This is a genomic window from Pannonibacter anstelovis (assembly GCF_036881715.1).
GTDB lineage: Bacteria > Pseudomonadota > Alphaproteobacteria > Rhizobiales > Stappiaceae > Pannonibacter > Pannonibacter anstelovis.
In genome coordinates this window covers 1-55,095 of the sequence record NZ_JBAKBF010000013.1, presented here as the reverse complement: position 1 = coordinate 55,095, position 55,095 = coordinate 1, and the positions used below count along the sequence as shown (strand labels likewise).

General features: G+C 62.1%; 61 protein-coding genes (1 of these 61 only partly in view). 45 read left to right on the top strand and 16 right to left on the bottom strand.

Annotated elements, in window-relative coordinates; all coding sequences use genetic code 11:
• Positions 1–282, bottom strand: partial view of an Hsp70 family protein gene (locus V6L75_RS17840; RefSeq protein ID WP_334252830.1) — the 5' portion only. The gene continues 1,017 nt to the left of window position 1, outside the view; only the first 282 of its 1,299 coding nucleotides appear in the window; it begins with the start codon at positions 280–282; its stop codon lies beyond the left edge, outside the window.
• A 230-nt stretch (positions 283–512) separates the two neighbouring features.
• Between V6L75_RS17840 and flgB the strand changes: the two genes are divergently transcribed.
• From flgB to V6L75_RS17685, 31 genes are all read left to right on the top strand, one after another.
• Positions 513–893 carry a flagellar basal body rod protein FlgB gene (gene flgB, locus V6L75_RS17835; protein WP_334252829.1) on the top strand — a complete coding sequence of 127 codons (381 nt, stop codon included), beginning with the start codon at positions 513–515 and terminating at the stop codon, positions 891–893.
• A gap of 3 nt (positions 894–896) precedes the next feature.
• Complete coding sequence (gene flgC / locus V6L75_RS17830) at positions 897–1,313, top strand: flagellar basal body rod protein FlgC (protein WP_050474385.1); 417 nt, start codon at positions 897–899, stop codon at positions 1,311–1,313.
• A 2-nt stretch (positions 1,314–1,315) separates the two neighbouring features.
• A complete protein-coding gene (fliE, locus tag V6L75_RS17825) occupies positions 1,316–1,657 on the top strand; it encodes a flagellar hook-basal body complex protein FliE (protein ID WP_334252828.1) in 342 nt (113 codons plus the stop codon).
• A gap of 50 nt (positions 1,658–1,707) precedes the next feature.
• Positions 1,708–2,496 carry a flagellar basal-body rod protein FlgG gene (gene flgG / locus V6L75_RS17820; protein WP_334252827.1) on the top strand — a complete coding sequence of 263 codons (789 nt, stop codon included), beginning with the start codon at positions 1,708–1,710 and terminating at the stop codon, positions 2,494–2,496.
• A 129-nt stretch (positions 2,497–2,625) separates the two neighbouring features.
• Positions 2,626–3,090 carry a flagellar basal body P-ring formation chaperone FlgA gene (gene flgA, locus V6L75_RS17815; protein ID WP_334252826.1) on the top strand — a complete coding sequence of 155 codons (465 nt, stop codon included), beginning with the start codon at positions 2,626–2,628 and terminating at the stop codon, positions 3,088–3,090.
• Between the two features lie 2 nt (positions 3,091–3,092).
• On the top strand, positions 3,093–4,205 hold the full coding sequence (gene flgI, locus V6L75_RS17810; protein ID WP_334252825.1) for a flagellar basal body P-ring protein FlgI: 1,113 nt from the start codon (positions 3,093–3,095) through the stop codon (positions 4,203–4,205).
• Positions 4,206–4,436: 231 nt separating this feature from the next.
• Positions 4,437–5,033 (top strand): MotE family protein, encoded by a 597-nt coding sequence (locus V6L75_RS17805; protein WP_334252824.1) that lies wholly within the window; start codon positions 4,437–4,439, stop codon positions 5,031–5,033.
• Entirely contained in the window at positions 5,033–5,737 is a 705-nt protein-coding gene (flgH, locus tag V6L75_RS17800; protein ID WP_334252823.1) for a flagellar basal body L-ring protein FlgH, read from the top strand. Before V6L75_RS17805 ends, flgH begins: the two co-directional genes overlap by 1 nt.
• 24 nt (positions 5,738–5,761) lie before the next feature.
• Positions 5,762–6,268 (top strand): flagellar basal body-associated FliL family protein, encoded by a 507-nt coding sequence (locus tag V6L75_RS17795; protein WP_334252822.1) that lies wholly within the window; start codon positions 5,762–5,764, stop codon positions 6,266–6,268.
• Positions 6,265–7,014, top strand: a complete 750-nt coding sequence (fliP, locus tag V6L75_RS17790) for a flagellar type III secretion system pore protein FliP (protein ID WP_334252821.1) — start codon at positions 6,265–6,267, stop codon at positions 7,012–7,014. Before V6L75_RS17795 ends, fliP begins: the two co-directional genes overlap by 4 nt.
• Positions 7,015–7,275: 261 nt before the next feature.
• The gene (locus tag V6L75_RS17785; RefSeq protein WP_334252820.1) at positions 7,276–8,193 is read left to right on the top strand and encodes a flagellin N-terminal helical domain-containing protein; all 918 of its coding nucleotides are present in this window, start codon (positions 7,276–7,278) and stop codon (positions 8,191–8,193) included.
• 143 nt (positions 8,194–8,336) lie between these two features.
• Complete coding sequence (gene fliF, locus V6L75_RS17780) at positions 8,337–9,977, top strand: flagellar basal-body MS-ring/collar protein FliF (RefSeq protein ID WP_334252819.1); 1,641 nt, start codon at positions 8,337–8,339, stop codon at positions 9,975–9,977.
• A complete protein-coding gene (locus tag V6L75_RS17775) occupies positions 9,977–10,612 on the top strand; it encodes a hypothetical protein (RefSeq protein WP_334252818.1) in 636 nt (211 codons plus the stop codon). Before fliF ends, V6L75_RS17775 begins: the two co-directional genes overlap by 1 nt.
• Positions 10,609–12,039, top strand: coding sequence for a MotB family protein (locus tag V6L75_RS17770; RefSeq protein ID WP_334252817.1), 1,431 nt, complete (start codon positions 10,609–10,611; stop codon positions 12,037–12,039). Before V6L75_RS17775 ends, V6L75_RS17770 begins: the two co-directional genes overlap by 4 nt.
• A complete protein-coding gene (locus V6L75_RS17765) occupies positions 12,039–13,298 on the top strand; it encodes a chemotaxis protein (protein WP_334252816.1) in 1,260 nt (419 codons plus the stop codon). The genes V6L75_RS17770 and V6L75_RS17765 overlap by 1 nt, the downstream gene beginning before the upstream one ends.
• Positions 13,299–13,300: 2 nt before the next feature.
• Entirely contained in the window at positions 13,301–14,599 is a 1,299-nt protein-coding gene (gene fliK / locus V6L75_RS17760) for a flagellar hook-length control protein FliK (protein WP_334252815.1), read from the top strand.
• Positions 14,556–15,140, top strand: a complete 585-nt coding sequence (locus tag V6L75_RS17755; protein WP_425498803.1) for a transglycosylase SLT domain-containing protein — start codon at positions 14,556–14,558, stop codon at positions 15,138–15,140. The genes fliK and V6L75_RS17755 overlap by 44 nt, the downstream gene beginning before the upstream one ends.
• A gap of 171 nt (positions 15,141–15,311) precedes the next feature.
• Positions 15,312–16,586 carry a flagellar hook protein FlgE gene (locus tag V6L75_RS17750; protein WP_334252814.1) on the top strand — a complete coding sequence of 425 codons (1,275 nt, stop codon included), beginning with the start codon at positions 15,312–15,314 and terminating at the stop codon, positions 16,584–16,586.
• 28 nt (positions 16,587–16,614) lie between these two features.
• The gene (gene flgK, locus V6L75_RS17745; protein WP_334252813.1) at positions 16,615–18,099 is read left to right on the top strand and encodes a flagellar hook-associated protein FlgK; all 1,485 of its coding nucleotides are present in this window, start codon (positions 16,615–16,617) and stop codon (positions 18,097–18,099) included.
• A gap of 3 nt (positions 18,100–18,102) precedes the next feature.
• Positions 18,103–19,152: a flagellar hook-associated family protein gene (locus V6L75_RS17740; protein WP_334252812.1), complete on the top strand. Its 1,050-nt coding sequence runs from the start codon at positions 18,103–18,105 to the stop codon at positions 19,150–19,152.
• A gap of 68 nt (positions 19,153–19,220) precedes the next feature.
• On the top strand, positions 19,221–19,571 hold the full coding sequence (flaF, locus tag V6L75_RS17735) for a flagellar biosynthesis regulator FlaF (RefSeq protein ID WP_334252811.1): 351 nt from the start codon (positions 19,221–19,223) through the stop codon (positions 19,569–19,571).
• Positions 19,572–19,576: 5 nt separating this feature from the next.
• Positions 19,577–19,999: a flagellar biosynthesis repressor FlbT gene (gene flbT, locus V6L75_RS17730; protein ID WP_334252810.1), complete on the top strand. Its 423-nt coding sequence runs from the start codon at positions 19,577–19,579 to the stop codon at positions 19,997–19,999.
• Between the two features lie 10 nt (positions 20,000–20,009).
• A complete protein-coding gene (gene flgD / locus V6L75_RS17725; RefSeq protein WP_334252809.1) occupies positions 20,010–20,414 on the top strand; it encodes a flagellar hook assembly protein FlgD in 405 nt (134 codons plus the stop codon).
• A gap of 2 nt (positions 20,415–20,416) precedes the next feature.
• Positions 20,417–20,683, top strand: coding sequence for a flagellar biosynthetic protein FliQ (locus tag V6L75_RS17720; RefSeq protein ID WP_334252808.1), 267 nt, complete (start codon positions 20,417–20,419; stop codon positions 20,681–20,683).
• A 144-nt stretch (positions 20,684–20,827) separates the two neighbouring features.
• Entirely contained in the window at positions 20,828–22,918 is a 2,091-nt protein-coding gene (gene flhA / locus V6L75_RS17715) for a flagellar biosynthesis protein FlhA (RefSeq protein WP_334252807.1), read from the top strand.
• A 2-nt stretch (positions 22,919–22,920) separates the two neighbouring features.
• Positions 22,921–23,691 carry a flagellar biosynthesis protein FliR gene (gene fliR, locus V6L75_RS17710; RefSeq protein WP_334252806.1) on the top strand — a complete coding sequence of 257 codons (771 nt, stop codon included), beginning with the start codon at positions 22,921–22,923 and terminating at the stop codon, positions 23,689–23,691.
• A 7-nt stretch (positions 23,692–23,698) separates the two neighbouring features.
• A complete protein-coding gene (locus V6L75_RS17705) occupies positions 23,699–24,136 on the top strand; it encodes a flagellar biosynthesis protein R (protein WP_334252805.1) in 438 nt (145 codons plus the stop codon).
• 14 nt (positions 24,137–24,150) lie between these two features.
• Positions 24,151–24,642: a rod-binding protein gene (locus V6L75_RS17700; RefSeq protein ID WP_334252804.1), complete on the top strand. Its 492-nt coding sequence runs from the start codon at positions 24,151–24,153 to the stop codon at positions 24,640–24,642.
• 17 nt (positions 24,643–24,659) lie between these two features.
• Positions 24,660–25,073, top strand: coding sequence for a hypothetical protein (locus V6L75_RS17695; RefSeq protein WP_334252803.1), 414 nt, complete (start codon positions 24,660–24,662; stop codon positions 25,071–25,073).
• The gene (locus tag V6L75_RS17690) at positions 25,070–25,528 is read left to right on the top strand and encodes a hypothetical protein (RefSeq protein WP_334252802.1); all 459 of its coding nucleotides are present in this window, start codon (positions 25,070–25,072) and stop codon (positions 25,526–25,528) included. Before V6L75_RS17695 ends, V6L75_RS17690 begins: the two co-directional genes overlap by 4 nt.
• A gap of 107 nt (positions 25,529–25,635) precedes the next feature.
• The gene (locus V6L75_RS17685; RefSeq protein ID WP_334252901.1) at positions 25,636–25,905 is read left to right on the top strand and encodes a YnfA family protein; all 270 of its coding nucleotides are present in this window, start codon (positions 25,636–25,638) and stop codon (positions 25,903–25,905) included.
• Between the two features lie 148 nt (positions 25,906–26,053).
• Here the strand turns inward: V6L75_RS17685 and V6L75_RS17680 are convergent, their stop codons facing one another.
• The 7 genes from V6L75_RS17680 to motA all read right to left on the bottom strand — a co-directional run bounded on the left by V6L75_RS17680 (position 26,054) and on the right by motA (position 31,574).
• Positions 26,054–26,533, bottom strand: coding sequence for a hypothetical protein (locus V6L75_RS17680; RefSeq protein WP_334252801.1), 480 nt, complete (start codon positions 26,531–26,533; stop codon positions 26,054–26,056).
• Positions 26,533–27,609: a flagellar biosynthesis protein FlhB gene (flhB, locus tag V6L75_RS17675; RefSeq protein WP_334252800.1), complete on the bottom strand. Its 1,077-nt coding sequence runs from the start codon at positions 27,607–27,609 to the stop codon at positions 26,533–26,535. Before flhB ends, V6L75_RS17680 begins: the two co-directional genes overlap by 1 nt.
• 88 nt (positions 27,610–27,697) lie before the next feature.
• A complete protein-coding gene (locus tag V6L75_RS17670) occupies positions 27,698–28,732 on the bottom strand; it encodes a flagellar motor switch protein FliG (protein WP_334252799.1) in 1,035 nt (344 codons plus the stop codon).
• Between the two features lie 94 nt (positions 28,733–28,826).
• The gene (gene fliN, locus V6L75_RS17665) at positions 28,827–29,102 is read right to left on the bottom strand and encodes a flagellar motor switch protein FliN (RefSeq protein ID WP_371328666.1); all 276 of its coding nucleotides are present in this window, start codon (positions 29,100–29,102) and stop codon (positions 28,827–28,829) included.
• A 110-nt stretch (positions 29,103–29,212) separates the two neighbouring features.
• Positions 29,213–29,749, bottom strand: coding sequence for a hypothetical protein (locus tag V6L75_RS17660; RefSeq protein WP_334252798.1), 537 nt, complete (start codon positions 29,747–29,749; stop codon positions 29,213–29,215).
• A complete protein-coding gene (locus tag V6L75_RS17655; protein WP_050474415.1) occupies positions 29,730–30,677 on the bottom strand; it encodes a flagellar motor switch protein FliM in 948 nt (315 codons plus the stop codon). Before V6L75_RS17655 ends, V6L75_RS17660 begins: the two co-directional genes overlap by 20 nt.
• A gap of 3 nt (positions 30,678–30,680) precedes the next feature.
• Positions 30,681–31,574: a flagellar motor stator protein MotA gene (gene motA / locus V6L75_RS17650; RefSeq protein WP_334252797.1), complete on the bottom strand. Its 894-nt coding sequence runs from the start codon at positions 31,572–31,574 to the stop codon at positions 30,681–30,683.
• Between the two features lie 195 nt (positions 31,575–31,769).
• Here motA and V6L75_RS17645 point away from each other — a divergent pair, with 195 nt between their 5' ends.
• The 6 genes from V6L75_RS17645 (at position 31,770) to V6L75_RS17620 (ending at position 37,364) form a co-directional block, all read left to right on the top strand.
• Positions 31,770–32,642 carry a DUF1217 domain-containing protein gene (locus V6L75_RS17645; protein ID WP_334252796.1) on the top strand — a complete coding sequence of 291 codons (873 nt, stop codon included), beginning with the start codon at positions 31,770–31,772 and terminating at the stop codon, positions 32,640–32,642.
• A 3-nt stretch (positions 32,643–32,645) separates the two neighbouring features.
• On the top strand, positions 32,646–33,371 hold the full coding sequence (gene flgF, locus V6L75_RS17640; RefSeq protein ID WP_334252795.1) for a flagellar basal-body rod protein FlgF: 726 nt from the start codon (positions 32,646–32,648) through the stop codon (positions 33,369–33,371).
• The gene (locus V6L75_RS17635; protein ID WP_334252794.1) at positions 33,368–34,099 is read left to right on the top strand and encodes a hypothetical protein; all 732 of its coding nucleotides are present in this window, start codon (positions 33,368–33,370) and stop codon (positions 34,097–34,099) included. The genes flgF and V6L75_RS17635 overlap by 4 nt, the downstream gene beginning before the upstream one ends.
• Positions 34,086–35,408 (top strand): flagellar protein export ATPase FliI, encoded by a 1,323-nt coding sequence (gene fliI, locus V6L75_RS17630; RefSeq protein WP_334252793.1) that lies wholly within the window; start codon positions 34,086–34,088, stop codon positions 35,406–35,408. The genes V6L75_RS17635 and fliI overlap by 14 nt, the downstream gene beginning before the upstream one ends.
• 314 nt (positions 35,409–35,722) lie before the next feature.
• Positions 35,723–36,466, top strand: coding sequence for a response regulator transcription factor (locus V6L75_RS17625; RefSeq protein WP_334252792.1), 744 nt, complete (start codon positions 35,723–35,725; stop codon positions 36,464–36,466).
• 178 nt (positions 36,467–36,644) lie between these two features.
• Positions 36,645–37,364 (top strand): glutamine amidotransferase, encoded by a 720-nt coding sequence (locus V6L75_RS17620; protein WP_334252791.1) that lies wholly within the window; start codon positions 36,645–36,647, stop codon positions 37,362–37,364.
• A gap of 16 nt (positions 37,365–37,380) precedes the next feature.
• Here the strand turns inward: V6L75_RS17620 and V6L75_RS17615 are convergent, their stop codons facing one another.
• The gene (locus tag V6L75_RS17615; protein ID WP_334252790.1) at positions 37,381–38,703 is read right to left on the bottom strand and encodes a serine hydroxymethyltransferase; all 1,323 of its coding nucleotides are present in this window, start codon (positions 38,701–38,703) and stop codon (positions 37,381–37,383) included.
• 108 nt (positions 38,704–38,811) lie between these two features.
• Here V6L75_RS17615 and V6L75_RS17610 point away from each other — a divergent pair, with 108 nt between their 5' ends.
• From V6L75_RS17610 to V6L75_RS17590, 5 genes are all read left to right on the top strand, one after another.
• On the top strand, positions 38,812–39,681 hold the full coding sequence (locus V6L75_RS17610) for a LysR family transcriptional regulator (protein ID WP_334252789.1): 870 nt from the start codon (positions 38,812–38,814) through the stop codon (positions 39,679–39,681).
• A gap of 117 nt (positions 39,682–39,798) precedes the next feature.
• On the top strand, positions 39,799–40,581 hold the full coding sequence (locus tag V6L75_RS17605) for a crotonase/enoyl-CoA hydratase family protein (protein ID WP_334252788.1): 783 nt from the start codon (positions 39,799–39,801) through the stop codon (positions 40,579–40,581).
• Positions 40,582–40,643: 62 nt separating this feature from the next.
• Positions 40,644–41,678: a TRAP transporter substrate-binding protein gene (locus V6L75_RS17600; protein ID WP_334252787.1), complete on the top strand. Its 1,035-nt coding sequence runs from the start codon at positions 40,644–40,646 to the stop codon at positions 41,676–41,678.
• Between the two features lie 57 nt (positions 41,679–41,735).
• Positions 41,736–42,260 (top strand): TRAP transporter small permease, encoded by a 525-nt coding sequence (locus V6L75_RS17595; RefSeq protein WP_334252786.1) that lies wholly within the window; start codon positions 41,736–41,738, stop codon positions 42,258–42,260.
• Complete coding sequence (locus tag V6L75_RS17590; protein WP_334252785.1) at positions 42,253–43,575, top strand: TRAP transporter large permease; 1,323 nt, start codon at positions 42,253–42,255, stop codon at positions 43,573–43,575. Before V6L75_RS17595 ends, V6L75_RS17590 begins: the two co-directional genes overlap by 8 nt.
• Before the next feature lie 97 nt (positions 43,576–43,672).
• Here V6L75_RS17590 and V6L75_RS17585 read toward each other — a convergent pair whose 3' ends face one another.
• A complete protein-coding gene (locus tag V6L75_RS17585) occupies positions 43,673–44,164 on the bottom strand; it encodes a MarR family winged helix-turn-helix transcriptional regulator (RefSeq protein WP_334252784.1) in 492 nt (163 codons plus the stop codon).
• Between the two features lie 117 nt (positions 44,165–44,281).
• Between V6L75_RS17585 and V6L75_RS17580 the strand changes: the two genes are divergently transcribed.
• Entirely contained in the window at positions 44,282–44,770 is a 489-nt protein-coding gene (locus V6L75_RS17580; protein WP_334252783.1) for a DUF3237 domain-containing protein, read from the top strand.
• Between the two features lie 30 nt (positions 44,771–44,800).
• On the opposite strand, the gene V6L75_RS17575 is transcribed toward V6L75_RS17580, so the two are convergent.
• A complete protein-coding gene (locus V6L75_RS17575) occupies positions 44,801–45,901 on the bottom strand; it encodes an HD-GYP domain-containing protein (protein WP_334252782.1) in 1,101 nt (366 codons plus the stop codon).
• 558 nt (positions 45,902–46,459) lie between these two features.
• Between V6L75_RS17575 and V6L75_RS17570 the strand changes: the two genes are divergently transcribed.
• Positions 46,460–48,673, top strand: coding sequence for a SulP family inorganic anion transporter (locus V6L75_RS17570; RefSeq protein WP_334252781.1), 2,214 nt, complete (start codon positions 46,460–46,462; stop codon positions 48,671–48,673).
• 60 nt (positions 48,674–48,733) lie between these two features.
• Here the strand turns inward: V6L75_RS17570 and tcuB are convergent, their stop codons facing one another.
• The 3 genes from tcuB to V6L75_RS17555 are packed head-to-tail and all read right to left on the bottom strand — an operon-like array spanning position 48,734 to position 51,865.
• Positions 48,734–49,819: a tricarballylate utilization 4Fe-4S protein TcuB gene (gene tcuB, locus V6L75_RS17565; protein WP_334252780.1), complete on the bottom strand. Its 1,086-nt coding sequence runs from the start codon at positions 49,817–49,819 to the stop codon at positions 48,734–48,736.
• Positions 49,809–51,200, bottom strand: coding sequence for an FAD-dependent tricarballylate dehydrogenase TcuA (gene tcuA / locus V6L75_RS17560; RefSeq protein ID WP_334252779.1), 1,392 nt, complete (start codon positions 51,198–51,200; stop codon positions 49,809–49,811). Before tcuA ends, tcuB begins: the two co-directional genes overlap by 11 nt.
• Positions 51,197–51,865 (bottom strand): GntR family transcriptional regulator, encoded by a 669-nt coding sequence (locus V6L75_RS17555; protein WP_334252778.1) that lies wholly within the window; start codon positions 51,863–51,865, stop codon positions 51,197–51,199. The genes tcuA and V6L75_RS17555 overlap by 4 nt, the downstream gene beginning before the upstream one ends.
• Before the next feature lie 97 nt (positions 51,866–51,962).
• On the opposite strand from V6L75_RS17555, the gene V6L75_RS17550 reads away from it, so the two are divergent.
• Positions 51,963–52,991, top strand: coding sequence for an AbrB family transcriptional regulator (locus V6L75_RS17550; protein WP_334252777.1), 1,029 nt, complete (start codon positions 51,963–51,965; stop codon positions 52,989–52,991).
• On the opposite strand, the gene V6L75_RS17545 is transcribed toward V6L75_RS17550, so the two are convergent.
• Both V6L75_RS17545 and V6L75_RS17540 read right to left on the bottom strand, forming a co-directional pair.
• The gene (locus tag V6L75_RS17545) at positions 52,972–53,937 is read right to left on the bottom strand and encodes a D-2-hydroxyacid dehydrogenase family protein (RefSeq protein ID WP_334252776.1); all 966 of its coding nucleotides are present in this window, start codon (positions 53,935–53,937) and stop codon (positions 52,972–52,974) included. The two genes, V6L75_RS17550 and V6L75_RS17545, sit on opposite strands and share 20 nt — an antisense overlap.
• Positions 53,934–55,025: a 4-oxalomesaconate tautomerase gene (locus V6L75_RS17540; RefSeq protein ID WP_334252900.1), complete on the bottom strand. Its 1,092-nt coding sequence runs from the start codon at positions 55,023–55,025 to the stop codon at positions 53,934–53,936. The genes V6L75_RS17545 and V6L75_RS17540 overlap by 4 nt, the downstream gene beginning before the upstream one ends.
• Positions 55,026–55,095: the final 70 nt, after the last annotated feature.

Here is a 55,095-nt window from a genome sequence, read left to right as displayed (position 1 = left end):
GGTGCCCTTGAACAGCTTGCTGGCAACGAAAGTCTTCAGCGACTGCAGAAAACGGCACTCGCCGGTGTGCTCCATGAACTGGCGGATGGCCCACTGGCCGACGTCGGCCTTCGTGTCCGGGTGCTCGCCGCGCGGGGGCTCCAGAAAGGACAGAACGGAAGGCAGGCTGTCCACCTGATCTGCTTCGCGGCCGAAGGTGATGCTGCTGGCATTGCCTGCTGCGGTGCAGGCGGTCAAGACCGTGTTGGACGTGCCGAAATCAAGACCGATGGCCGGACGCATGGCAGGCTCCCTGAAATGTCGCTGGAGTGGGACGCCGTGCAGGCGCGCAAGGGACGTGCGGATTAGCCGATCCCGCCGCCTGAGGCAAGGGCGCAGGCCGGATTTCTACCTGATCCGCGGCAGGCTCTGTCTGCGCCTGATGTACCGGCAGTGCCGGGGTCGAAAGCCTCGGACAAGGTTGACGCCCTAGTCCTGTACCCGAACGCCACAACAGGCTTCGGAGATCGACGTTGGAACCTGTCTATCTGAACAGTCTTGCATCCCGTCAGGCCGACTGGCTGTCGGTGCGCCAGGCAACGGTGGCGCAGAACATCGCCAACGCCAACACTCCCGGCTATGCCGCCCGTGACATCGAGGCGTTCACGACGCTTCTGGATGAAACCAGCCTGGTGATGACCGCAACCCACGGCCGCCATATGGGGAGCCTCGGGGATGCGCCCGAAGCGTCCAAGGTCGGCAAGGCGGAAAGCTGGGATGTGGCCCACTCCGGCAACAGCGTCAATCTGGAGCAGGAACTGATGAAGGCCGGTGAGGTTGCGCGCGACCATGCGCTCAACACCAGCATCATCAAGTCCTTTCACCGCATGTATCTGGCAAGCCTGAAGGGATAAGCGATGATCGACCCGCTGGCAGCAACTCTCAAGATCTCCGCTTCCGGCCTGCGCGCCCAGTCCGACCGCCTGCGTATCGTGTCGGAAAACCTCGCCAATGCGCAATCGACCGGCAAGACTCCGGGCTCAGACCCCTACAAGCGCAAGACCATCACCTTCGAAAGCGAAGTTGACCGGGCCCTGTCCGCCGATCTGGTGAAGGTCAAGGGCATCGGGTCCGACAAGGCGCCTTTCAACGTTGAGTACGATCCGGGTCACCCGGCTGCCGACGAAAATGGCTACGTCAAGATGCCGAATATCAACATGCTGGTCGAAATGGCCGATATGCGTGAGACGAACCGCTCCTACGAAGCCAACCTGAAGATGATGACGCAGGCCCGCAGCATGATCATGCGCACCATCGACCTCCTGAGGGATTGAAGATGATCGACCAGATTTCCGCCATCAAGTCCGCCGGTGACGGTATCACGTCGCAGGTCTCCCAGACCCGCTATGTCGCAGGCGGCGTGCCGCTCGGCGGTGCGGCGCCCGCCAATGCAGTGCCCGAGGTCAGCTTCACGGACACCATGGCTTCCGTAACGCAGGAGGCCATCGAGCGCGTGAAGGAAGGCGAAGCCGTTTCGATCGCCGGCATCAGCGGCAAGGCTTCGGCCCAGCAGGTGGTGGAAGCCGTGATGGCCGCCGAGGCCTCGCTGCAGACCGCCATCGCCATCCGCGACAAGGTCGTCTCCGCCTATCAGGAAGTCAGCCGCATGGCCATCTGAGGCTCCGGCCCGGATGATCTTGAATTCAGCCCGCACCATGGGAGTTTGACATGAAAGCTCTGGCAATCGCAGCGACCGGCATGAGCGCCCAGCAGCTCAATGTCGAAGTCATCGCCAACAACATCGCCAACATCAACACCACTGCCTTCAAGCGGGCGCGGGCCGAGTTCACCGACCTGCTCTATCAGGCCGAGCGCCTTCAGGGTGTACCGAACCGGGGCGGTGAAGATCCGGTGCCGGAAGGTGCGCAGCTGGGTCTTGGTGTGCGTTCCGCCGCCATCCGCAAGCTGCACATCCAGGGCACCATGAACCAGACCGGCAACGAGCTGGACATCGCCATCGACGGGCGCGGCTGGTTCCAGGTGACAGGTCCGGAAGGTGAGGTGCTTTACACCCGCGCTGGCGCTTTCAACAAGAATGCTGAAGGCCGCATCGTGACGCTCGATGGTTATGCCATTGAACCGGCAATCATCATTCCGCCGGAGACGGTTGAAGTCACCATAAATGAGTCCGGTACGGTCTTTGCCAAGGTGGCAGGTCAGGTGAACCCGCAGGAACTGGGGCAGCTGGCCATGACCAACTTTGCCAATGATGTCGGCCTTGAGGCCGTCGGCGGCAATCTGTTCCGTGAGACGCCGGCTTCGGGTCCGGGCATTGCCGGTCTCGCCGGTGATCCGGGCTTCGGCATCATCCGCCAGGGCTACACGGAAGCTTCCAACGTGGATCCGGTGAAGGAAATCACTGAGCTGATCTCGGCGCAGCGCGGATATGAAATGAACTCCAAGGTCATCAAGGCCGCGGACGACATGTTTGGCGTGGTGACGCAAGGCATCCGCTGATCCGTAAGGACAGCCGGGACACTTTCGTTGAAACGGGGCCGCCGGGAGTGCTCAAACTCTTTGTTTTCACGCAAGTGCGGGCGCAAGACCGGTTCCCGCCCTTGCTGGAATTGCTCTAGGAGAGCTGCGATGCTGACACGGCTTTTCATCTGCATGATGCTGGCAGGCCTTGCCCTCACGGCCGCCATGCCCGGTGCGCGCGCCTCTTCTGTGGATCTTCCTGTGCTGCGTTCAGGCGTCCGGCAGGGCGAAGTAATCAGTGCCGATCAGGTGATCATCCGGCGGTTTCCGCTAAGGACGGTTCAGCGGTTCTCCGTGGTCGAGCACCGGGAAGAACTGGCCGGGCGTGTCGCCCGCCGTTCTCTGCAGCCAGGCGTCCCGGTGCCCGCAACTGCCGTTGCGGTGGAGACGGTGATCAAGCGCGGCGAACCTGCCCGGCTGATCTTCCGCGAAGGCGGCCTGCAGATCATTGCTCAGGTCGAGGCGCTGCAGAATGGATCTGTGGGATCTTTCATCCGCGCCAGAAACATCGACAGTGGCCTCATCATCACCGGCCGGGTTCAGCCGGACGGCTCCATTCTGGTAGGTGATTGACCATGCGGCGGATATTGGTTGCAGTTCTGGCTCTGGCCATAGGCGCCGCCGGCTTCACGGCATCTGCCAGCGCCATGGTGCGCATCAAGGACATCGCGTCGCTCCAGGGCGTGCGTGACAATCAGCTGGTAGGCTATGGTCTTGTCATCGGCCTTCAGGGATCCGGGGATACGCTGCGCAACGCTCCTTTCACGGAACAGTCCCTTCAGTCCATGCTCGACAGTATGGGCATCAATGTTCGGGATGCGCGCTTGCGCACCCGCAATGTCGCGGCTGTGGTGGTCACGGCGGATCTTCCCGCCTTCATTGGTCAGGGCTCGCGCATTGACGTCAGTGTCTCGTCCCTCGGTGATGCCTCGTCTCTGGCTGGCGGCACGCTGGTTGCCACGCCATTGCTGGGTGCGGACGGAGCGGTCTATGCAGTGGCGCAAGGAGCGGTGGCCGTTTCCGGCTTTTCCGAGGCCGGTCAGGCCGAAAGCCTGCGCCAGGGCATTCCGACAGTCGGCCGTATTCCCAATGGCGGCATGATCGAACGCAATCTGCCGGACCGTTTCGCCAATATTCCCGGACTGGTGCTTGAGCTGTCCAATCCGGACTTTCGCACGGCCGTGCGTGTGGCCGATGCCATCAATCGCTACACTAAGACCACCTATGGCGTTTCGTCGGCCCGCGAAAGAGATCACCGTTCCATCGATCTGACACCGCCAGCAAAAGTCAACCTTACCCGGTTTATGGCGGAGATCGAGGGGTTGATGGTGCAGCCGGATCAGTCTGCGCGCGTTGTCATCGATGAGCGGACGGGAACGGTGGTGATCGGCCGCGATGTGCAAATTTCAACTGTCGCTGTGACCCACGGCAATCTGACGGTCCGCATCACCGAGGCGCCAGAGGTGTCCCAGCCGCAACCCTTCGGCAATGGTGAGACTGTGGTGACGCCGCGCACCTTCATTGATGCGGATGAAAATGGCGGGCAGCTTGCCATCATCGGCGGCACCGACCTGCAGACGCTTGTGCGCGGTCTGAACCGTATCGGCCTCAAGCCGACCGGTATCATTGCCATCCTTCAGACGATCAAGACGGCAGGCGCCCTGCAGGCGGAGCTGGTGATCCAGTAGGCCTTGCCGCTCTCAAACTCCGGAATCTCCCGGCAGCCCCCTGCCCACACAGCTCCCGGGGGAGTGCACGATCTGCAGCCGTATGGCTGCAGATCGTGCCGCATTTCAGCTCGCCGTCTCTTCCGCAAGCCAGCGCTGCCTTCACGGCATCCGGCCAAGCCCCGCACAAGCCTCGGACGGCATAGTCGGGCCAACAGCGACTGGAAGGATTTCCTGCCCATGATCCCGTGCATGACCCCGGCTGGAGCCCTGCGCCCACTGTTCCGGCGTTCTGTCTGCCGCGTCCTGACTATCTCCTGCATGCTGTCACTGGCAGCGCTGGGCCTTGTGGTCCCGGCTGGCGCCCAGACGGCCTCCAACCTGCGCAATGCATCGGCCACTGCTCTGCCGGTGCCTGCCCCGGCAGAGCCTGGTGAAGAGGGAGCGCCAAGCGATGCTGCGCTCTACTGCCAGAATATGGGCTCGGCGGCGAGTGATGCCCGTCTTGCCTGGCAGACCTGGAACCTCATTGCACTGGAAGAACGGCTTCAGAACCGCATCCGCGAGCTCGAACAGAAGCGCGCCGAATACGAGGAATGGGTCCAGCGGCGTGAGAAGGTCCTTGGCGAAGTCGAGGGGCATGTCGTGTCGATCTTTCAGCGCATGCGGCCCGAGTCGGCTGCAGCCCAGCTGGCGACGCTGGATGAAGATACCGCCGTTGCCGTGCTTGTGAAACTCAATGCCCGCGCAGCCAGCCAGATCCTGGATGAAATGGATCCCGCCCGCGCGGCCCAGCTCACCCACTCCATGGCTGGACTTTCAAAATCCGAAGCACAGGGGAGCCTTTGATGCGCCTGTTGATCCCTCTCGCCCTTTGCCTTGTGTCAGCAGGTTGTGCAGGTCAGATGAACGACATTGGCCGCGAACCGGCAATGACGCCCGTGGGCTATGGCCTCGCATCCCAGCCCGCTGCGGTCTACCCGCTCAACACCTTCAAGCCGAGTGGCCGCAAGGACTACAATTCGCTCTGGGTGTCAGGCCGCGATGATTTCTTTTCAGATCCCCGCGCCCGCCGTGTTGGCGATGTTATCACCGTGCTGATTGCCATCAATGACAAGGCAACGCTGAACAACAATTCGGCCCGCGGGCGCGATGGCAAAGTCGGAATCGGCGGCGGGTTCTCGGCCAGTGCCGGCGGTTCGGGAACCTCGGCAGATCTCTCCTTCGACACCAAGTCCGGCTCTTCCTCCAACTCGCGCGGCACCATCGACCGCAAGGAGGAGATCGAGCTGCAGGTGGCTGCGGTTGTTACCGACCGTCTGCCGAACGGCAACCTCGTGATTTCCGGCTCTCAGGAAGTCCGGGTGAACTACGAGATGCGAGTGCTGAATGTCGCGGGCATTGTCCGCCCGCGTGACATCGGCGGCAACAACACCATCGATTACAACAAGATAGCAGAAGCGCGCGTGTCCTACGGCGGGCGCGGGCGCATCTCGGAGATCCAGCAGCCCGCCTGGGGCCAGCAGGTCATCGACACTGTTTCACCCTTCTGAAGGGCCTGTTGAGGAGGCGTTTCCATGGCTGATCTTGCCAATGATCCTGACGGGCGCGATGGCTCGTCCGGCGGCTCCATCGGCAGCTTCATCCTGATCCTGCTTCTGCTGACGCTGCTTGGTGGGGGGATCGGTGCCGTCGCTGGCCTGCACTTTACGGAAACGGTCCGCAAGGCTGTCGCCGGTCAGGCCGCGACCGCTCCGGAAGAGCCTGATCTGGAGCAGATTTATCTCGCGCCCGTCAGGCTCAGGGAGCTCAAGCCGCTGGTGACCAACCTGGCCGCTCCGCGGGAGGCCTGGGTGCGGCTGCAGGCCTCGGTCGTGATCGACCAGGAGGGCATCGATGATGTGATCGTCCTGCTTGGCTACATTGAGGAAGACGTTCTGGCTTACATGCGCACTGTCACGCTGGCCCAGATCGAGGGAGCGGCAGGCCTTCAGCATCTGCGTGAAGATCTCAATGAGAGAGCACGGGCCCGCTCGGGCGGCAAGGTGCGCGAGCTGATCCTTGAATCCCTGGTGGTGCAATGACACGCAGGCTGCTGACCGCCATTCTTCTGCTGCTAGCTGGCACTGTTGCTGCCGGTGCGCAGGCCCTGCCGGATCTGTCCTCGCTGCTGCCAGCGGGTGAGGCCAGCGCCAGCGGCCGCATTGTACAGGTGATCGCACTCCTCACGGTGCTGTCGGTTGCGCCGGGCATTCTCATCATGGTGACGAGTTTTACCCGCTTTGCCATCGCCTTGTCGTTTCTGCGCTCCGGCATCGGCCTGCAGACGACGCCGGGCAACCTGATCCTGATTTCCCTTGCCCTGTTCATGACTTTCTATGTCATGGCGCCCACCTTCGACCGGGCGTGGAACGAGGGCGTCAAGCCGCTTCTGGCCAACGAGATCACCGAAGAGGTTGCCTATGAGCGGATCACGGATCCGTTCCGCGACTTCATGCTGTCGCAGGTGCGGGAGGCGGATCTGGTGCTGTTCGATGACCTTGCCGCCGGCCGTGTGACCAATGAAACCTCCGCAACGCCGGACAAGGTCGAGCTGCGGGTTCTGATCCCAGCCTTCATGATTTCGGAACTGCGCCGGGGCTTCGAGATCGGCTTCCTGATCGTTCTGCCGTTCCTTGTGATCGATATGATCGTTGCCACCATCACCATGTCCATGGGCATGATGATGCTGCCGCCCACGGTGATCGCCCTGCCGTTCAAGGCGTTGTTTTTCGTATTGATTGATGGATGGAATCTGCTGGTGGGCAGCCTGGTGCGGTCGTTCTTCTGAGATCGCCGGTGGAGGTACTCAAGGCATGGCGCGGCTTGCGCCGTGCCTTTTTTGTTTGAGGCGCCTGGATTTGCCCCTTGGCAACGCCGCTTTTGTGGTGCTAGCTTCTGGTCAGCTTCACGCAAGCCAGCAGCGCTAGCGTGAATATCACAGCAGGTTGAGCCCGCCCACCCTTTGAGGCTCAAAGGCATGATGCCGTCCTGCTGTACCGGTGAAAGCCCGGTATGTCCCCTTCAACTTTCCATATGAAAGGGACTAGATATGTCCAGCCTTCTGACTAACGCCTCCGCCATGACGGCGCTGCAGACCCTGAACAAGACCAATGCGTCCATGTCTCAGGTTCAGAGCCGCATCTCGACCGGCCTGCGCGTTTCCACCGCTCAGGACAACGCAGCTTACTGGTCCATCGCCACCACCATGCGTTCCGACAACATGGCTCTGTCGGCCGTGAAGGACGCCCTGGGTCTTGGCGCTGCTACCCTCGACGTGCAGTACACCGCCATGGACAAGGCCAAGGAACTGGTTGACGACATCAAGGCCAAGCTCGTTGCTGCCCGTCAGCCGGGTGTGGACCGTGCAAAGATCCAGGCAGACATCACCGAGCGTCAGGGCCAGCTGAAGACCATTGCCGACTCGGCAGTGTTCAACGGTGAAAACTGGCTGTCGGTCGACTCTAGTGCAGCTGATTATAACGGCACCAAGTCCATCGTGGGCTCGTTCAGCCGCGCTGGTGGTACGATTTCGATCGACACGATCACGATCGACATCACCCAGACCGAGCTGTACGACAGCGCCGATCAGTCTGGTATCATCGACAAAGATCGTACCGTCGGCGGCACCACCGCTAAGGTTTCGACCATCAACATCTCGGCTCTGACGGACTCCGCGGCCGACCTGACGACCTTGGAAGAGACGATCTCCGCCGTTGACGGTGCTCTGCAGGACATCGCCGACGCAGCGACCCTCATCGGCTCGGTCAAGAGCCGCGTCGACGGCCAGAAGAGCTTCGTGACCGCCCTGACCGATGCCATCGAGCGTGGTGTCGGCCAGCTGGTTGACGCAGACATGAACGCTGAATCGACCCGTCTGCAGGCCCTCCAGGTCCAGCAGCAGCTCGGTATCCAGGCTCTGTCCATCGCCAACTCCAACAGCCAGAACATCCTCTCGCTGTTCCGTTGATTTCAAGCCGCCAGCCGGCCTGAAACAGGAAGCCGCGCCCTCCCGGGCGCGGCTTTTCTGCTTTTGTGCGCCCGCAAGCCTCACGCCAGCCAGACCCGCGATAGTCGGGGCACGATCTCATCGACCTAGCACAGGGGTGTCGAATGCCGGGCCGTGAACATGCAGAAAAACTCTGGGCAAACCTCATGGAACTGGGCGCCAGGCGCCTCATCGCCCTTGCGCTCATCGGCATTGCCACGGTCGTCACAGTGGGCCTGGGGGCTTACTATCTCAGCCGCCCGCAAATGACGCCGCTTTACACCGGTCTTGAAGGGGACGACGTAAGCCGCATGGGTCAGGCCCTTCAGGACGCAGGCATTCTCTTTGACGTCAGCGAGGACGGGACTTCAGTCCTCGTGACCCCCGGCTCCGCACCGCGAGCCCGTATGCTTCTGGCCGAACGCGGCCTGCCGCGCGGCACCGGTACCGGTTACGAGCTGTTCGACAATCTCGGGTCGCTGGGGCTGACATCCTTCATGCAGGACGTCACCCGCCTGCGCGCCATTGAAGGCGAACTGGCCCGCACTATTCAGCTGATGCAGGGTGTGCGGGCCGCCCGCGTTCATATCGTGATGCCGGAAAAAGGCTCCTTCCGCCGCGACCAGCAGCCGCCGTCAGCCTCCGTGGTCATCCGCGCTGACAGCCCTGATGACGTCCGGATGGCCGACGCTATCCGGCACCTTGTCGCGGCAGCTGTTCCGGGGCTGACGTCGGATAAAGTGACGGTCCTCGATACCTCCGGCACCCTGCTGGCGTCGGGTGCAGATCCTGCCAACGCATCCGCAGGCCAGATGGCCAGTCTCGAGAGCGCCATCAGTGCACGCATCCAGGAAAGCATCCGCAAGACCCTCACGCCTTATCTCGGGCTTGATCATTTTCAGGTCAGTGTCGCGGCGACCCTCAACACGGACCGGCGCCGCGTCGCCGAGACGATCTTTGATCCGGACTCCCGCGTTGAGCGCTCGACCCGCAGCATCCGCCAGAGCGAGGCCTCGCAGAACGCCAGTACCCAGACTCCGACGACTGTGGAGCAGAACTTGCCGGAAGAGCAGGTTCAGGCCGATGGCGGTGAGCGCTCCAGCGAGGAAAACCAGCGCCGTGAAGAGACGGTCAACTATGAGATTTCCACCAAGGTGATCGAGACCTCGCAGGAGGGCTATCAGGTGGAGCGTCTGTCCATCGCCGTTCTGGTGGACCGGGTTCGTCTCATCGAGGCACTTGGCGGCAACCCCGATCAGAACCAGATTGATGATCAGCTGAAAGAGATCCAGGAGCTGGTCGCCTCCTCCGCCGGTGTCAGCGCGAACCGTGGCGACTCCATCAAGGTGTCGGTGGTCGAGTTCTTTGCCGGTGCCCGGGACATGGAGGCCGCTCCGCCGCTGTCGATTACCGAGCTGCTGATCCGCCAGTCGGGCAATGTCATCAATGCCGTCGCCATCCTGGGCGTTGCCGGCCTGCTGATCTGGTTCGGCCTGCGTCCGGCGCTGTCTGTCCTGATCCCGCAGAGCCGGGAAAAGCCCGCCGAGATTGCCGAAATGGCAATGGATGGCTCTCCGGAAGCGCTGGCCGCGCAGTTTGGCGGACAGGCCGCTCTCGGTGGGCCGGATCACTCCCTGCTGCTGGCTGATCTGACCAACAAGATGAACCAGTCGCCGATCAAGAAGCTGGAATCCCTGCTCGAGCTGAATGAGGAACAGTCCGCTGCCATCCTGAAGCAGTGGATGTATGAGGCGGAGCGCGCCTGATGACCCCCAAACCCATCGCCTCGCGCCTGCCGGTGCTCTCGAGTCCCGTGTTCCAGCATCTCAGCAGTGCCGAAGTCATCATGGCTGAAGTGATGCCGGTGGTGGAACGTGCGCCGGAACCCACGATCGAAGAACGGCTTGCCGCTGAATATGCGCGCGGTGTCCGTGCCGGGCGGGAAGAAGCCCGCCTGGCTGCGGCAGAAGATCTGGAGGTTCAGGTCACCGCCCTCCGGTCAGAGGCTGCCGCCGCGCGTGAAGCTTTCGAGGAAGAGCAGGCAAGGCAGCTTTCCGATGGCATCGCCAACGCCGTGGCCAGCCTGTCGCACCGCATGTCCGATGCTGTCGAACAGGTGCTTCTGCCGTTCCTGGAGCATGCCGTCCGGGACCAGGCAGTCAGCCACTTCTCCGCGACGCTGCAGGAGCTTCTGACCGGCCGGTCTGCCGTATTCGAGGTCAGCGGACCGAGCGCTCTCCTGGACCGGGTCATGCATCAGCTCGGGCCGCTGGCAGGTTCCGTCACTGTCCGGCAGGGCGACACGCCGGAACTGCAGGCCGTGCTTGGCGACACGATCATCGAGACGCAGATGGCGGATTGGCTTAGGCGCCTCAAGACGATGCGGGAGACCGAAGAATGAGTGCAGGTCTGCAGGCAAACGAGATCATCATTGTCCGCCGCCGCGCATCGCTTGAAAGCGATACTGTCAAGGGCGGGGTCTGGAAGATTGCTTTCGCAGACTTCATGACCGCCATGATGGCCTTCTTCCTCGTGATGTGGCTGATCAACGTCACGGACGAAAGTGTGCGCAAGGGCGTTGCCCAGTACTTCAACCCGGTGAAACTGGCCTCCACCACCCAGACCCGCAAGGGATTGAACGATCCTGATGTGCCTGGACCGGAGATCACCAATCCTGCCAAGATCGATGTGCAGATGGAGACCACGCCGGATCCGGACGGCAGCCCCGGAGCTGCAAACGGCTCCGATGCGACCGGGTCTATGCCATTGCGGGAGGGGCTTGTTGCAGGCCGCAGGGCAGGGGAGTTCAATCCGACGCTCTCTGAAGCTCAGCTTTTCAGCGACCCCTATGCTGTTCTGGATCAGCTGGTCGGCACACTTGGGGATCAACTGGAAGCCGGAGTGGCGCCTGAAACTGTTGGCATCGGGCAGCAGCAGACCGAAGGCGCTCAGGGCGGTGATGCATTCCGAGACCCGTTTGATCCGATGTACTGGCAGTTTCTCCCGGGCCGCAAGACTTCGGTGCAGGATGGCGGGCCGGCAGCTTCAGTGACAGGTCAGACAGCCATTGGCACTGTTGCCTTCGAGGCCCCGGCCACCGGTGAAGAAGGTGAGGCTCCGGCTCAACCACAGGGCACAGCTGCAGGACAGGTCCCGCAAACCGAGCCGGACGCCCCTCTGACGGCGGCCGCCCTTCCGCAGCCGAAGGAGGGCGTTGGGCCTGTGACAGTGACGGAAGCCGTGGCTGCTGCGCCGCAGCAGACTCCTGTGGCAGAGGCGCCCAAACCGGCGGCGCCGGAACCTGCAAAAGCTGAGATGGCAAAAGTTGAAACGGCAGAGGCAGAACAGGCCGCATCGAGCACGGAAGCGGCTGCTGCTGAAATCCGCGAGGCGATCACCTCTTCTGCCAATGGCCCTCTGGCCGAGACGGCCAGCCGCATCGAAGTCTCAAGGCAGGATGGCGGTGTCCTGATCAGCCTGACGGATGCAGAAAACTTCGGCATGTTCGCTGTCGGCTCGGCAGAACCGCGGCCGGAGCTTGTGAAGCTGATGGAACGGATCGGTGCCGTCCTGTCGTCCCGTCCGGGCAAGATCATCATTCGCGGGCACACGGATGCTCGGCCCTTCCGGTCGGCCAGCAATGACAACTGGCGCCTGTCCACCTCCCGCGCCCACATGGCTCTTTACATGCTGGTGCGGGGCGGGGTGGATGCCGGCCGTATCGATCGCGTCGAGGGCTATGCTGACCGCGAGCTGAAGCAGACGGATGATCCCTATGCGCCGGCAAACAGGCGCATCGAGATCTTCCTGATGGAGGAGGGCGCGTGATGGCGGGACCGGTCGCGTCTGACCGCAGCGTCGCATTCGTGCGCAACGCGGCATTGAGCCTCTTTCTGGTCCTGCCCTTCGGACTTGCTCATGATGCGGCGGGCACTCGGGCTGCGGCTCAGGACGTTGCGGCCCTGCCTCAGGCAAGTGCGCCCTACGAGATGGTTCGGACCCTGCAGATGCTGCAGGGACAGGTGGCGCAGGGCAACACCCAGGCCCATCTGGCTCAGCGCACCCTTCTGCAGCACATGAATGAGATGTTTCTGGCAGCGCCGCCATCGACCTGGGCAGACGCCCGCAATGCACGCGCCGCCGTCATCCATCTGCTGAGTGGCGGGCATCCCGATGTTATCCGCAAGCTCTTGACCCTGAAGGCTGCGCCCGCCGTCGAGGAGGACCTCATGCGCGGCGCGCTGGCCTATGTGGATGGCCGGCCCGAAGAAGCCCGGCGTTTGTTATCCGGCTACGATCCTATGGACATGGCGCCCAATCTGGGCGGTCAGGTTGCCCTGGTGCGCTCGGCTCTGGAAGTGGCAGATAATCCAAAGGAGGCGATGCGTCTGCTCGCCATCGCCCGTCTGCTGATGCCCGGCACGCTGGTTGAAGAGGCGGCTTTGCGCCGCGAGGTCTTTGTCGCAGGCAAGCTGGGTGACATCGAGGGGTTTCAGTCGCTGTCCATCCGTTATCTGCGCCGCTTCCGCGGCTCGATCTACGAGGGGGACTTCCGCCGCCGCTTTGGACTGGCGCTGGACTCGCTGGGGTTCAGCGAGGACGACGACCGCTTTGCCTTGCTGGAAAGTCTGCTGGCGGAATTCGATGAAGATACGCGCCGCGGCTTCTATCTCCGCCTGGCCCGCCGGGCCGTGGCGGGCGGCCATATTTCGATTGCCCGCAAGGCCTCCGAGCGGGCCATGCCGCTGGCTATGCCCGGAACCTATGACGAGACCCAGCTGAAGCTCTATCAGGCGGCAGTGTCGCTGCGCCCCGAGGATATCCAGAATACACGTCAGTTGCTCTGGTCGATCGACCGCAAGAGCCTCACGCCCCAGGACCGGGATTTGATGGATGCGGCTTACATCGTTCTCAATCACGTCCGCGATTGGCCCGAGCCGCCACGCGGTGTGATCGGCGAGTTCGGTGCCTATGCCATCTTGCCTGCGCCAGCCGATGCCTCCTGGAGCAAGCCGGTCATGCGGCAGGCCGAGCGGCTTCTGAAGCAGACGGAAGATCTGATGAACAAGCAAAAAGGGGGGTTCTGATCATGGCCATGATTGCAGCCACGGCGGCGGCGCCAGCAGCAGCTTCACCCGCCGCAGCCAGCAAGGCAGGTACGCAGGAGGAGGGCGGCAATGGCTTCTCCGATCTCATGCGCAAGATGAGCCCAAAGGACGGCAAGCAGGAAAAGGGCGGTGAACAGACACCGGCTCCGGCAGCGGCTGCTTCAACAGCGGCCCCTGATCTGACGCAAGGCGAAACCGCCTTGCCGGATTTGCTGGCGGGTCTGTTCGAGGTGCCTGTCCAGCCGGATGCCGGAGACGGCACTGCGCAGCCGGGCGGTGCTGCCTCGCTGATGGCTGCGCTGGTTCAGCCTGATGGCGCTGCCACCGCACAGATGGCTCCGGCCCTAGCGGCTGCCACGCAGGGGCAGCCGGCTGCTACCCAGCAAAGGACGGGGGCGCCAGAGCTTGGCGGCCCATGGACACAGACGGCGCAGCCCGTCATGCCCGAAGGCGTGGTCCGGTCTCAGCTGCAGGCTGCACCCCAGCCCCAGGCGCGGCAATTCATGCCGTCAGGCCCGCAGATGCCCACCAGCGCGGATCTGGCCGGACTGGATGACGCTGGTCTTATCTCCCGCCTGATCCGGTCCGATGGCGCAGCCGAAGCGGAGCCGGTGGATGATGCCGGTGCTCTCAGGGTTGCTGCAGGCATGGGCAAGATCAATGTGACGCGCGAAGAAACGCATTTTGCGCCGTCCTTGCGCCTGTCTCCGGCGCAGCAGATCGGAACCGCAATCGCTTCTGCACTGAATACGCCGCCGCAGCCTGACACGGCCCGCAGCGACGCTGCTGCGGCCGGTTTCCGCGTCCGCCCGGATGCGCCATCGGTGAAGATGCTGGAGATCCAGCTGCAGCCGATGGAACTTGGCTCGGTGAAGGTGACGATGAAGCTCACCGGCGACACCGTTCAGGTTGTCATGACGGCAAGCAATCCTGACACGGTTGAACTGCTGAAGCAGGACCGGCAGCTGCTGGACCAGATGATGCGTGCCACCGGCCACAAGGCAGACAGCATCACCATTCAGGCAGCAGGCGACGACCGCCCGGCGTTTCAGGTGACTGGCGCACAGGCAGGGCAAGGGGCGCAGGGCCAGGCGAGCGGCGATGGCCGTGGCGCGATGGCACAGGGGCAGTTCGGAGAGGCCATGGGCGGAAGCAAGGATGGGCAGGGTCAGGGTGGCAGCTCTTCCTCATCTTCTCAGGCGAACAACAGTAATGACGGCACGGAGGGGCAACAGCATGCAACGGCGGGTGATGGCCGCAGCGGCGCTTTGTATCTTTGAGCTTTTTCAGGGCGGCGGCCAGTTCGCCGCCCCGGCGCAGGCCGCTCCCGGGCAGGCCATATGCGAGCGGGAAATGGCCGCCGCAGCAAAGGCCTATCAAATTCCGCTCGGCGTTCTCTATGCAGTCGGGCTGACGGAGACGGGCCGGCGGAACTCGCTCTCGCCCTATGCCCTCAACATCGAGGGAGCGGCCAAATTTCCCGAGAACGCGAAGGCGGCGGAGCGCCAGGTGGCTGCGGCCCGGGCACAAGGCAAGAAGCTTATCGACGTGGGCTGCATGCAGATCAATCACCACTATCATGGCAAGCAGTTCCGCTCCGTAGCGCACATGCTGGAGCCGCAGGCCAATGTGCGCTACGCTGCCAGGTTCCTGAACGAGCTCCATGCCCGCCAGGGCACATGGACCATGGCCGTTGCGCGCTACCATGCCGGGCCCAACAACAACCCGGCGCAGAAGCGCTACGTGTGCAAGGTCATCACCAATATGGTGGCCTCCGGTTTCGGCAAGTGGACGCCGGAGGCAAAGTCCTTCTGCAAATAACCGCCTTTGCAATGCGGCAGGACAAGGCCCGGGAGCTGATCCGGGCCTTTTTGCTGCCGCGACCGGAGCAGCTCCGCCGCACGAAAATCCCGCAGGATGCCCGGCAACAGCCTCACGCAAGATTAACACCGTTGAATGGCAGCCGAGAGAGTTGGAAACGGGAGACGTTCCATGAGTCTTTACGGCGTAATGCGCACCGGTGTGTCCGGCATGAACGCGCAGTCCAGCAAGCTTGGCACGGTTGCTGACAACATCGCGAACTCCAATACCACGGGCTACAAGCGTGCATCGACCGAGTTCAGCTCCATGGTGCTGTCGCAAGGGTCGGGCAAATATAATTCCGGCGCTGTGAAAGCTCAGACGGTCTATTCGATTTCCAGCCAGGGCCCGGTCAGCTACACCAGTTCAGGCCTGAACCTTGCGATCGATGGCAATGGCTTCTTCGTTGTGGCCGACGGGGACGGAACGCCGTCCTTGACCCGTGCGGGCGCTTTTGTCGTCGACAAGGAAGGCTTCCTGGTGAACACGGCCGGCTACCGGCTGCAGGGGTATCCTGTTGCCAACGGCGCAGAACCCGCGATCGTCGCCAACGGCCTCGGCGGACTGGAGAACATCAATGTTTCCCAGAACCAGCTTGTTGCGACCCCGACGACCACAGCCAAGCTCTGGACCAACGTTCCCGAAGATGCCGCCCTTGTGCCGCCGGCCGACCTGCCTTCCGCCAATGCGGCCGGTGCGACTTACACCTCCAAGACCTCGCTCGTTGTCTTCGATAATCTCGGCAACGAAGTGAAGCTTGATGTCTATTACTCGAAGACGGCGCAAACGGCCGGTGACTCCACCTGGGAAGTCACGATCTTCAATTCTGCCGATGCGGCCCCTGGCGGTGGTTTCCCCTATACCTCGGGCCCGTTGTCGACCCAGACGCTGACCTACAGCCGTACGACCGGCAAGCTGGACGCGGCGAGTGCCACGGCTATCAACGTTGCCGTTCCCAACGGCGGCACCTTCGACATTGACCTGTCCGGCTCCACTTCCGTGGCAGCTGAGTTCGGCATTGCCGAGGTGGGCCGCAACGGTAATGCCCCCAGTGCCGTGGAGAAGGTGGAGTTCAGCTCGGACGGCACCCTGAGTGCCGTTTACGGGGATGGCAGCCGCCGTGCCCTCTACCGCATTCCCCTGGCAACCGTGCCGAGCCCTGACAAGCTCACGGTGCTCTCGGGCAATATCTATTCTGCATCGAACGACTCCGGTGAAATCCGCGTCGGCTTTCCGGATGAGAATGGTCTTGGGAAGCTGGAAGTTGGCGCCAAGGAAGACTCCAACGTCGACATCGCCACCGAGCTGACTTCGATGATCGAATCCCAGCGTGCCTTCACGGCCAATTCCAAAGTCTTCAAGGCAGGCTCCGACCTGCTGGAAGAGCTCGTGAACCTGGCGCGCTGACGGTCAGACCAAGGATGGAACTTCTGCCATGAGCCTGTCCGTAGCCCTGAAGGCCGCACAGTCTGCACTGAGCGCAAGGCAAATCGAGACCGCCACAATCTCGCGCAATATTGCCGGAGCACAGCAAGCAGGCTTCACCCGCAAGTCGGTCATGCTGAGCACCGTCATCTCTCAGAGCGGGACCGGCGGAGGCGTGCGCGTCGATGGCATCGCGCGCTCCACCGACAGCGGGCTTTACAAGGCGCTGCTTGGTGCAACTTCCCTTGCAAACTCCCAGAACGAGCTTGCTGCAGGTCTCGACAAGCTGGCGGGCACAACAGGTGATACGGCGCTGCAGCGCTCCCCTGCGGCGCAGCTTGGGAAGCTCGAAACAGAGATCCAGAAATTTGCGGCTGAGCCAGGCAACTCGATCCTGGCGCAGTCCATGCTGACATCCGCGAAGGATACGGCCCAGCTTCTGAATGAGTACACCAGCCTTGTTCAGGGGGCGCGGGCAGATGCCGATGCCGATATCGGCGCGTCCGTGAGCAGGATCAACGAGTTGCTGGGACAGATAGAGAGTCTCAACACGATTATCGTGAAAGGCTACTCGTCCGGGGCAGATATCACGGATGCCATGGACAGCCGGGATCAGGCGCTTCTCGCCCTTTCCGAAGAAGTCGGAATCTCTACCCTGACCCAGCCCGATGGCGGGGTGGTGATCTACACCGACAGCGGCGTCACTCTGTTTGAAACCTCCGCCCGCACCGTGTCCTTCGAGCCGACGATCTCTTTCATGGCCGGCACGGCGGGAAACGCCATCTTCATTGACGGAGTGCCGGTCACGGGTCCTTCTGCCATCATGCCGGTGTCGACCGGACGCCTGCATGGCTTGACCCAGCTGCGCGACAATGTGGCCGTCACCTATCAGAACCAGCTCGACGAAATCGCAAGAGGGCTGATCGAGGCCTTCGCCGAAAGCGATCAAACCGGCGGCGGCGGGCCGGATCAGGCGGGGCTCTTCACCTGGGCGGGCGGTCCTGCCGTCCCTGCGTCGGGCACCTTGTCTGCAGGACTGGCCGGCAGCATCCGCATCAATGCAGCCGCAGATCCCGATCAGGGCGGAAGCCTTGATCTGCTGCGTGATGGCGGCATGGCAGGCGCCAACTACGTCTACAATCCGAGTGGATTTGCAGGTTACACCGCGCGTCTGGATCAGATGATCACAGCGATGAATGACACGTCCCGTGTCTTTGACCCAGGCGTTGGCCTTGATCCGACAGCTTCTCTCAAGGGTTTTGCCAGTTCTTCGGTCGGCTGGCTGGAAGCGGGGCGCAAGTCATCCGCAGCCACAGTGGAAGTGCAGTCGGTGATCGTCACCCGCACGGCCAATGCCCTGTCCAACACAACTGGCGTCAATCTTGATGAGGAAATGACGCTTCTTCTCGATATCGAACGTGCCTACGGAGCGGCTGCCAAGCTGGTGACGGCTGTTGACCGCATGCTTCAGAACCTTCTGGACTCTGTGAGGTAAGCCATGACAACGCCACGCATATCCTCCTACACCTTTGCCGACACCAGCCGCAGCCAGTTGATGCGCCAGACGGCGCTGGTCGACCGGTTGAAAATGGAAATGTCGTCCGGCCGCAAGGCCGACGTGGGTCTGGACCTGGGCGGACGAACCGGAGACGCCGTGACTGTCCGGTCGGAGTTCGACCGCCTCAACAGCCTTGTTGATACGAATGCCCTGCTGTCTTCGCGTCTTGGCGTGACGCAGGCTGCCATGGACGACATTCTCAACTCGGCACAGGACATGCTCAAGACCCTCGTGGCCGTGCGTGATGCCAATGGAGCGAGCATTGGCGGCCAGAACATGGCCCAGGGAAACCTGAAACTGCTCATTTCGCGCCTGAATACCCAGACTGGCGGCGTTTATGTCTTTGGCGGGGTCAACACCGCAGAGGCGCCAATAACCGATTACTTTGCGCAGCCTGCATCTGCCAGCAAGACGGCACTGGACGCTGCCTTCTTCGCCGAATTCGGCTTCACTCAGTCTGACCCCGCAGTTGCGAACATTCCTGCGGCCGATATGAAGACCTTCATCGATGGCGCATTCCAGACTCTCTTCGAAGATCCGGAGTGGGGAAACAACTGGTCTTCCGCAACCAATGAGCTGATGAAGAACACCATCGCTCCCGGAGAAGCAGTCGACACAACTGTGAGTGCCAACGAAAAGGCATTCCGCCAGCTTGCTTCCGTCTATGCGATGATTGGCGATCTTGGCGCGACGGGCCTTAACGAGCTGGCCTACAAGACGATTCTCGACAAGGCGATCACGGTCCTGGGTGATGCTGTTGTTGGTGTCACGAATGCCAAAGGCAAGCTGGGGCTTGTGGAAGAGCGTGTGACGGAGACGAATGACCGTCTCAAGACGCAGACCGATATTCTCAACAAACGGGTCCTTATCCTCGAGCATATCGACCCCGAAGAGACTTCGGTGCAGCTCAACACCGCGCTGACACAGCTGGAAACCACCTATGCGGTCAGCGCGCGCATGCAGAACCTGAGCATCCTCAACTACCTGTGATCCATTTAGCCGGCGCAGCGGCCGCTCGCGGCCCGGCGCCGGACGGCAGCCAACACCAGAGAGGTGCCATGTACAAGTCCTCCTATGCCCAGACGATGGATGAGTTCGGAAATGATCCACGTCAGGATGAGCGCGAGGCGCTCGGGATCGTCATCGGCCAGCTTGAGCTGGCGCGTGAGAAGGGTGTCCGCTCCCGGGAGGCTGTCGAAGCCATTTTCAATGCGCGCCGGGTATGGACCTTTCTGCTGGAAAGCCTGTCGGAGAACAGCAACGAGCTGCCGGTGGAAATCCGGGCAGATCTGATCTCCATCGGCATCTGGGTCCTGAAGGAGCTGGAGCGCCTTCGCCGTTACGAGACGGAAAGCTTCGACGCCATTATCGAGATCAACGGGATCATCCGTGACAGCCTGAGGGGGTGACTGCCATGCACATTGCCCTGAAAGCCGGCGAACGGCTCTATATCAATGGTGCAGTAATCCGCGTCGACCGGAAGACATCGGTCGAATTGCTCAACAATTGCGTCTTCCTGCTGGAGAACCACGTTCTGCAGGCGCATGAGACCACGACGCCGCTGCGCCAGCTTTACTTCGTGCTGCAGTCCATGCTCATGGACCCTGCCGGTGCTCCGCAGGCACGTGATCTGGCAAACATGCTGCTGGTATCGACCCGCAGGACTTTCACAAATCCGGATATTGTTTCTGGTCTTTGCCAGGTCGACGAGCTGGTGACGGAAGGGCGGCTGTTCGATGCCCTCAAGACCATCAGGAATCTCTATCCGTTAGAGGCGTCCATCATGTCGGGCAGTCTCCCGAAAGAACCGGCAGCCGCCGGCTTTGTTGCAGCCTGAGGAGGCGAAGATGACCACAGTTCAGGGCGTTGGTGCTGCCGGCGCAGCCCAGTCCCAGTCTGCCGGTACGGCAGCACGTGACCAGCTCATGCTGGACTATAATGCCTTCCTGCAGCTGATGATGGCGCAGATGAAGAACCAGGATCCGACAGAGCCGGTCGACAGCACCCAGCAGCTGGCACAGCTTGCCAGCTTCTCGCAGGTGGAGCAGTCCATCAAGATGAACACGAAGCTGGAAACCATGCTGGCGAACATGTCCTTCGGCCAGGTTGACGACCTCATCGGGCGGACCGTGACGGATGCAGATGGTGTCACGGGCATCGTCAAGTCTGTGGAAGTCTACTCCGATGGCACTGTCCTCGGCCTCGACAACGGCAAGGGCATCCTGCTCGGCCCTGGCGTGAAGATCTCCTGATCATGAACGAGGCTGATGCGCTTGATCTGGTGCGGACCGCGATCTGGACGATCATCACCGGATCCGCACCGGCAATCATTCCGGCAATGGTTGTCGGCGTCTCGATTGCACTGATGCAGGCCCTGACGCAGGTACAGGAAGTGACGCTGACCTTCATTCCGAAGATCGTCGCAATCCTGGCCATGATCGTCGTTGCCGGCCCCTTCATCGGGGCCCAGATCTATTCTCTCACCGCACTGGTCTATGGCCGGATCGAAACCGGCTTCTGACGCCGGTTTCCATTGAGCCGCTGTGCCTGAATGCGGCTCCATACTCCCGGACACCTGCCTCCGGCCGCCTGCTTCCCGGGCTCCATGTTCGCGCAAGCTTCACCGGGCACAGTTGATCCAGCGATACAGTGACCGGGAGTGGGTATGTCCGAGACAGTCGTATCAACGAGCGGACCGGATAAGCCGGAAAGCCGCCGCGATATCGGCTTTGCGATTGGCATCGCGCTGATCCTCGCCGTTCTGTTCCTGCCGATCCCGGCCTTCATGATCGATACCGGGCTTGCCCTGTCGATCGCCCTGTCCGTGCTGATCCTCATGGTCGCCCTGTGGATCCAGAAGCCGCTCGATTTTTCATCCTTCCCGACGATCCTGCTGATCGCAACGATGCTGCGTCTCGCGCTCAACATCGCCACGACCCGGGTCATCCTGTCCGAAGGTCATCAGGGTGTGACAGCGGCAGGCCATGTGATCTATGGCTTCTCGCAATTCGTCATGAGCGGCGATTTTGTGATCGGCCTGATCGTCTTTGCCATTCTGGTCACAGTGAACTTCCTCGTCATCACCAAAGGCGCGACCCGTATCGCCGAAGTGGGCGCGCGCTTCACGCTGGATGCGATCCCCGGCAAGCAGATGGCGATCGATGCGGACCTTTCCGCCGGCCTCATCGATGACAAGGAAGCGCAGAGCCGCCGCCGGGAACTGGAAGAGGAAAGCTCCTTCTTCGGCGCCATGGATGGTGCGTCCAAGTTCGTGCGTGGTGACGCCATTGCCGGCCTTATCATCACGGCCGTGAACATTCTGGGCGGCATTGTCATTGGCACCACGCGTTATGGCATGGACCTGTCAACGGCTGCAGATGTTTTCGTCAAGCTGTCGGTGGGCGATGGTCTCGTCTCGCAGATCCCGGCCCTCATCGTGTCGCTGGCCGCCGGTCTGCTGGTCTCCAAGGGCGGCACCCGCGGCACGGCCGAGAAGGCCGTTCTGGGGCAGCTGGGCGCCTATCCGCGCGCCCTTTTCGTCGGGGCGATGCTGATGGGCATCATGGCGCTGATGCCGGGGCTCCCGACCATTCCCTTCGCCCTTCTCGGCGGTCTGATGGCCTTCATCGGCTACACCATCCCGCGCAAGCTGGAAGAAAAGCGCAAGATGGCCAAGGCCATGGCCGATGCCGAGGAAGCCAAGGCGCAGCGCGAGAGCAAGGAATCCGTCAAGGAATCCCTCAAGACGGCGGAGATCGAGCTTTGCCTCGGCAAGCAGGTCGCAGCCCAGCTTCTGGTCGGCCACAGCGAGCTGGCGCGCCGTGTCGCACGCATGCGCCGCAAGTTCGCCGAGCAGTATGGATTTGTCGTGCCCGACATCCGGGTCTCCGACAGCCTGACGCTGCCGCCGAAAGGCTACCAGATCAAGATCCACGGCACCGTCGTGGCGGCGCAGGAGGTGAAGGTCGGCGAACTTCTGGTGATGGCCAATGACGATCATCCGCTGCCGATGCTGGGCGAGCCGACGCGCGAGCCTGCCTTTGGCATGCCTGCCTATTGGGTGCCGATGGCCTATCAGGACGAGCTGAAGCGCGATGGTTTCATGCCGGCCGACAACAACACGGTGATCCTGACGCATCTGTCCGAGGTGATCCGCAACAACCTGCCGCAGCTGCTCTCCTACAAGGATATGCGCAATCTTCTGGACCGGCTCGACCCGGAATACCGCAAGCTGATCGAGGATATCTGCCCTTCGCACATCTCCTTCTCTGGCCTGCAGGCGGTTCTCAAGCTGCTCCTGTCCGAGCGTGTCTCGATCCGCAACCTGCATCTGATCCTGGAAGCGGTCGCGGAGATCGTGCCGCATGTGCGCCGCGCCGAGCAGGTGGTGGAACACGTACGCATGCGTATCGCCCAGCAGATCTGCGGTGATCTGGCCGAAGGCGGCCCCTTGCACGTGCTGCGGCTTGGCAACCGCTGGGATCTGGCGTTCCACCAGAGCCTGAAGCGCGACAGCAAGGGCGAGGTCATCGAGTTCGATATCGAGCCGCAGCTGGTCGAGGACTTTGGCACCCAGATGTCGCAGACCGTCAAGGCTCTGGTTGCCGGCGGCAAGCGCTTTGCCGTCGTCGCGGCCCCTGACGCCCGGCCTTATGTGCGCATGATCGTGGAACGCATGTTCCCGACCCTGCCGGTGCTCTCACATCTTGAAATTGCGCGAGGGGTAGATGTGGAAACCATCGGCAGTGTGTCCTGACCATGGCCGGGGCGGTCCTGTCCCAGTTCGGCGTCGAGGCGCTGCTGGCCACCTTCATGCTGTTCTGCCGGGTTGGCACCTGTCTGATGGTGGTGCCGGGCTTCGGCAGCGACCGCGTGCCAGTCAAGGTGCGGCTGTTCGTGGCGGTCTCGGCTTCGCTGGCGCTTGCGCCCATGCTGGCGCCTCAAATTCAGGCGGCGATGCCAGCTTCAGATCTCGGGACGGTTGGGCGTTTCATTCTGAGCGAGCTGTTCACCGGGTTGCTGATCGGGCTCATGGGGCGTTGCTTCATCGCCGGACTGGAGATGATCGGGACCTTCATCGCCATGTCGATCGGCTTGTCGAACATGCCGGGGATGGCCATCGAGGGCAACGAGGGCCTGCCGCCGCTGGCCAGCCTTATGACGGTGACGGCCACGGCAATGATCTTCATTACGAACCAGCACTGGGAACTCTTCCGGGCGCTGGCGCAAAGTTACAACGCCTTGCCGCCTGGTGCGCCCATCGACCCGGCGGCAGGGCTGGCACAGCTGACGGACCGGCTGTCCGACGCTTTCTGGCTTGCCCTGCGCATCGGCAGCCCTTTCGTGATCTACGCAGTCGTCATCAACTTTGCCCTCGGGCTCCTGAACAAGCTGACGCCGCAGATCCCGGTCTACTTCATTGCCACCCCATTCCTCATTGCGGGCGGCATGTACTTTCTCTTTGTCATCCTGGGTGAGGCGATCACGCTTTTCCTGGACGGCTATGCCAGCTGGCTCAGATTCGGTTGAGGCAACAATGTCGAAGAACAGCAAGGAAATCGGGCGCATTCTCAAGCTGCAGCGCCAGATCCATCAATTGTCAGCCTGGATGCTGGTCAATCTCGACCGTCAGGATGAGCAGCTTGCCGAGAAGCAGGACCGTGTGCTGCGCGCCCTGTCCGAGGGCGACCTCGCCATGCATGACCGCTTCATCCGAAATGCCTCGCAGCGCCTGAAGACCATCGCCGAGGAGCAGGCGCAACTGTCTGCGGCCCGGGAGAAAGTGGAAACGGAAATGGTCCGCCAGGGACGTATGCTGAAGGTCACAGAGCGGCGCCTTGAGACTGTGGCCAAGCTCGAACGCCAGGCAGATGAGCACCTGAGCCTGGCCGAGATCCTGGAGCGCCACGTCGGCGGGGCAACGCAAGCCTCCCACAAGCTGGACGACCTAGTTTCAAAGGCAATGAAGGCGTAACGAGGACCTTTGCCATGGCGATTTCTCCTGTTTCTGACATCGTCCTCGATGTCGCCCGCGCCGCGGATCCGCAACAGATCCGGGCAGCCGCCGCCAAGCTGCAGAGCCTTGCCTATTCGGCGTCCGGTGACAGCGGCCTGTTTGAGGATGCCATGGCGGCCGCGGGCCTCTCAGGCGGGCGCGGGCTGGATAACTCGCAGTGGCCTGTTGACGGTTTTGCGCCTGCCATCGGGTCCGCCGGTTCGGCGCGCGTGGCGATGCTAAACGATACTGCCCTGAACACGCGGACGCTGTCGCCAGCCCAGAAGTTCGAAGCGCTGATGATGCAGCAGATGGTGGAAGGAATTCTGCCTGAAGACGCGGAGAGCGTGTTCGGTTCCGGCACGGCTGGAGGTATCTGGAAATCCATGCTGGCTGAGCAGATCGGTAATCAGATGGCTGCACGTGGCGGCATCGGTATCGCGGAGCTTATCGCCAAGACCCTCGGCCAGCGGGAAACCGCCTGATGGAGCTGCTGCCTGACATGTCTGATGAAGAAAATGCAGAGATTGCACCGCCTGTTGCCCTGCCGGCCTATGTGAATGATTCACTGATCATGGCCATCATCAAGGCGCACACGGTGGTTGAGGCCGAAACAGCAGCCTTGCGGGAACAGGGAACGGCAGATCTTCGTGCCTTTGAGTTCCGCAAGAGCCAGGCCCTGCTGGAGCTTGCCCGGGCGAGCCGGACACTGCTTGCGCCAGGCGGCGATGGAGTGCGGGACGTGGCCGTCGCCACGGAGCTGAGGCGCCTGCGTGCTGCGCTGGAGGCCAATATGCAGGTGCTCTCGCTGCATCTGGATGCCGTCCGCGAGATCGCGGGAATGATCTCCCAGGCGATGCTCGAAGCGGACTCCGACGGCACTTATTCCCTTGACCACGCGAGGGTCCGCCCATGATGCGGCTCCTCTTTGCCGGCCTTTGGGTTTGCCTGACGACGCTTGGCGCCTCCTATGCCGCTGTCTACTGGATGACGCAGGACGGTAAGGGTGCAGCCAGGGACGAGCGCCTGATGGTCGGCATCGATTACGAGCAACTGAGGACAATCAACGTGCCCATCATCGAAAATGGCGCGCTGCAGGGATATGTGGTGGTGCAGCTTGTATTCACGGCGGATGGAGAGGCATTGCGCCGGAGCCCGGTGAAGCCGCAGCCTTTCATCATCGATGAAGCCTTCCGTCTGCTCTATACCGATGAGAAGCTTAATTTCCGCAGGCTTGAACGCTATGACATCGAAGGCCTCAAGGCCAAGGTCAGGGATGCCGTGAACACGCGGCTTGGAAGCAAGCTCGTGCAAGACATTCTGGTTGAAGAGTTCAACTACTTCACAAAGTCAGACGTCCTGTCGCATTGAAATTGAGCCCCTCCGGGCCTGTGACAACCTTCTGCCGGCACATCTGTCTGCCGGCTCCATCATGTCAGTTGACGGGTGGGGCGAAAGTTCGCCTGAAGCTGCCGGCAATGCCTGTCCTGTGCATCTATCCTGTGACAGGTCCCGCCGGACGTCAGATACAGACAGTCCTTCTTTTCCCTGGTGCCGCCTTGGCCGAAATCACCGGATGCTTTGCCGTCTGGGACCGGTGGGGGCTGGGCAAGTCTGACTGGTGGCTGTTGCCGGGCGCGTTTGCGCTGGCTCTTTTTGCCTTCCTGCCGGCGCGGGCGGACTGTCCGGACGCGGGCCGTACCTTTGCAGCCTATACCCGGATATATGTTGTGAATTCGCCCCTCTGACTGTGGCTTGTGGAGGCTGCGTGGCCAGGCCGGCGGGATATGGCCGGTGTGATTGTCATCCTGGCCGGCAGTCCTGATCATCATTGCAGGTCTGCACTGCGCCTGACCGGGCTCAGGGCGCAATCCGGCCACGTCGACAGCCTTTGTGTTACTGAGGCAGCGGCTTCAGGCGGGCATCCGCCAGCGCCTCGACAAGACGCCGGGTGTTTTCTTCCGGATCTTCTGACGGGTCGGCAAACTCGATGTGATGGATCTCGACACCTGAACCGCGGGCGTTCAGCGTCAGGCTGAAATAGATCCAGACCCCGTTGTTGCGGAACTCGAGGTCAAGCCGGACATCGGGCGTCGTGTCCCAGTCCGCCTCCACATGGGCGCCAAGGCCGTAACGTAACGTCTCGTTCTTGAAGAAGAGCTCGGTCGAGGACTTCACGAGGTCAGAGATATTGGCGTGTTTTTCCGTGCGCACGAAGGCGATGAAGTCGGTGACGTCGATCAGGCGCAGCTCTTCGGCAACGTCAGCAACGGCCTGTGCGAGGGCTTCTTCCCGCAGGCGCACCGAACCCGGAATCCGCGGCATCTGGCTGAAGGATCCCATGCTCATGTTGAAGCCCTCAAAACTCTCGTGCATCACACGACCTTCACTGTCTTGCGCGAATACACGTAACAGATGATTTCTGCAACCATTCTATAGAATTGCGGCGGAATCATTCTTTCCAATTCGGTACTCGCATAAAGTGAACGGGCAAGCTCGCGGTTCTCTACGACGGGAATGTTGTTTTCCTCTGCAATCTGCCGGATCTTGAGGGCGATCAGGTCTTGTCCCTTGGCAACGACAATCGGGGCAGCCGTCTCATCACGCTCGTAGCGCAAGGCTACGGCAAAATGGGTCGGGTTGGCGATCACGAGCGTCGCCTTCGGCACGGCCGCCATCATCCGGTTGCGTGCCCTGTCACGGGCGAGTGAGCGCTGGCGGGCTTTGACAAGCGGATCGCCTTCGGCCTGCTTGAACTCGTCTTTCAGCTCCTGTTTGCTCATGCGCAGGTTCTGCCGCCAGTGCATGCGGGCCCACAGAAGATCAAGGGCCACCAGCAGGATCGTCGCGATACAGATGCCCGAAAGCAGCTTCATCGACAGATGGAGGATGGTCTCGGGGAGGGCGGACGGGTCGGTGAACATGGCATTCACCAGCGCATTGGCGTTCGAGCGAAGCAGCAGGAACGCGACCAGGCTGATGGCTGTGAACTTGAAGACCGACTTGCCGAACTCGACAAGCCCCTGCATTCCGAAAAGCCGGCTCCAGCCCTTGGCGAGCGAAAGACGCGACAGTTCCGGCTTGATGCGGGTGAAGACCACCTTCGGGGCATTCTGGAAGAAGGAAGCAGCAAGGCCTGCGACCATGAGCATCGCCACGATGGGTGCGAGGAACAGCCCCAGATCCAGACTGAGGGCATGGGTGAGCTGAATTGCATCCGATCCATTTCCAATGCTGTATCCCCCCGCATTGTCGATGAAACCCGAGAGCCCGCCGCTGAGGCGCTGGACACCCGGTGAAATGACGAAACTTCCAATCAGCAAAACAGCCAGAAAGGCGGAGAGGATCGAGGCCTCCTTGGAAACAGGTATGTCTCCCTTGTCGATCGCATCCCTGATTTTCTTCTCTGTCGGTTCCTCTGTTTTAGAGTCCTTGTCGTCCTGATCTGACATTTACGCGTCCACCGGTTTGCCAGTCTCCTGCCCTGCCGTGAGGCAAGGGGCCATTGCCCCGGCTTCTGCCGGGAAGCGTGCGCCGGGCTTACCGGAAGACGGCGCTGTCTTCCTGCTTCGGATTGAGGTCGATCTCTCCGCGGCCTGCCATCTCCAGGGCAAGGTCCGTGATGGAGGAACGCGCCTGAAGCACTTCGCGCTGTCCGGCCGGTTCGCCGCCCGCCAGCTCGTGCTCGACGATCTTGCGCGTGCGCGATGTCATGGAAGACAGGATAACCTCGCGGAAGGCGCGGTCTGTTCCCTTCAGCGCCAGCACGATCCGGTCTGTCGGGATCTGGTCGAAGATGGCCATGCGCGTGCGGGCGTTCAGGTTGATGATGTCGTCGAAGGTGAAGAGCAGTCCCTTCAGCAGCTCCGCCGACTTCGGCCGTGCATCCGTCAGGCTCGACAAGGCATCTTCCATGTGGTCGCGGTCCATCTTGTTGAGGATGTCCGCCATGCGTGCATAAGAGTCTGCTTCCATCGTGCCCGAGAGATTGAGCATGAAGTCTTCATGCAGCGTCTTTTCCACGTCGCGCATGATCTCCTGGACGATTGCCTTGATCGACAGCATTCTGCGCATGAGCTGGTTGCGCAGCTCCGGCGGCAGCTGGCTGAGCACCTTTGCAGCGGCTGCCGGCCTGATCTTCGACAGGATCAGGGCCGCCGTCTGCGGATGCTCCTTCATCAGATAGTTGGCCAGCACGGTTTCGGACACTGTCGCGATCCGGTCCCAGATCGACCTGTTGGAATTACCCAGCACATCGGACATGATGTCAGAGAGCTGCTCCTCTGGAAGCACACCCTCCAGCATCTTCTCCACTTCATTCGGCGTGCCATAAAGGGTGGTGCCGTTGGAGAACTGCGTAATGAAGTCTTCCGCGAGCTGATCCAGCTCCTCTGCCGCCACCGTGCCAAGCTGGGCTGCAGCCACGGTGATCATGCGGATTTCTTCCTGATCGAAATGCTGCAGCAGCCGGCGTGAGCTGGGTTTGCCAAGCGCCAGAAGCAGTGCCGCGACCTTCTGCGTGCCCTTGAGGGTGCGTGTCGGCAAAAGGGTTTCGGCAGATGTGCTCGCATTCATTTTGCGGTCTCTCCTGCAGCTTCAGTCGGACCAAGGCTCTGGGATGCTTGTGCATCATGCCTTGAAATTGCTCATGCGCCGCGCAGGCCTGGTATCAGGCGTCGAGCAGGCTGTTCTGGGCGCTGATGATTTCGGTCAGCGATACGCCGAAGCGGGAGTTGTCGTCTTCCACGACGACCACTTCGCCACGGGCCACCACGCGGCCGTTGACCACGATATCGACCGGCTCACCGACCCGGTGGTTGAGCGGAATGACGGCGCCGCGGCCAAGCTTCAGCAGATTGGCAACCAGCATTGTCGCCGAGCCCAGCACGACCTGGATGTTGACCGGGATGCCGAGGATCGTGTCGAGGTTGCGCTCGTCGCCCATCAGATCGGAACTGGTCAGCTTTGCGCTCTTCGATCCGCCGGTTTCAACCTTGGCGAATTCAGCTGCACCTGCGGCTTTGGCGGAAGGGGTCTCGTTCATATCATTGCTGCTCATGTCAGATCATCCTTGCGGTGGATGGATACGGATCGGAACGGGCCGGTGGCCAGGTCATCCAGACGGTGAACCTTCATTTCCGTTGGTGCGGCGGCCGCGTGTGGTTCGCTTGCCGGCGTTGCGCTGTTGCGCAGAACCGTCTCGACAACCGTTGAAACCATGTCGCTGGCAGGAGGATCCATGTGGCCGGCCTTGGCACGCATGGCCATTTCGGTCGAAAGCTGCTTCAGCTCGGATTTCAGCACCGCCTGCTGGCGCTTGGCTTCACGGGTGAGGGCGTCGATCTCGGCGATGAGTTCCCTGGCATCGTCCATTCTGGCGCCGAGTGCGTTGAGCACCTGAGCCCCGCGGACGTTGAGCTCCTTGACCGATACCTCGATCCCGTCAAGGGCCAGCGCCGTCTGGTCAAAAATCCGCTGGTAATCCTCATGATAGGACCCAAGCCGGCGCAGTTCCCGGTACATGGTCACCATCTTGAAGCTGGTGACCGCCAGAGCGATCAGCAGCACCGCATCAACGAGATAGGAGATCATCGACGATATCCTTTTCCAGATGGATCAGGTCCTCGACCTGAAGGGTGTAGGAGCCGTCCAGCTGGCCAAGACGGCAGTTGAAGATCGGCTGCTGGTTGCACTCCAGCTTCACCGGACTGCGGGGCGTGGCCTGCAATTCAATGATCTGGCCAATCTTCAAGTTGGCAATTTCGCCCAGGGTAAGCTCGCGCTCTTCCAGCACGGCCTGCAGCTTCACTTCCGTGCGCTGGATCTCGGCCTGGAAATGCTGGGTCCATTGCTTGTCGCGTCCCGCCATTTCGCCGGACAGAACCTGGGAGAGGCGCTGGCGCAGCGGATTGAGGGTGGAGTGCGGCATGACGACGAAGATTTCGCCGCCGCGGCCGATGGCCTGCAGCAGCAGGCGTGCGACAACAGCCGGATTGTTTCGGCGGCCAATGATGGCGAAGTCCATCCGGCTTTCGACACGCTCGATCTTCAGGGTCGTTTCAGCGATGGGACTGAACGATTCCTGCAGAGCATTGGCGGCCACTTCAAAGACCGTGCGGGCAATGCGCGTCTCGATCGACGAGAAAGTGCGTTCTTCATCGATGGGCGGCTCGGTGCCATCGGCGCCGAACAGCACGTCGATCATCGTGAAGATGAAGTCCCGGTCAAAGCCGATCAGCAGGCGTGTGTCCCATTCCGGCGAATAGAGCACGGCGACCAGGGCGTTGGATTCATACACATCCAGAACATCGCCGATACGCTCGTTGCCGATGTCGGAGACCGAGATGTAGGATGGCGAGGCCGACTTCTGGCGCATCGCATCGGCAAAGACACGGGCCATGCGGTCGAAGAGCACGGGCAGCATCGGCAACCGGTCGACGGAAATGCCTGCGGCGTCCAGCAGACGGTCCGTGATCTGGGCGCGTTCCGAATGGAACGAGTTGGCAGCGTGATCAAGCATGACTTACGCCGCTCCCTTCATTTCGGGGGCGCTTTCGCCGACGCCGCCGGAGTTCATGGTTTCGTTTTCGACTTCATCGATGGAGGGGCGGTCGGAAGCAGAGATGGTCTTGCGGCCATGCTCAAGCGCGACCTGCGGAGGCGCGCCGTTCATGAAGGCCAGCAGAGACTGCTTGACGATCACGTAAGGACGGAGCCTGGCCTCGCGCACGCCCTTCACCTTGTGGGCAACAGGTGCGACCAGTGCATAGGAGAGGAAGATGCCGAGGAACGTGCCGACAAGTGCGGCACCGATCAGTGCACCAAGGATCTGCGGAGACTGGTCGATGGCGCCCATGGCCTTGATGACGCCGAGCACCGCCGCAACGATACCGATCGCCGGAAAGGCTTCTGCCACGGCGGACAGGGCGTAGTAGGGCTTCATCTGATCGCGGTGGACCGTCTGCAGCTCTTCATCCATCAGCGCCTCGATCTCGTGGGCGCGGGCATTGCCGACAATGATCAGACGGAAGTAATCGCAGACGAAGGTGGTGAGATTCCTGTTGCGGTACACCGTCGGAAAGGCACGGAAAATCTCGGATTCCTGCGGGTTCTCGATATGCGGCTCAACCTCATTGCGGCCCTTGGAGCGCAGCTCGCGCATCAGTGCATAGAGCAGAGCGAGGATATCGAGGTAGTCTCGCTTCTTCGGCACCGAGTTCAGCACCGCCTCCTGCACGGCACGCATGGTGTCCTTGATCGTCTTCATCGGGTTGGCAACAAAGAATGTGCCGATTGCAACGCCAACGATGATCAGCACTTCGAAGGGCTGCCACAGAACCAGCACCTTTCCCCCCATGGCGTAGAATCCGCCAAGGAGAGAAGCCAGTGCGATGATGAGACCCAGCATGATTGTCACGAGCCAGCTCCTGCTTGGTGCGTGTGGGATGTCGATGCCCTCACGCTAGGAGACGAGGCTTGCCCGAGGCTGTTGAATTTTGCCGGGTTTTGGCGGGCGGGGATTAACCATGACGCCCCCGCCAGGCGGGGTTGCAGCGCCCGCGGTCAGCCCGGCGCAAGCCTTGGCGGCAAGACTGGCTGCAAGAGGTGCGCCATGCGCGCCGGTTTCTGTTGCCTGGCTGTCTGTCTGCGCCGGAGGGATGCGGATGGATACACGTTCTCCGGAAGGGCTGCGCCGATGATCAGCACATTGTTCCAGTATCAATTGGTAACGCGGGACCTGAACCGTACGCTCGAAAACACCGCCAAAGAACCTCAGGTCAAGCGCGAGACAGAGTATTATCTGAAGAATATCGAGAACATCAAGACGATCGATGATTTTCTGAAGGATACGCGTATTTTCAAATACGCAATGAAGGCATTTGGCCTTGAAGATATGGACTATGCGAAAGCTTTCATGAAGAAGGCGCTGGAGGAGGGGGTCGATAGCAGAGCCACCTTTGCCAACAAGCTCTCGGACAAGCGTTACGCAGAATTCGTCACGACGTTCAACTTCGCCCGCTATGGTGATACGGCGACGTCCTTTGAACGTGTCAAGCAGCCTGTGGTCGACTCATATGTCCGTCAGACACTCGAGCTGAATTCGGGCACACAGAACGAAGCGATCCGGCTGGCGCTGTATTTTGAGCGCAAGGCGGCCAGTATTACAGGGCCGTTTGATATCCTGGCGGACAAAGCGCTTGTGGAGGTGGTTTATACTTCGCTTGGCATGCCGAAGAATTTCGCCATGGCAAACATCGACAAGCAGGCTGCGGTTCTCAAGCAGCGCTTGAATTTCGACGAGTTCAAGGATCCGGCGAAGCTCGACACCTTCCTGCGCCGCTTTGCCACCATGTGGGATTTCCAGAACGGGACTCCTGCAACCTCTTCCATTGCGACGCTCATCATGGCCGGGCCCGGATCGTCGGCAGCCATTGGTGAGGGGCTTCTTTCGCAGATCCAGTCTCTCAGGCTAGGAGGACGTTGATCCATGCAGTCCGCACTTTATGTCGCCCTGTCGGCTCAGGTCGCTCTTTCCAACCGGCTGGAGACGGTTGCCCGCAACCTCGCCAACATGAACACGGCCGGTTACCGGGCCGATGAGGTGAAGTTTGCCGAAATTCTGTCCAAGGCGGGTGCTGACCCGGTCAGCTTTGCCACAGCTGGTGAAACCTATATCTCCCGGCAGGCGGGGGGGTTGACCAAGACCGACAATCCTCTGGATCTGGCTGTTGATGGGGATGGCTGGTTTGCCATCCGCGCCGGAGACACGGTTGCCTACACCCGTGACGGGCGCATGAAGATCGACGTGGACGGTGTTCTGCGCACGCTAAATGGCCATGACCTGCTGGATGCCGGCGGCCTGCCGATCCAGCTCGATCTCAATCAGGGCATGCCGCGCATCAGCCCGGATGGAACGGTGACGCAGGGCCTGGATATCGCCGGCGCTGTCGGCCTTTTCCGCATTCCCGATGACGCAAAGCTCCGCCGCTTCGAAAACTCGGGCGTCATCCCGGATCAGCCCGCAGAGCCGGTGCAGGCCTTTGATACGGCAAGCATTGTGCAAGGCTACACGGAGAGCTCCAACATCAATCCGATCCGTGAAATGACCAAGCTGATCATGCTCACCCGCGCCTTCGACAGTGCGACGAAAATGATCGATACCAGCAATGATACCCAGTCGCAGGCCGTGCGCGATCTGGGAGCGTCCTCGTGACGCCGCTGGGTGCCGTGCCGCCGGTCAAGCCGGAAGGCTCCGCCGTCAGCGTCTATTCAGCCCGGCAGTCCACGGAGGTTTCCTCCGGGGAAGCTGGCAGGAGTCTGGGGTTCCGCGATATCGTTGATATCATCAACCCTTTCCAGCATCTGCCGGTCATCGGCGAGGTTTACCGGAATGTGACCGGAGACGAGATCTCTGATGGCGCCAGGCACGCGGGGCATGCACTTTATGGACTGGCGCTGGGCGGCCCGCTCGGCATGGCCGGCATGCTTGGCTACGCCATGGCTGGCTCTGCCGTGGAAGGTGCATTGCAGGCCCCTGGCGCAGCGGATGACGCGGGCGCGGTTGTTGCCCGGGCTCCGGACGGGCAAGCCATTCCTTCAGCCAAGCCGCAAGTTGATGAGCTGGCAAGAGATCCTGCTCCTGCATCTCCGCAAGGCATCAACACGGATGATCCACTTGGGGTTCGTGTGGCCCGGTCGCGTGATGAGGCTGCGGCCGCGCCGGTGAACCTCACGCGCTGGCTTGCAGATCCGGCGGGCATTCCCGTGCCTCCGGGCAAGCCTTCCTCTGGCTCTAGCTCGGGCGCTGCCGAGGCGCGGTCTCAGCAGCAACCGTCTTCGCTGGATGCAGTTATCCAGCATCCGGCGAACCGCTTGCCGCTCGATGTGCTGGAAACCTTGCGCAACCGTCACAAGGATCTGATCCGCGATGCCCGCGCTTGACCGGCTGGCGCTTGCCGTTTCTGCAGCCTCAAAGGAAGTTGATCCGGTCCGCATCGGTGGCCGGGTCATTCAGGTGACACCGGGCGTTATTCGCGTGACCGGGCTGTCGCGCTCCGTCTGCATTGGTGATCTTGTACTCCTCGAGGGCAAGGGCGGCGAGCGGCGCGGCGAGATCATCCGCCTTGATGAGGATGATGTCTATGTGAAGCCCTACGGCAATCTGGCTGATATCGGCATCGGCGCCCGTGCATGGCGAAAGGGCGCACTGACAGTGCATCCGCATCAGTCCTGGAAGGGCCGTGTGGTCAATGCGCTGGGGCAGGCGGCGGATGGCAAGGGGCCCCTGCGCAGCAGTGCAAAAGCCATGTCGCTCGACAACGAGCCGCCGCAGATGCTGGAGCGCGCCCGCGCCCGTCAGCCCGTGCGCACGGGCGTCAAGGTCATTGACCTGTTCACGCCGCTTTGTGTTGGCCAGCGTATAGGTGTCTTTGCCGGGTCCGGCGTTGGCAAGTCCACGTTGCTTGCGATGCTGGCGGGGTCGGGTGATTTCGACACCGTGGTCGTCGGCCTTGTGGGCGAGCGCGGCCGCGAGGTGCGGGAGTTTGTCGAGGATGTGCTGGGCGATGCGCTGGAGCGGTCCGTCGTGGTCGTCGCAACCGGTGACGAGAGCGCCATGATGCGGCGCCTTGCACCGCGTACCGCAATGAGTGTTGCGGAGTATTTTCGTGGTCTTGGCCAGTCCGTGCTGCTGATCATCGATTCTGCCACCCGTTTTGCCCATGCGGCTCGTGACGTGGCGATGGCTGCCGGCGAGCCGCCAGTTGCCCGCGGCTATACGCCAAGCGTTTTCTCCGACCTGACCCGTCTGCTGGAGCGGGCCGGGCCCGGAGCGGAAGGGGAGGGGGCGATTACCGGCGTCTTTTCGGTGCTGGTGGACGGCGACGATCACAATGATCCGGTCGCCGACACGATGCGCGGCGTGCTGGACGGGCATATCGTTCTGGACCGTGCCATCGCCGATGCCGGCCGCTATCCGGCGGTCAATATCCTGTCGTCTGTCTCCCGCCTGTCCCAGCATGCGTGGACGCCGGAAGAGAAAGAGCTGATCCTGCGGCTGAAGGCCATGATCTCGCGCTATGAAGACACACGTGACCTGCGGCTGATGGGGGGATATCAGCCCGGCAGCGACCCGGCGCTTGACAAGGCGGTGCAACTGGTGCCGCGGATCTACGAGTTTCTGAGGCAGGATGCACGTGGATTGCCATCGCCAGACCCTTTTGGAGATCTGGCAAGAGCACTGTCTTCGTAGCAAGGAATGACGCTGCGGAAGATTAGGGCAAGAATGCCCCCTTGCTTTGCTCAGATTGTGTCACTATAATTTCACAAATATACCCTGGCGCTGGAGCCTGCGAAGGTGCGAATCGCAATATCTGTTTGATTCTAAATTTATCGATTTTTCCGAATTGGCGTCGCAAGTTGGCATTTATTTAAAATATTCAACTGCAGTGTTACGGGTTATTCGTCAAAATCACAGTTTTTTCGCCCTGCTGCTCCACGTTGTGTTTGACGCGGGCGTCTTATCCCCATACCAGTTGGTTGCAAGGCTGTGTTGGGGAAAACACCATGTTTGTGATTGTCGACTCGCGTGAAATCGTAACGGCAGGTTATGCCGCCGGTTTCGAGCGTGAAGGTTTTGCCTGTATGGCACTAACCCCGTCCGAGCTTCCGGAATGGGTCAAAACCGCCTCCGAAGATGATCTCGCCTCCATCGAGGCTTTTCTTCTGGGGGAATGCGAGGAGCGGCCCGATTTTCCGCGCCTGGTCCGGTCCTATTGTGATCAGGCTCCGATCCTGGCCCTGGATGAGCGGCCAAGTCTCGATCAGACGCTGGAGCTTTTCGCCTGCGGCGTCGATGATGTGCTGCGCAAGCCCATCCACGTGCGCGAGATCCTCGCCCGTGTCGGCGCTATCCGCCGCCGCACCATGACCGAGGCCGACAATCTCGAAGTTGGCCGCATCAAGGTCTTCTTCGATGGCCGGGACGCCCTCGTCGGTGGTGAGGTGTTCGAGCTTCCGCGCCGTGAACGCCGCATTCTGGAATACCTGGCCCGCAACCATGGCCGCCGCGTCACCAAAACCCAGATCTACAATGCCGTCTATGGCCTCATGAATGAGGAAGTCGACGAGTGCGTCGTCGAAAGCCACGTCTCCAAGCTTCGCAAAAAGCTTAAGGCGCGTCTCGGATATGATCCGGTCGAATCCAAGCGTTACATCGGCTACATGCTCAAGGCGCAGCCTCAGGAAGCCGCTTCCCGTCCTGCGCAAGATGCCCGCCGCAGTGCGACAGCCCCGGCCGAACGCGTCTGATTTTTATTCCTTTTTCCTTTACTCGCCTTATGGCTGCAGATTGTTGAAGGCAATCTGCAGCCCGCAGCTTGCGCGAAACTGATCAGTTTCGTGAGCACCGGCAGGTTGTCCCCAAGCCGCTGGTGATTTCCACAGAGCCCTTTTATTTTCTGACCGCCATAAAGGGGTTCGTTCGCACATGTCTTCCATCCTGATCATTCAGACCGGGTCTCCGCCCGCGGACCTGCGCATGCAATGGGGCGAGCAGGGCGACTGGTTCTGTTCCGCGCTGACTGGGCTCGGACTGGCTGTGTCCGTAGTGAGGCCGCATCTGGGCGAAGCTCTTCCGGAGCCTGCAGAGGTCCGGGGTGCTGCCATTACCGGCTCCTGGTCCATGGTAACGGACCGCGAGGACTGGAGCGAACGCACGGCGGAGTGGATCCGCAGCGCCATGGCTGAAGACCTGCCGCTTTTCGGTGTCTGCTATGGGCATCAGCTCATGGCCCATGCGCTTGGCGGCCGGGTGGATTATCATCCCGGAGGGCCTGAGGTCGGGCAGCTGCCGGTGACGCTCTCGGCCGCAGGCCGTGCCGACGCCGCCCTTGCAGGTGTGCCGCAGCAGTTCGATGTGTTCCTTACTCACGAGCAGAGTGTACTGGACCTGCCGGCTGGCGCTGAGGTGCTGGCCGGTTCCGCCCATGACCCGCATCAGATTCTGCGCTACGGCCGCAACGCGTTGTCCGTGCAGTTCCACCCGGAGTTTTTCCCGGATCTGATGCGCAGCTGCATCGAACGGCGCCGGTCTTCCTTCGAGGCGAAGGGGGCCGATGTTGCGGCGTTGCTCGCAGCCGTGTCGGAGACGCCGGTGTCCCGGCAGATGCTGCGCGAGCTCTGCGCCGCCGCCGCCGGGAGAGTTTGACGGGCTGACCGCCGCTTCAGGCGTGCACGTAATGCACGCCTGTGAACTGCCGCCGCAGCGCAGCCGTTTCCTTGGCCAGCGCTTCCGGTCTTCCGCCCGTCAGGGCTGCTGCGATCAGACGAGCCAGGTCCGGCGCAGTGTCAGGGGTGACGCCCCGGCGCACGAGTTCCGGGGTGCCGAAGCGCAGGCCATTCATATCCCCTTCAACCGATGCAACCGGAAGCCCGATGCCGCTGGCAAGGAAACCTGCCTTGCGCAGCGTCTTTGATGCAGCCTGTCCGCCGCCGAAACGCGCGGCCTCCAGCGCGAACTGGTGGCTCTGCGTCATGCCGCGCGGGGTTTCGAACACGGGTAGTCCTTCGGCTTTCAGGGCTGTTGCCAAAGCCAGTGACAGCTCTGCCATGGCGCGCGTGTAGGCGGGGCCGAAGTCGCGCCAGTCCAGCATGGTGAGCGCAAGAGCGGCTGATTTTCCGGCATCGAAATTGGCGGTCATGCCGGGGAAGGCGATGTGGTCCAGCCGTTCGGCAATCTGTGCATCCCGCGTCACGATCAGGCCGCCGGCCGGGCCACCGAGGCTCTTGTAGGTGCTCATGGTCATGAGATGTGCGCCTTCGTCCAGCGGATTGGCCCAGACGCCGCCGGCAATCATGCCGCACTGATGCGCAGCATCAAACAGCACATGCGCTTCCACTTCATCGGCAATCGCCCTGATCTCCCGCACGGGATGAGGGAAGAGGTTGAGGCTGCCGCCGATGGTGATCAGCTTCGGGCGCACCTCCAGCGCCAGCTTGCGCAGGCCTTCCAGATCCACCGTGTAGCCATCGGCCAGCACGGGTGCTGCATGGGTGATCAGGCCATAGAGCCCGGCGCATCCGGCCGCATGGTGCGTGACGTGGCCGCCGATGGAGCCGGGCGGGGCGATGATGACGTCACCCGGCTTCGTCAGCGCCATGAAGCCATAGAGGTTGGCCATGGCGCCGGAAGCAACGCGGATTTCCGCATGGTTTGCCTTAAAGACTTCGGCGGAGAGCTCCGCCGCGATGACTTCGATTTCCTCGATCGCCTCAAGACCCATTTCATACTTGTCACCTGGATAACCAAGGGACGGCCGTCCGCCGAGGCCGCGGGCCTGGGCTGCTTCAGCGCGCGGGTTCATCACATTGGTTGCCGGGTTGAGGTTAAAACACTCCTCATCATGGATGGCGAGGTTGCGGCGGATCAAGGCTTCGATCCGCCCAGCCGTTCCGGCTGATGTCTCTCCAGCCGTCGTGGCCGCGATTTCCATGACGCGGGTTTCGCAAGTTTCTGGGACCCAGTGGCGCCGGACAAGGCTGGTCATGCGGGACATCCTGTGAATGCACTTCGATAAGCCGAGGCTAGGGCGCCTTGCCGCTTGACGGCAACTCAGATCATGGAAAATCTAGGCTTAGAAAATTTGAGGCTCATGATGGCTGTTGCACCACCCAAGCCAAGGGATCTGCCGCTCAATGCCCTGCGTGCTTTCGAGGCTGCGGCAAGGCTCGGTTCCTTTGTTGCTGCCGCGCAAGAGTTGGGGGTGACGCCAGGGGCGGTGACTGCTCATGTGAAGGCGCTGGAAAAGACGCTGGGGGCAGGACTGTTCGAGCGCTCGCCGCGCGGAGTTAAGCTCACGCGGCTGGGGGAGCGGGTCAGTCCGGCCTTCACGTCTGCCTTTGACGCGCTGGCCGATGCGTCCCGCATTCTGCAGGCGGAAGCTGCACCCCGGCAGGTGCATGTTGCGACCCTGCCATCGCTGGCCCAGCTCTGGCTCTCTCCGCGCCTCCCGGCCTTGCGCGCGGCGGCGCCCGAAATCTCCATCTCCATCACGGCCATGGAAGAGCCGCCGAACCTCAAGCGTGCGCCCTATGATCTTTGCCTCTTCTATGGGGAGGATGCGGACGGCTGGCTGGCGCGGGACGTGATTTTCCCCGTTTGCTCACCTGCTCTTGCCGCGAGACTGGAGGGGGTGGAAAACCTGGCCGATGTGCCCTGCCTGCAGGATGCCAGCTGGGCAGATGACTGGGGCCTCTGGGCTGCTGCCCATGCTCCGCATGTGCCTTTGCGGGCTGGGCCCGTGTTTTCCCTTTATTCTCTGGCGCTGGAGGAAGCCATCAATGGCGCGGGCGTCCTCATCGGGCATGAAGCACTGGTGACACGGCAACTGGCAGCAGGCATGCTGGTTGCACCTTTTTCAGGAAGAGTTACTCTCCGGCGCGGGTTGCGGCTCTGGTCCTCGCGCCGTCCTGCACCGCGCAGCCCGGCCGCCCGTGTGCGGGACTGGCTGCTGGCCAGTGTCTGAGGCTGCTGCGTCCGCGGCCATTCCGGCCATGCGTGTTTCCCCTTAAAAACCGCTATGAGAATAAACTGTTCACTGCTATAACAATCTCGATCCACATGGATCGGGAGGGAGGACCCGATGCGTGAAGCAGTTCATGGAACGGATGTCATGCGCGTTGAGGAGCGCGAGGGCATTGCTGTTCTGACATTCAACCGGCCTGAAAAGCGTAACGCCATGAGCGATGCTCTGGTGGATGCGCTAGACCGGTTCTTTTCGGCGCCGCCTGCCCATATCAAGGCTGTGGTGCTGACCGGCTCGGGCGGCCATTTCTGTTCCGGGCTTGATCTGGCCGAGCATAAGGCGCGGTCTGGCGAGGACACAGTCTATCACTCCCGCAACTGGCACCGGGTTTCCGATCTCATCGAATATGGCCGTCTGCCCGTCATATCGGCGATGACCGGTGCCGTTATTGGTGGTGGACTGGAGATTGCCGCCTCGACCCATGTGCGTATTGCCGAGCCTTCGGTGCGGTTCCAGCTGCCGGAGGGCCGCCGTGGCATCTTCGTTGGCGGAGGTGCGACTGTGCGCATCGGCCGTCTGATCGGCGCAGACCGCATGCGGGAGATGATGCTCACCGGCCGTAGTTATGGTGCGCAGGAGGGGCTGGCCCTCGGTCTTGCCCATTATGTGGTGGAGGAAGGTGAGGCGCTCGGCAAGGCGATGGAAATCGCCATGCGCGTCGCCGCCAATGCGCCGTTCTCGAACTATCTGATGATCCAGGCTCTCGGCCGCATCGACGACATGTCACGCAGCGATGGCCTGTTCGTGGAAAGCCTGGCGGCGGCCATGTCGGTCACAACGCCGGATGCGCAGGAAGGCCTCAAGGCCTTTCTTGAAAAGAGGGCCCCCAGCTTCCGCTGAGGGTTTCGGAGGAGGAATACACCCCAGCCGGGGTCCGGCTGGGGTGAAACGGGAGGAAAGACATGAAGAAGCGTGGACTTGTAGCACTGATGGCCGCCGGGCTCATGGCCCTTTCGGCTCTGCCTTCTGCGGCCCAGGAAGTCACCCTGCGCCTGCATCAGTTTCTGCCGCCGGCCGCGCCGGTCCCTGCCAAGATCCTGAAGCCTTGGAGCGAGGAACTGGCAAAGGCCTCCGGTGGCCGCATCAAGGTCGAGCATTTTGACGCGATGTCTCTCGGCGGGCGTCCGCCGGAGCTGATGGACCAGGCGCGTGATGGCGTCGTGGACATGATCATGACGGTCGTTGGCTACACGCCTGGCCGTTTCCCGCGCACCGAAGTGTTCGAACTGCCGTTCATGATGACAGACCCGGTCGCAACCTCGCTGGCATTCTGGAACATGGTGGACAGCGACTTCCAGAACAATGAATACCAGGACGTCAAGGTTCTGGGTGCATGGGTGCATGGCCCCGGCGTCATTCACTCCATCGAGCCGGTTGCCAAGCTGGAAGACATGAAGGGCAAGACGGTGCGTGGTCCGACCCGCGTCATCAACGACCTTCTGTCCGAACTGGGCGCAACGCCGGTCGGTCTGCCACTGCCGGGTATTCCGGAAGCGCTTTCCAAGGGTGTCATCAGTGGCACTGTGATCCCCTGGGAAGTGACGTCTTCGATCCGTTTGACTGAACTCGTCAAGAACCACACAGAGTTCGGTGGCAGGGAATCGCTCTACACCGCAACCATCGTGCTGGCCATGAACAAGGACAAGTACGACGCGCTGCCCGATGATCTGAAGGCGATCCTGGACGCAGAGTCCGGTGCCAAACTCTCGGCTTTCGCTGCCAAGGTCATGCATGACTATGACGCTCCGGCGCGTGAAATTGCAGTCAAGGCCGGCAACAACATCATCACGCTCGATGAGACGGAAGTTGCCCGCTGGAAGGAAGCTTCCCAGCCGGTGATCGGCCGCTGGGTTGCCGATATGCAGACCAAGGGCATCGACGGACAGGCGCTCATCGATCAGGCCAAGAAGCTGATCGAGGAAAATACAGCCAAGTAACCCTGTTGGACCGGGCGGTGCCCGCCCGGTCCTTCCCCACCAGCAGGATGACGCACCGTGTATGCTTTCTATTTCAGAACCGCTGACTGGGTTGCGCGCGCAATGGCCTATCTGGGTGGCGGCGTGCTTATCATCCTGACAGCGCTTGCCTGTGTCTCAATCATCGGGCGTATCCTGATCCCGTTCGGCCTGCAGCCGGTCAGGGGCGACTATGAATGGATCGAGATGGGCGTTGGCTTCGCCATTTTCGCCTTTCTGCCCTGGTGTCACCTCATGAGGGGCCATGCCAGCGTCGATCTGCTGCAGCCCGTCTATCCGGCGCTCATGAACCGGATGCTTGATGTGCTCATCGATCTGGCGATGCTCGGTGCCGCTCTGGTGATCACCTGGCGCCTCTGGCTCGGTATGCATGACAAGATGCGCTATGCCGAGACCACCTTCATTCTGCAGTTTCCTGTCTGGCAGGCCTATGCGGCTGGCGTCGCAGGGTGTGCAGCCTTCATCTATGTCGCCGTGTTCTGTGTTCTGCGCTCCGCCCGGGCGCTGACGGGCAGGACAGGGGGAGAAGCGGCAAATGTCTAATATTGAGCTGGGGCTCTGGTCCTTTCCGGTTTTGCTGGCCCTGATCTTTCTGCGCTTTCCCATCGCCCTTGCCATGCTGGCGGTCGGGCTGGGCGGTGCATGGATGGTGACGGGCAGCAACATGATGATGCTGAACCAGCTGAAGAACCTGACTTTCGGCACATTTTCCAACTATTCGCTGTCCATCGTGCCCCTGTTCCTGCTGATGGGCCAGTTCGCGACACTGTCCGGCATGTCATCATCGCTCTTCAGCGCTGCTGCCTCTTTCCTGGGGCACCGGCGCGGCGGTGTGGCCATGTCCGCAATCGGTGCTTCAGCCGGTTTCGGGTCGATCTGCGGCTCTTCGCTGGCCACCGCCGCAACCATGGCGCAGGTCGCGCTGCCGGAGCTGCGGCGCTATGGCTACCCGGGCTCCCTGTCCACCGGTGCGCTGGCAGCGGGCGGCACGCTGGGCATTCTTATTCCGCCGTCGGTGATCCTCGTCATCTATGCCATCCTGACCGAGCAGAACATCGCCAAGCTCTTTGTCGCGGCGATGATCCCGGGCATTCTGGCAGCCGTTGGCTACATCATTGCCATTGCCATCTGGGTGCGTGTCTCGCCCAATTCCGCCGCCGTGCAGGAGCGCGTGCCGTGGTCTGGCCGTCTTGCAGCGCTGGCGAGCGTATGGCCGGTGCTGACCATTTTCCTGGTGGTTGTTGGCGGCATCTATCTCGGCTTCTTCACCCCGACCGAAGCGGCTGCCGTTGGCGCGGCGGGCACTGGCGTTGCGGCCGTCGCGTCTGGCGGCATGAGCTGGCAGAAGCTGCGCAAGGCCATTCTGTCCACCGCATCCTCTACGGCGATGATCTTCCTCATCGTTCTGGGGGCGGCGGTCTATAACGGCTTTCTGGCCCTCACCCAGTTGCCTCAGCTCTCGGCGCAATGGGTCGGCAGTCAGGGCTTCTCGCCCTGGTTCGTGCTCAGCATCGTTCTGCTGATGTATCTGGTCTTCGGCTGCATCATGGACTCCCTGTCCATGGTCCTGCTGACGGTTCCGATCATCTATCCGGTGATGGTTGGGCTTGATTTCGGCATGTCGCCCGATGATTTCGGCCTGTGGTTCGGCATCTTGGTTCTGATCGTCGTCGAGGTCGGCCTGATCACACCGCCGGTTGGGATGAATCTCTTCATCATCAACGGATTGGCCAAGGATATCCCGATTGGCGAAACCTTCCGCGGTGCCATGCCCTTCGTGGTCACGGACCTTGTGCGCACGGTCATTCTGGTGCTGTTCCCGCCGATCACGCTGGCACTGGTCTGGCTCATCTACTGACGGGCGCCGGTCCATGGCGGGCCTGCAAAGACGAACGGCGCGGAGATGATCCGCGCCGTTCGTCTTTATGATCTCTCCAGGAACTGAGAGGGAGCCGTCAGCCGCCTTCGGCAGACCGCCTCACACGCATCAGCAACTCCAGCAGTTTGGCCTGCTCATCAGGCGAAAGGACGGAAAAAATCCGCTCCTCATGGCCGAATACGGCCGTCAGCGCCCGTTCGTACAGCGCGCGGCCTTCCTCTGTCGGGTGCAGGGCTTGAGCGCGCCGGTCACCCTCCACCGGCATCCGGCTCAGGATGCCGCGCTTCTCCATGTCATCGATGATGGACACGAGGCCCGAGCGCTCGATCCCCAGCTGCCGGGCAACTTCGCTTTGTGTGATGCCCGGAGATTCCACGCTCATGGACAGCACGGAGAACATCCGCGGTGACATGTCATCATCCGTCAGCGCCTGACGGAAGTCATTCTGAACGAGAATATAGACGCGCTTCAGATTGTAGCCGATCAGCTGGTCAAGCTTTTCCATCGGCTCGGCGGTGCCGGCAGCTGTTTCTGCCCCGCCGTTGTGGTTCTCCCCGTCGCCTGTCATGGGGCGGGTTTCCTCCGGTTCCCGGGCTGATGCATCCCTCGCGTCTTGCAAGAAAAAGCGCCGCCTGCTTATGTTGTTTATGAGGTTAACAATATACACTTCACCGGAGGAAAGTCCATGCCCCAGCCTGTCAGTGCGCCCGTTGTCTTGCCGGTTCCGCAACTCGTTCATGTCTGCAATCTTGAGGTCGAACTTGCCCCAATCATGGAGATGGGTGCGGGGCGTGCGGGCAAGCGGCGGATCATCCCCATCATTGGCGGAAAGGTGACGGGACCGCGCCTCAACGGCCGTATCCTGAATCTGGGAGCCGACTGGCAGACCATCTTCGCCGATGGGCTTGCCGAACTGGACACGCGCTATGCCATGGAGACGGACGACGGGGCGGTGATCGAGATCATCAATTTCGGCTTCCGCCATGGTCCGGCCGAAGTGCTGGCTGCCGTGGCACGGGGCGAAAGCGTGCCGCCGGGATCCTATTACATGCGCACGCAAGCCAGGCTGGAAACGGGGGATCCGCGCTATGGGTGGGTCAACCGCACCCTGTTCGTTGGCACCGGCGCCCGCCATGCGCAGGCGGTCACAGTCTCTCTGTACGCCGTCGAATGAGCCGGGGACCCTTCCTGCCCAAAGCCGGTATCAGAAGCCGCCTGCCTTGCGTTTCACGGTGGCCACCCTGTCGGCCTCAAAGGCAACCTGTCTGAACATCTTCAACAGGCCCTGGTCGATCTTGCGGCCCATGTCGACCAGAATGCCATAGGCCTGACGCGGGCTGAGTGCGGGCTTGTAGGCACGCTTCTCGGTGAGAGCCGCATAAATGTCGCAGATCGTCAGCATTCGCACGCTGCGGCTGATTTCGTCGCCTTTCAGCCCGTCCGGATAGCCACTGCCATCGAGATATTCATGATGGTGAGCGGCGATGTCGACAACCTCGTCCGAAATGCCCGGCTGTCCGAAGAGCAGTTCACGCGACTTGACCGGGTGCATCTTGATCGCGGCAAACTCCTCATCCGTCAGCTTGCCGGCCTTGTCGAGGATGGAGAGAGGGATGAAGACCTTGCCTACGTCATGCAGCAGCGCCGCGGTGCCGAGCCGCGCCCTTTCATCCACCGTCATGCCCATCACATCGGCAAAGGCGAGAGCGTAACCCGTCACCAGCATGGAGTGGCAATAGGTGTGGCTGTGGTGCATCTGTACTGCGGCTGTCCATGCGTCCAGCCCTTCCACACGAAAGGACGACAGGGTCAGGTCCACGGCGCGCCCGATCTGCGCAACCGGAAAGGGCTCGTCCGAGATGGCGGACGTAACGCAATCACCGAGCGCCCGGCTCACGGCCTGCACAGACTTGCGCGTTGCCGGTGGCACATCTCCGGGGATCTCGGGCATGCTGTAGGAGCCGAGCAGCCGCTCGACATCTTTCAGCACGGTCTTTACCGGACGGATGCGTGACCAAACGAGCGTTGTGCCAAGCGAGTTAGCCTGTACTTCGTCCCGGCGGTTGTTTGGCCGTACAAGTGCAACACTTGTGACGTTGCGGGTCTCAGACAGCGCCTGACGCACCGTCTCCGTGTCGGCATCTTCAGACTCTGAGACATCGATCAGCACCAGATCTGCTGCAAACAGGCCGGCACGGTGTGCGTCCCCGTACTCAAACAGTTCGGCAGGGTAAAGCTGGCCGAGTTTGTGCATGATAAGGGGGCAATGATCGAGGTTTTTAACTAGCAAGACTAGCTTGAACACAGGCCATCTCTCCCAAAAATTCGCAATATCTTCTAAATTGGGACTTCTAAATTTCAGTAAATCCGCTTGAAGAATTCAAGGATTCCCCAACGTTCGTGCCCGCATGAGGTCCTTTGTTTATGGGGCGCAGACATGAGCCGGGAAAGGCCTTCCTGTGTGCAGACGGGCGATGCACGGCCGGAAGCAGAGCTCTGCGTCAGCAGAAGCGTCAATGTGTGTTGATGCTTGCGCGCAGGATTGGCCACATTCCAGCGCACGGGCTGCAAGCCACAGATTTCAAGGGAAAAATACGTTTGCCTCGGCCGGAAGCTTCATGCTGTATTTTGCAGGTGAATGCAGAGCTCCGCTCAACCGGGACTGGTTCCCTGCCAGTGGCTCTGCACTTGAGAGGCGTGCGGGGCCGGGAGTAGAGCGCTTCCGGTTCCAAGGCTGAGGCCTCATAATCTTTCTGCATTGGTTTGCCATGACATCCAGCCAGTTTCAGTTCCAGACCCTGTGCAGGTTCAGGATGCCCGTTTTATTGAAGACACCTGGGCCACGGGTCAGGCAGGCGTGGTCATGAAAGAGCATCTGCGATCTGTCACCGCAGGCCTGACCGCAGGCCTCGACAATCTGGGCACGGGCGTTGCCTTTGCCGCGCTGCTGTTTGCCGGGCCGCTGGCAGCGGGGCTTGGCATGGGGGTGGCGGTGCTGCTGCTCAGCGGTGTCATCCTGTCGGTCTACATCGCGCTGCGCAGTCCCTACGTGGGCAATGTGGCGCTTGTGCAGGAAACCAGCATTGCCATCCTCTCTGCCTCCATGGCGGGCATTCTTGCGGGCATGCAAGGGCAGGAGACCGACCGGCAGATTGCGACCATCCTTGCCATTCTGGGCGTGAGCACTCTGGTGACCGGGGTGATGTTCCTGCTGTTCGGCCGGCTGCGGCTTGGTACGCTGGTGCGGTTTCTGCCCTATCCGGTCATTGCCGGGTTTCTGTCGGGCACCGGCTGGCTGCTGATCGAGGGGGCGCTTGTCATGGTGACGGGGGAGCACAGCCTTGCCGCCATCGCGTCCGGTTTCGCGGCGGATCTGTCTGCCAGCGTGAAAGACCCCGTATTCCTCGGCGCCCTGCTGCCTGCCGTGCTGATGGCACTTGTGCTTGCAGTCAGTCTCGCCTGTCTGCCGCATCCGCTGACCATGCCGCTGGCGCTGGCCGGAGCCATGGCCGCCTTTTTTGCCGTGCTGGCCGCTGCCGGAATCTCGACGGATCAGGCCCGCGCCTGGACCTGGCTGCCAGATATTCCAGCCGATGCCATGGTCAGTCTGCCGTCACCGCTCTGGATTGCGGGGCAGGCCGATTGGGGGGCTGTCGTGCAGGCGCTTCCGCTGATGCTCGGCATTGCCATCCTCAACATCATTGGCCTGCTGCTCAACACCAGCGGGCTGGAGGCGGCCTTTGGCCGGGAGGTGGATGCCAATGCGGAGCTGCGCGAGAGCGGTGTTGCCAATCTGCTTGCCGGGTGTTTCGGCGGCGCGCCTGGCTATACCGGCCTCAGCCTCACCCTGCTCGCTGCCAGGATGCAGGCGGCAACCCGTCTGACGGGCATAGCTGCCGGGGTGATCCTGCTCATCAGCCTTGCCTTTGCCGGGACGCTTGCCGCCGCTATGCCCGGGTTCCTTGCCGCCGGACTGATGATATTTCTGGGCGCGGAGCTGATTTACCACTGGGCCATCGCCGCCCGCCGCAAGCTGCCGCAGGGCGAATGGCTGATTGTTCTGGCTATTCTTGCCTCCATCGCCGTGCTGGGCTTCCTCTATGGCCTGATGCTGGGGCTCGCCTTCTCGGTGGTCATGTTTGTCTACAATTATGCCCGCCTGCCGGTGGTGCGCATGGCTGCCGATGGCCGCCAGCTGCGCAGCGGCGTGGACCGTTCGGCGGAAGCCGTGCGCGCGCTCGACCGGGAGGGAGAACAGATCCATGTGCTGCGCCTGCAGGGCTATCTCTTCTTCGGCACGATGGAGCAGGTTGTGGCCCGCGTGCGCAAGCGGGCCGGTCAGGCATCTGACACACCGCTGCGGTTTCTCATCATCGACCTCAGCGGCATGAGCGGCATGGATTCCGCCGCTGCCGCCGGCTTTGCCAAGATCCACGGGATGACAGAGCGGGCCGGGGTGCGCCTGATCTTCAGCGCCATGCCGCAAAGCGTCTCTGCAGCGCTGGCCCGTTCCGGTCTGAACACAGGAACCGGAGAGGGAGACAGCGCGCATTGCGTCACCTGTACGGCCGATCTCGATCATGCGCTGGAACTGTGCGAGGACGTGCTGCTGGTGGAGGAAAAGCTGCTCCCGGCCGGGGCGGAGATCTCTCATCATCTGGAATCGATCCTGGGGCCGCACCCGCGCCTTTCCGATCTTGCTGGCGCCATGGAGCGCTTGGAGCTGGAGCCGGGCACGGCCCTGATACGGGCAGGCGACCCGGCGGACGACGTGTTCCTCGTCGGCGAAGGGCGCGTGCGTGTGGAGATGAGACTTCCAGATGGGCGCAGCCTGCGCCTGCGCACCATGACGGCCGGTGCGGTGGTGGGTGAGGTTGGCCACTGCCTCAACGGCAAGCGCACCGCCGATGTGGTGGTGGAAAGCCCCGCCACCGTTTACCGTCTTTGCCGCGCGGATCTTGAGCAGCTGGAGCGCACCGACAGCGAACTCGCCCTTCTCTTCCACCGCCTGCTTGCCGTCACCCTTGCCGAAAAGCTGGTGCTTGCCAACCGGCTGGTGCAACTCGCGCACGGATAAGGCAAGAGGTGGCCCCAAAACGTGCGTTTTGAGGCCACCTCTGGAACTGCATGTTCCCTCTTACTCTCCGCCGGCCGGAGCCGGTTTGGCAGCTTCCGCCACAAGGGCGGCGAGGCGGAAGAAGCCGTGCACCATCTTGGAGAAGGGCATCAGCAGGAACAGCACCATCACGCAGGCCAGATGAATGGCCAGCAGCGGTCCGGTCAGGTCCGTGCCGGTGGCGGCGTAAAGCGCAAGCCCGGTGAGAGCCACGGCCCCAAGCAGCAGGATGAAGGCCATTTCACCGCCCCAGACCCTGACCGCGCCAAGCGCGGCATCCGCCCGCAGCTTCAGCCAGGCCAGTCCGGCAGCGCCAGCCACCATCATCACACCACCCGGGACACCCAGCAGTTTGGGCAGGGAGAACAGCGGGTAGGGCGCTTCCCAGCCGAAGGCGTAGTGCATGACAGTTCCGCTGGCGGTTGCCGCAAAGCAGAGCAGGAAGCCATACATCATCAGCTGGTGGAACACCCGGCGGCGGTTGCTGAAGCGGTCACCATCCTCGAAGTTGCAGCCTTCGCCGTGGCCGCCTGAGAGGTTCTTCATCCGGGCGGCATTGTCAAAGGCGCGCAGAACGTGGATCAGCCGGAAACGGCCGCCGCCGGTCTCGCGCCAGTAGTCACGCACCGACAGGGCAATGAGCCCGAGCGGGGCCAGAAACGCGGGCACGAAGATCGCCACCATCGTATTATGCGCCAGATGGGCGTAGAAGCCCGCGCCATCCTGCGGCTTGAAGGCAGCAAGAGCCCAGAAGAAGAAGGCTAGCGCAGCAGCCAGAAGCCCGGCCATGGCGACGCCATGGGTCTGGAACAGCCGTGCGATGGCCTGCGGGCGGGCCAGCCGCTCCCAGCTTTCCACGCGGACCTCGGCCAGAGCCGCCGGAATGTTCAGATTGAACTCGTGCGGCGCAGTGTACTGGCAGGCGTAGTAACAGCCCCGGCAGTTGTGGCAGAGATTGGCCAGCTGCGTCAGGTCGCCATCAGCAAAGGCCTTCTGCCGGGTCATCGCCGGAAAAACCGAGCAGAACCCCTCACAGTAGCGGCAGGCGTTGCAGATCTCGATCTGGCGGCGCGCCTCGTCGAAGGAAGATGTGGTGTCAAGCGGCATGGGCGGCGGCCTCCTTGCCCGCAATACGTCCGAAGACAGTGCCAATTGTCATACCGAAGCCGGCCAGATAGCCCTGGCCAAGGATGGAGCCGGCCATGATCTCGCCGGCAGCCCAGAGATTGCTGATGGGGCCGGCGGCGCTGTGCACCTGTGCACGGCTGTCAACCTTCAGGCCCAGATAGGTGAAGGTCACGCCGGGGCGCAGCTCGTAGCCATAGAAGGGGGCTGTATCCAGCGGTCGCGCCCAGTTGGTCTTGGGCACATTCAGCCCTTCCGTGCGCAGGCCGTCGAGTTCGGTCGGGTGGAAGGGGCCGGGGCGGCATGCGGCGTTGAAGTTGTCGACGGTGCGGCGCACGGCTGCCGGCTCCAGCCCCATTTTCGCAGCCAGTTCCTCGATTGTGTCCGCCTTCACGGGCGGGAAGACGGAGGGCATGAACAGGTCGATCGACTTGGCATCAATGAGCGCATACCCGACCTGATCGGGCTGGGCAGCCACCAGACGGCCCCAGATGGCATAGCGTTTCGGCCAGACATCCTCGCCTTCGTCGTAGAACCGCTCGCCATCCTTGTTGAGCACGATGGAGAAGGGCACGCAGTCGAGGCGGGTGACGATGCCGCCGTCATATTTCGGGGCGCGGCCGTCAATGGCGACGGCATGGCATTGGGTCGGGTCGCCAACGGATTCCGCACCCTGATCCAGCATGTCCCGCAGCACGGTTCCGCGGTTATAGGGGGTGCCGCGGATCAGGAAATTGCGGGCCGAAGGCCCCCAGGCGCGAGCCAGCCAGTCGATGTCGGCCTGAAAGCCGCCCGAGGCCAGAACGAAGGTGCGGGCCTGCACGGTGACCGGCTGTCCGGCGATCTCCACCTCGAGGTGGCTGATGCGGCTGCCGTCCAGATGCACGTGCTTGACCTGCGCCTCATAGGCGATCTTCACGCCCAGGTCGCTGGCGGTGTTGTAATAGGCGTTCACCAGCGCCTTGCCGCCGCCCAGGAAAAAGGCGTTGGTGCGCGACAGGGACAAGGTGCCGGAGAGCGAGGGCTGGAACCGCACGCCATGCTCCTGCATCCAGGGCAGGCACTCCTCCGAAGTGCGGATGGCAAGGCGCGCCAGACCTTCATCCGTCTTCCCCTTGGTCACCAGCATGAGGTCGTGGAAATATTCCTCTTCCTCGTAGGTGCCGGTGAGGGGGAAAGCCGGTCCCTTGTGCATGCAGCGGAAATTGCGTGTGTGGCGCGAGTTTCCACCCCGGTAAGGCTTCGGAGCCCCTTCCAGGATCAGAACGCTGCAGCCCGCTTCCGCAGCGGTGATGGCAGCGCAAAGCGCTGCATTGCCGCCGCCGACAACAGCAACGTCAAATGTGCCGGGCCAGTCTTTCATACGTCATCCTCCAGCGGAATTTCGCGGCCACGCATGCTGCGGATCCGGGCCGACAAGGCAGCTTCCACATGCGCACGCATCGCCGCTTCAGCGCCCGCGCCATCGCGGGCCTCAAAGGCGGTCAGCACCGCCGCATGTTCGGCCACGGCCAGCGCAGCGCGCTCAGGGTCCGTCAGCGTGCTGGGGCCCAGAATGAGCAGGGTCTTCTGCAGGGCACTGATCGACTTCAGCAGAAACCGGTTGCGTGCGGCATCGAACAGGGTGCGGTGAAACTGCCGGTTCAGCTCGCGGGCCTGCGGGCCAGCAGGCGCTGCCGCCAGCTCGTTGTTGAGGGCGGCGAGTTCCGCCAGCTCGATGCTGGAAGCCGCGCGTGCGGCCAGCCGTGCAGCCGTGCCTTCCAGCACCGCCCGCATTTCATAAAGCTCGACCACTTCCGCATGGTCCAGCGTGCGGATCGAAGCGCCCTGCCGGGGCAGGTGGACGACAAGGCCATCGGCTTCCAGTTGCCGGATCGCCTCGCGGACCGGCGTGCGGCTGATGCCCAGCCGCTCTGCCAGTTCGGTCTCGCGAAGGCGCATACCGGGAGCCAGGCCGCCATCGCGGATGTCTTCCAGCAAGCGGCGGTAAGCTGCCTGGCCCTGCGGGATTTCATTGTCCTCAGCCATAGGGTAAACTCGCTTGTGTCCTTTAGTATCCAGTCGTATACATCTGGATACAAGAAAGCGCAAGGAGGCAAGTGTGCGGGCGGACCTGACAAAAAGCATGACAAAAAGGATGATGACGCTTGCCATTGCGGGGCTGGGTGTGGCGGTGTTTTACCTGCTCGGCCTGCCTCTGCCTTTTCTGTTTGGCCCGATGGCCGCATGCCTGCTGGCGGCGCTGTCCGGCGCACCGCTGAAGGGAATGGGCACGGTCTCGATTCTGGCGCGGACGGTCCTTGGCGTTGCCGTGGGGGCCTCCATCACGCCCGAGGTGGTCGGACGCATTCCCCAGATGGCTGGCAGCGTTGCGCTGGTGCCGGTTTACGTGGCGATGATCGGGGCCGTTGGCATGCCCTTTTTCCGGCGCCTCGGATATGATCCGGTGACGTCCTGGTACGCGGCCATGCCCGGCGGCCTGCAGGACATGGTGATCTTCGGTCAGGAGGCCGGGGCAAATGTCCGGGCGCTGGCCCTCATTCATGCCACCCGCGTTCTGGTCATTGTCACCCTGGCACCTATCATTCTGACGTCCCTGTATGGAGCCAGTCTCTCGGGCGCTGTTGGGGCGCCAATGCGGGACCTGCCGGTGATCGAGCTTCTGCTGATGGCTGGGGCGGCTGTCATCGGCTGGAAAGGCGGGGAGCGGATCGGGCTTTTCGGTGCAACGATCCTTGGACCGATGATCGTGACGGCGGTCCTCTCCCTGAGCGGTTTCATTCACAGCCGTCCGCCCGCCGAGGCGATCCTTGGGGCGCAGCTGTTCATCGGCATCGGAATCGGCGTTCAGTATATGGGGGTGACGCTTCGCGAGCTGCGCAGCTTCATCCTGTCCGGTCTTGCCTTCGTCGTGCTGCTGGCCGGGCTTGCAGCTCTCTTCACAGAGATCGTGACGCTCTCAGGTCTTGCGCAGCCGGTGGAAGGTTTCCTCGCCTTCGCGCCGGGTGGCCAGGCGGAGATGACGGTGCTGTCGATCGTGGCCGGTGCCGATCTCGGCTTCGTCATCCTGCACCATCTGACCCGCATCGTCATCGTGATCCTGGGCGCGCCGGTTGCGGCGCGCCTCATTGGGGTCAAAGCACCTCCGGATTGACCAGGTGCACCGGCTTGCCAGCGGCAAAGGCATTGACCTGATCGAACACGTCGGCGAACTGCAGGTCGAACTCTTCTTCCGTCACAAAGCCGATGTGCGGCGTTGCAATCACGCGCGGATGTGACAGCACCGGGTCGCTGGCATCGGTCAGCGGCTCCTCGTCGAACACATCCAGTGCAGCAAGTCCGGGACGGCCCGCATCCAGTGCGTCGCGCAGGGCACCGGGGGCGATCAACCCGGCACGGGCGGTGTTCACCAGAATGGAGCGGGGCTGCATCAGGGCAAGATCCGCAGGCGTGATGATGCCCTTGGTCTCAGGCGTCAGGCGCAGATGCAGCGTCACGATGTCCGACCCTGCGAAAAAGGCCTCACGGCTGGCGGCGACTTCTCCGCCTTCCGCGGCGGCTCTCGCCCGTCCGGCCTCTGATCCCCACCAGATCACTCTGGCGCCGAAAGCAGCGGCATAGCCGGCGATGAGCCGGCCGATCCTGCCATGGCCATAGATGCCGATGGTTTTGCCCTGCAGCGTGCGACCGACACCGGCCTGCCACTGTCCGGCCTTGGCACTCGCCATCTGCTCCGGCAGGCCGCGCAGCGCGGCCAGAATGAGCGCCCAGGTCAGTTCTGCTGCGGCGTGGTTGGGAACCTCAGCCGGCTTCATGGAGGCAAAGGCAACGCCATTGGCCGTGCAGGCGGCAACATCCACATGCGGCCAGGCGCCCCGGCCGGAGATCAGCTTCAGGCCCGGAAGGGCCGCAAGCAGATCAGCGGTCACACGTGTCCGCTCGCGGAAAAGACAGACAGCCTCCGCCCCCTTGAGCCGCGCGGCCAGCGCAGGCCCTTCCACGTGATCTGTCCAGACCGTCACCTCATGCCCCTTGAGCCGCTCAAAGCAAGGCAGATGGCGCAGGGTGTCGGACCAGTCGTCCAGAATGTGGACCTTCATTTGCCACCCCACACGTCTGCCGGCACCATCACCTCTCCCTTGGCGAGCAGGCGTGCCGTGCGCAGCAATCCGGCCGACTTGAGCGCGAAGCCGCCTGGGCCGTTCTCATAGTCGACGGTCACGTCAATCACGCCGCCGGGATGCTCGATGAGCACCAGCGCGGGCGTGCCCTGCGGCGCGGTGAACAGTCCTTCGGCCACGGTGCCGGGGGTGAGCACGCAGGAGGCAAGGCACTGGGCGCCGGTCACCGCCATGGTGGGATGGCAATTCCAGGGCATGAAGTAGCGTGCGGTGATGGTGCCGCCGTTGCGCGGCTCAGACAGTAGCGCAAACTTCGGCGTCACGGACTTTTCCACATTGCCCATGCCCATCAGCTCACCCGCCTTGCGGCGGATGGGTTCCATCCGGTCGTAGAAGGCCCGGTTGGCGTCCAGTTCCTCGACCGTCTCGGCGCCGCTCAGGCCGAAATCGGCAGCGCGGGCGATGACGATCGGCATGGCGACATCCATGCAGGTCACTTCGATGCCGTCAATCACGTCCCGCAGATTGCCTGTCGGCAGAAGCGCGCCGGTCGCAGAGCCCACTACATCCATGAAGTTGAGATAGATGGGCGCAGCCGTGCCCGGAACGCCGTCGATCGCGGCATCTCCGGCATACTCGACCTGTCCGCCGGGGGTGCGCACAACGGCCTCAACCTTGGCGCCGGTGTTGACCGAGAGGATGCGGATGCGGGTTTCGTCACCCTGAGGGGCAATCAGGCCCATCTCGATGGCGGCAGGACCGACGCCCGAAAGGATGTTGCCGCAGGTGGGCTTGAAATCAACAAGGCCATCCTCGACGCTGACCTGAGCGAAGAAGTAATCGATGTCGCAGCCGCTCGTTTCGGAGCGGGAAAGCATCGCGACTTTGGTCGTCACGGCCGCGCCACCGCCGATGCCGTCAATGTTCAGCTTGTGCCCGGAGCCGAGCGCCGCCACGAGAACCCGGGCCAGCGTCTCGCGGTCCTCCGGCAGGTCTTCCCGCCGGAAATAGGGGCCGCGCGAGGTGCCGCCGCGGAAAAAATGGAAAGGAATGGCTGTCTGCACCATCATGATCTCCTGAAGCCGAAGACTGGTTAAGCCCTTGCGGCGTTTGAGTATTTCCAAGGCGTGATGCGTC

Coding starts and splice junctions, on each gene's coding strand:
- flgC (WP_050474385.1), top strand. CDS start 897: ATGATCGACCCGCTGGCAGCAACTCTCAAGATCTCCGCTTCCGGCCTG.
- fliE (WP_334252828.1), top strand. CDS start 1,316: ATGATCGACCAGATTTCCGCCATCAAGTCCGCCGGTGACGGTATCACG.
- flgG (WP_334252827.1), top strand. CDS start 1,708: ATGAAAGCTCTGGCAATCGCAGCGACCGGCATGAGCGCCCAGCAGCTC.
- flgA (WP_334252826.1), top strand. CDS start 2,626: ATGCTGACACGGCTTTTCATCTGCATGATGCTGGCAGGCCTTGCCCTC.
- flgI (WP_334252825.1), top strand. CDS start 3,093: ATGCGGCGGATATTGGTTGCAGTTCTGGCTCTGGCCATAGGCGCCGCC.
- V6L75_RS17805 (WP_334252824.1), top strand. CDS start 4,437: ATGACCCCGGCTGGAGCCCTGCGCCCACTGTTCCGGCGTTCTGTCTGC.
- flgH (WP_334252823.1), top strand. CDS start 5,033: ATGCGCCTGTTGATCCCTCTCGCCCTTTGCCTTGTGTCAGCAGGTTGT.
- V6L75_RS17795 (WP_334252822.1), top strand. CDS start 5,762: ATGGCTGATCTTGCCAATGATCCTGACGGGCGCGATGGCTCGTCCGGC.
- fliP (WP_334252821.1), top strand. CDS start 6,265: ATGACACGCAGGCTGCTGACCGCCATTCTTCTGCTGCTAGCTGGCACT.
- V6L75_RS17785 (WP_334252820.1), top strand. CDS start 7,276: ATGTCCAGCCTTCTGACTAACGCCTCCGCCATGACGGCGCTGCAGACC.
- fliF (WP_334252819.1), top strand. CDS start 8,337: ATGCCGGGCCGTGAACATGCAGAAAAACTCTGGGCAAACCTCATGGAA.
- V6L75_RS17775 (WP_334252818.1), top strand. CDS start 9,977: ATGACCCCCAAACCCATCGCCTCGCGCCTGCCGGTGCTCTCGAGTCCC.
- V6L75_RS17770 (WP_334252817.1), top strand. CDS start 10,609: ATGAGTGCAGGTCTGCAGGCAAACGAGATCATCATTGTCCGCCGCCGC.
- V6L75_RS17765 (WP_334252816.1), top strand. CDS start 12,039: ATGGCGGGACCGGTCGCGTCTGACCGCAGCGTCGCATTCGTGCGCAAC.
- fliK (WP_334252815.1), top strand. CDS start 13,301: ATGGCCATGATTGCAGCCACGGCGGCGGCGCCAGCAGCAGCTTCACCC.
- V6L75_RS17755 (WP_425498803.1), top strand. CDS start 14,556: ATGCAACGGCGGGTGATGGCCGCAGCGGCGCTTTGTATCTTTGAGCTT.
- V6L75_RS17750 (WP_334252814.1), top strand. CDS start 15,312: ATGAGTCTTTACGGCGTAATGCGCACCGGTGTGTCCGGCATGAACGCG.
- flgK (WP_334252813.1), top strand. CDS start 16,615: ATGAGCCTGTCCGTAGCCCTGAAGGCCGCACAGTCTGCACTGAGCGCA.
- V6L75_RS17740 (WP_334252812.1), top strand. CDS start 18,103: ATGACAACGCCACGCATATCCTCCTACACCTTTGCCGACACCAGCCGC.
- flaF (WP_334252811.1), top strand. CDS start 19,221: ATGTACAAGTCCTCCTATGCCCAGACGATGGATGAGTTCGGAAATGAT.
- flbT (WP_334252810.1), top strand. CDS start 19,577: ATGCACATTGCCCTGAAAGCCGGCGAACGGCTCTATATCAATGGTGCA.
- flgD (WP_334252809.1), top strand. CDS start 20,010: ATGACCACAGTTCAGGGCGTTGGTGCTGCCGGCGCAGCCCAGTCCCAG.
- V6L75_RS17720 (WP_334252808.1), top strand. CDS start 20,417: ATGAACGAGGCTGATGCGCTTGATCTGGTGCGGACCGCGATCTGGACG.
- flhA (WP_334252807.1), top strand. CDS start 20,828: ATGTCCGAGACAGTCGTATCAACGAGCGGACCGGATAAGCCGGAAAGC.
- fliR (WP_334252806.1), top strand. CDS start 22,921: ATGGCCGGGGCGGTCCTGTCCCAGTTCGGCGTCGAGGCGCTGCTGGCC.
- V6L75_RS17705 (WP_334252805.1), top strand. CDS start 23,699: ATGTCGAAGAACAGCAAGGAAATCGGGCGCATTCTCAAGCTGCAGCGC.
- V6L75_RS17700 (WP_334252804.1), top strand. CDS start 24,151: ATGGCGATTTCTCCTGTTTCTGACATCGTCCTCGATGTCGCCCGCGCC.
- V6L75_RS17695 (WP_334252803.1), top strand. CDS start 24,660: ATGTCTGATGAAGAAAATGCAGAGATTGCACCGCCTGTTGCCCTGCCG.
- V6L75_RS17690 (WP_334252802.1), top strand. CDS start 25,070: ATGATGCGGCTCCTCTTTGCCGGCCTTTGGGTTTGCCTGACGACGCTT.
- V6L75_RS17685 (WP_334252901.1), top strand. CDS start 25,636: ATGCCTGTCCTGTGCATCTATCCTGTGACAGGTCCCGCCGGACGTCAG.
- V6L75_RS17680 (WP_334252801.1), bottom strand. CDS start 26,533: ATGCACGAGAGTTTTGAGGGCTTCAACATGAGCATGGGATCCTTCAGC.
- flhB (WP_334252800.1), bottom strand. CDS start 27,609: ATGTCAGATCAGGACGACAAGGACTCTAAAACAGAGGAACCGACAGAG.
- V6L75_RS17670 (WP_334252799.1), bottom strand. CDS start 28,732: ATGAATGCGAGCACATCTGCCGAAACCCTTTTGCCGACACGCACCCTC.
- fliN (WP_371328666.1), bottom strand. CDS start 29,102: ATGGGCGACGAGCGCAACCTCGACACGATCCTCGGCATCCCGGTCAAC.
- V6L75_RS17660 (WP_334252798.1), bottom strand. CDS start 29,749: ATGATCTCCTATCTCGTTGATGCGGTGCTGCTGATCGCTCTGGCGGTC.
- V6L75_RS17655 (WP_050474415.1), bottom strand. CDS start 30,677: ATGCTTGATCACGCTGCCAACTCGTTCCATTCGGAACGCGCCCAGATC.
- V6L75_RS17645 (WP_334252796.1), top strand. CDS start 31,770: ATGCGCGCCGGTTTCTGTTGCCTGGCTGTCTGTCTGCGCCGGAGGGAT.
- flgF (WP_334252795.1), top strand. CDS start 32,646: ATGCAGTCCGCACTTTATGTCGCCCTGTCGGCTCAGGTCGCTCTTTCC.
- fliI (WP_334252793.1), top strand. CDS start 34,086: ATGCCCGCGCTTGACCGGCTGGCGCTTGCCGTTTCTGCAGCCTCAAAG.
- V6L75_RS17625 (WP_334252792.1), top strand. CDS start 35,723: ATGTTTGTGATTGTCGACTCGCGTGAAATCGTAACGGCAGGTTATGCC.
- V6L75_RS17620 (WP_334252791.1), top strand. CDS start 36,645: ATGTCTTCCATCCTGATCATTCAGACCGGGTCTCCGCCCGCGGACCTG.
- V6L75_RS17615 (WP_334252790.1), bottom strand. CDS start 38,703: ATGACCAGCCTTGTCCGGCGCCACTGGGTCCCAGAAACTTGCGAAACC.
- V6L75_RS17610 (WP_334252789.1), top strand. CDS start 38,812: ATGGCTGTTGCACCACCCAAGCCAAGGGATCTGCCGCTCAATGCCCTG.
- V6L75_RS17605 (WP_334252788.1), top strand. CDS start 39,799: ATGCGTGAAGCAGTTCATGGAACGGATGTCATGCGCGTTGAGGAGCGC.
- V6L75_RS17600 (WP_334252787.1), top strand. CDS start 40,644: ATGAAGAAGCGTGGACTTGTAGCACTGATGGCCGCCGGGCTCATGGCC.
- V6L75_RS17590 (WP_334252785.1), top strand. CDS start 42,253: ATGTCTAATATTGAGCTGGGGCTCTGGTCCTTTCCGGTTTTGCTGGCC.
- V6L75_RS17585 (WP_334252784.1), bottom strand. CDS start 44,164: ATGACAGGCGACGGGGAGAACCACAACGGCGGGGCAGAAACAGCTGCC.
- V6L75_RS17580 (WP_334252783.1), top strand. CDS start 44,282: ATGCCCCAGCCTGTCAGTGCGCCCGTTGTCTTGCCGGTTCCGCAACTC.
- V6L75_RS17570 (WP_334252781.1), top strand. CDS start 46,460: ATGAAAGAGCATCTGCGATCTGTCACCGCAGGCCTGACCGCAGGCCTC.
- tcuB (WP_334252780.1), bottom strand. CDS start 49,819: ATGCCGCTTGACACCACATCTTCCTTCGACGAGGCGCGCCGCCAGATC.
- tcuA (WP_334252779.1), bottom strand. CDS start 51,200: ATGAAAGACTGGCCCGGCACATTTGACGTTGCTGTTGTCGGCGGCGGC.
- V6L75_RS17555 (WP_334252778.1), bottom strand. CDS start 51,865: ATGGCTGAGGACAATGAAATCCCGCAGGGCCAGGCAGCTTACCGCCGC.
- V6L75_RS17550 (WP_334252777.1), top strand. CDS start 51,963: ATGACAAAAAGGATGATGACGCTTGCCATTGCGGGGCTGGGTGTGGCG.
- V6L75_RS17545 (WP_334252776.1), bottom strand. CDS start 53,937: ATGAAGGTCCACATTCTGGACGACTGGTCCGACACCCTGCGCCATCTG.
- V6L75_RS17540 (WP_334252900.1), bottom strand. CDS start 55,025: ATGGTGCAGACAGCCATTCCTTTCCATTTTTTCCGCGGCGGCACCTCG.